Genomic DNA, 57,671 nt, shown 5'->3' with positions numbered 1-57,671 from the left:
AAATTCCAACATATCTTCCCGAACTGACCCCATTTCTCCGCAAGTAATGCGCAACTTGATTTGCTCTATTATTTAATTCTCGATAAGTTAATGAATCATTTTCACAGATTAAAGCTATAGCATCAGGGGTTTTTGTTACTTGTAATTCAAATTTTTCCTGTATACACATACTACTTAAATTTTCTTTATTGTTATTCCACCCATTTAAAATTTTTCTTTTTTCTTCATCATCTAATAATGAAATTTCATTTAACTGAACATTCGGATTTTCTATAATAGCTTTTAATATAGTTACAAAATGTTTCGCCATCTGTTGTATACTGCTTTTCATAAATAAATCTGTACTATAGTTAAACGTGCAAATAAGTTCATCATCATGTTCATTAATTATTAAACTTAAATCGAATTTTGCTGTATCGGTTTCGAATCTTTCAAATTCCATATTTACATTTGCAAGATTGAGAGATTTTTTAATATTCTGTTCTAGTGAAAACATCGTTTGAAACAAAACTGAATTATTTGCTGTTCGTTCTGAATTTAATTCACCCACAATTGCTTCAAAAGGTATATCTTGATTTGAATATGCTCCTAAGCATATTTCTTTTACTTTATTAATCAGTTCACGAAAAGCTACATCTCTTTTTGAATTAATACGTAAAGCCAATGTATTTACAAAAAATCCAATGAGAGGCTCTATCTCTCTATGATTCCTATTTGCAATTGGTGATCCTATGATAATATCTTCCTGATTGGTATACTTTAGAAGAAGGGTATAATATGCTGCAAGCAAAGTCATATATAATGTACAACCTTCACTTTTACTTAATTCTTTTAATCTCTGCACAGTTTCATTTGAAATTTTAACAAGTTCATTACTACCCTTGTATGATAATTTACTTGGTCTCGAAAAATCAGTGGGTAAATCTAGTACTGGTAAGACATCTTTAAATTGTTTCTTCCAATAGTCTAATTGTGTTTGAAATTTAGAACCTGTTAACCAATTCTTTTGCCAAATTGAGAAATCTGCATATTGTATCTTCAAAGGTGATAAATTAGCAACATCCGCTTTCAAAAAATTATTATATAAAATAGATAGTTCCTCAATTAATATAGCCATTGACCAACCATCCCCAATAATATGGTGCATATTTACTAAAACCAAAAATTCATCTTCTGTTATCTGCCAAATACTTGTATGTAGTAACGGACCCATTTCCAAATTAAAAGGTTCGATTGCTTTCCTTTTCATTTGTGACGAACATATATCTTCAGCAATATCCTTGGAATAGGAACACAAATTATGAACTTCAAAATCTATTTCCATAAATGGATGTATTTTTTGACGTAAATCTCCATCTAACGATAAAAATGTAGTACGAAGAATTTCATGCCTGCATATAATTTCATTTAAACAACGTTTAAAGACACTAATATTAAAGTCTCCCTTTATTTTTACTAAAAACGGCATATTGTATATAGAAGACCCAGGCTCTAATTGTTCAAGAAACCACATTCTTTGTTGTGCAAATGATAAAATTGTAGGTTCATTAGTTTTTCGAGAAGGAATTATACTTGATTCATTTTTATTCAATTGTTTCTCTAAAAATATTCTTTGTTCAGGAGATAATTTAGCTAACCTAGCCATAAGCTTTTCTTTACTCATTTTTTCTGATCCTCCTATTTCATAAATTGGTGGTGGGAATAGACTTTTAATATTCCCACCTACCTCATTATTTACAACTTATTATTGACCATCTTTTAAAATTAAATTTATTTCCTCTTCGGATAGTCCTTGAAGATCACTAATTAAATCTTGAATTTCCTGATTCTGTTTTAAATCTAATTCAGATTTAACAGCTAAAACTAACCCTTCTACAGTTGTTACCTCAAAAAGAGTACGTAACGACATATCTATTTGAAATTCTTTTCTAATTAAAGAAATCAATCTTGTTGCAATTAAAGATTCTCCTCCATTTTCAAAAAAATCATCTCTCATACTAACCGATTGATATCCAAGTACATTTCCCCAAATCTTTGCAATTTTTTTGTCTAAATCTGTTTTAGGTTCAACAAAGTTATCCTCATTAAGATTAAATATAGGATCAGGTAGTTTTTTTCTATCTAATTTTCCAGTTGAAGCAATTGGAAATTCATCTAAAAAGACAAAGAAAGAAGGAATCATATGATTTGGAACTTGTTCCTTCATATAATTACGTAATTCTTTTGTTGTTAAATTTGAATTCTTTTCAAGTGTTAAATAAGCTATTAATCTTTTATTTCCTGAAGAATCCATATGCGCTAAAGCAACGACTTGTATAACATCTGGATGTTTACTTAATATTGCCTCTACTTCGCCTAACTCAATTCGGAAACCACGAATTTTCACTTGATAATCTATGCGTCCTAAAAACTCGATTGCACCATCATTACGCAGACGAACTAAATCTCCAGTCTTATATAGTCGTTCATTTTTATCATGACTAAATGGATTTTTCCTAAAAGATTTTTCAGTTTTTTCTTTATCATTAAGATAACCACGGCCTACGCAAACGCCACCATAACATAATTCTCCAGGCACTCCTATAGGTACTGGATTCATATATTGATCTAAAATATATACCGTACAATTCGGAATTACCTTTCCTATTGATATAAAGTTTTCTTCTAAAGCTGGCGGCTCTAAGATATATTGATGATTAACATCATCTGAACTCTCCGTTGCTCCACAAGCATTAATCATCGGAATATCCGGATAATACTTAAACCATTGACGGCAAAGTTCAGGTGGTAAAGTTTCCCCATTTAACACTACCCATCTTAAGGAACTAAAGCTCGGTCTTTTTTCTTCATTTAAAGAAATTCTTTCTAAGGTTGATTGAAGTACCGTAGGTACAGTTTCAAATACTGTTAAATTCGCTTTTTCCATTTCATTCAGTTGCACTTCTGGGTCAAGTTCAGCTTCATCAGGTAATATATATGTCTGTCCGCCAACTAATAATGCGGATAGTAATTGCCAAACTGATACATCAAAACATTGAGTAGCATTTTGTGCTACTATATCTGATTCTTTAATATCGATTACATCTATTTTTGCAAATAAATGATTAATCATACCTTTATGCTCCACCATTACACCTTTAGGAAGTCCTGTAGAACCTGAGGTATAAATGACATATGCTAAATCATTTAATGCCACTTCATTATGTTGATATAATACATTTTGACTTTCAATTTGCTCCCTACTACTATCTAAGGAAACTATTTTTAATTTATCTTTTGGTATTCTATTAGTAAATTTTTCATATGTTAGTAATACATCCATACCTGAATGTTCAATCAAATACTCAATACGACTTTCAGGATATTTAGGGTCTAGAGGTATATAAACTGCACCAGCTTTAAAAATACCAATCACTGTTATAGCCCAATCTATATTTCTTTCTCCAAAGTAACCAACAAACATACCTGGTTTAACATCAATGGACTTCAAATAATTAGCCAAGCAATTAGAACGTTTTTGAAGCTCTTGATAAGTAATTACCTGATTTTGAAATACTATTGCTTTATTATCTGGTGTTTTCTTCACTTGCTTATCAAAAAGGATATGGAAACACTCATCAATGCTAAAGTCTTCCTCATCATCATTTTTTAAAGTTACTTGATCGATTTCTTCATTTGATAATAAACAAGTTTCATGATGATTAGCTGAGGAACCTTGAGCTATTAATTCTAAAGTTTTTACATAATAACCTGATATATAATTAATTTGTTCCTCAGTTATATCTTCTGGATAATAGTCTAATACACACATCAACTGAGATGTTTGAGGATCAATAGAAAATTGTACTGTAAGTGGTACATAAGCTGATTCACGATGCTCTCCATTCAATATTTCAATACCAGCTTTTTTTCCGATATCTTGATAAGCATGGAAATGAGTATAGTTAAAAATAGTTTCAAACATACGTTTTCCGCCACTATACTTTCTTTGTAAATCTACTAATGGATAGCGACGATACGGATGAGCTTCCCTCTCTGCATCAAAAGTTTTACAAACCAACTCTTCCCAAGAACAGTTACCAATATCTAAACGAAACGGCATCGTATTTATCATCGAACCAAGTACTTTTTCTGCATCTGGTTCCTCTGGCCTTCCACCGGCTACTACCCCTGTAACAACATCAGTTTGACCAGTAAGTAAGCTAACCACTTTTAAATGTGCTGCTAATACTACATCTTTAAGAGGTACCGATACTTTTCTAGAAAGGCGTATTAGTCCTTCAGAAACTTGCTGCGAAATTGTAAGCATCAATCTATTGTTTTCAATTACTTTCGAAGCAGGCGTTTTTAACCAACGCGGTACCTGCATAGTCGATACATCCTGTAGTTTGCTCTCCCAGAATTCATTGGCTTCTTTCGATTCTTTTGTCTGTTGTTCTAATTGTACATAGCGATTGAATTTAGCATTTAATTTTTTAGATTCTAATGTGTTAGGGTTTTCTGTCAAATCCCTATAATTGGTTAGCAGTTCCGTAACCGTCGATGCAACACTCCAACCATCCAGTATAGGCTCACACATTGTAAATTGAAAGATTTCATCAGATAATAAGTGAACATGAAAACGAAATAACCCTGGTTTAGACCAATCAAATTTTGTGTGCTCCTCTTTACTCACAAAATCTTTTAAATACTTTTCTTGTTCTTCTTCATTCATATGACGAAGGTCTTGGACATTTAATTTTAAATCTGTATTCTCATGAACTAATTGTAGTGGTTTACTATAACTAGAAATATCAAATGAAGTTCTAAAAATTTCATGTCTTTTTACTAATCGATTAATTGCTTCGTTAAAAATCTCTTCATTAAAATCAGCACGTAAACGATACGTTTCTAGATAAGATCTATACCCCTCATTAACTTCACTGTGATAATAAACTGTCATTTGTATTGCCGGAATAGGATATGCATCTTCAATTCCATTAGGAATTTTCCTTCTATCTTCTTCTGAGATTAACGAAAATGGTAGGACTATTACACCCTTATCTTCTATGCTGTTCTGCATATCTACTACTTTAGATAAATCTCTTATTGTTTGATATTTAAAGATTTGTTCTAAAGAAATATTTAGTCCTCTTTCTTTTGCAAGCGAACATATTTTAATACTTCTAATAGAGTCACCACCAATTAAAAAGAAATTATCATCTATTCCTATCTCTTGTATACCCAGTACTTCTTCCCAAGTATCAGCTAAAATTTTCTCTATTTGTGTTTCAGGTTCAATATATTTCGCTCTTTCAACTGCAAACATGTCTGGAGCAGGCAATGCCTTTTTGTCCACTTTTCCGTTAATTGTTAATGGAAATTTATCCAATAATACAAAAGCACTTGGTACCATATAATCTGGTAGCTGTCCTGTCATATAATTTCTTAGCTCACCAATTGCAGTAGGCATCAAATTATCTCCAACAATGTAAGCTATTAGTTTTTTATCACCAGGAGCATCTTCACGAACTAACACTATACCTTCACGAACTTTCGAGTATTGATTAAGAATAGCCTCAATCTCACCTAGTTCAATTCTAAATCCACGAATTTTTACTTGATCATCAATACGCCCTAAGTACTCAATATCTCCATTTGGTAAATAACGTGCTAAATCGCCTGATTTGTATACTAGTCCTGCTTGCTCTAAAGATGGAATTTTTATAAAGCGTTCTTCAGTTAACTCTTGTTTATTTAAATATCCTCGTGCAACCCCCGCTCCACCTATATACATTTCTCCAATTACTCCAATAGGTACATGCTGCAAGTCTTGATTTAATATATATACCTGAAGATCGGGAATAGCTGTACCAATTACACTTGCTTGACTATCTAAATCAGCCTTTGATAAAGCTCGATATGTGACATGAACTGTTGTCTCTGTAATTCCATACATATTTATTAATTGGGGGTTTGCGTCTCCATGTCTCTCAAACCAACCACCTAGACTCTGAATTTCTAAAGCTTCTCCACCAAAAATTACGTATCGTAAATTTAATTCATGTGGCATATTTACTTTCTCATCTACGTGTATCAATTGACGGAATGCTGATGGTGTCTGATTTAAAACTGTTACTTTTTCTTTAATTAACAATTCATAAAATTGCTCTGGATCACGACTCACATAATATGGAACAACAATGAGTTTTCCTCCATATAATAACGCCCCCCAAATTTCCCATACAGAAAAATCAAATGCATATGAATGGAACATCGTCCATATGTCCTTTTCATTAAAATTAAAATGGTTATCCGTTGCTTTAAACAATCGAACCACGTTCTTATGCGGTATTAAAACACCCTTAGGGTTACCAGTAGAGCCAGATGTATAAATAACATAAGCTAAGTTATCTTCTGTAATGCCTGAAATTAGATTGGTATCTTCCATTTCTCTAATCTCTTGCCAATTTGTATCCAAACAAACAATCTTTGTTAGGTCATTTTGTACATTATTAACTAAATCTTTTTGTGTAAGAACAATTGGTACATTTGAGTCTTCTAACATATACTGGATTCGTCCAGCAGGTGCATGTGGATCAAGTGGAATATATGCTCCGCCTGCTTTTAAAACACCTAGAATACCCACAATTAAATCTATAGAACGTTCCATGGCGATACCAACCATTACTTCAGGTCCTACTCCCAAATTTGTTAAATATCTTGCTAATTGATTTGCACGTTTATTTAACTCTTCATAAGTTAAACTTTGGTTCATATATCTTACAGCAATAGCATTACCATGTAAGTTAACTTGCTTCTCGAACAGTTGTGGTATAGATAGATTTGTAGAATACTCTACTCTTTTCTTGCTCCAATCATTTAACTGTAGTAGCTCTTTCTCAGTTAAAATAGGTATTAAATTTATAGAATTATCTGGGTTTTTTATTATACTGTCTATTAATATTTCAAAATGATTTATCATACGTTTTACGGTAAATTCTTTAAACAGCTCTGTATTATACTGAAAATTAATAATTAACCCCTCATCAGATTCTGCAACTGTTGTAGTGATATCAAATAACGATGAATTATCCTCAATTGGAAATAAGCTTAAACTAGCGTTATCGAAATCAATCTTTGTAGTTTCACACCCTACAGTGAAAGGGGCGAGAGTTTTATTATAAATACCCACATTTTGCATTACGAAAGCAGTTTGAAAAACCGGCGATCTGCTTGAATCTCTATCAATTTTTAAGTTTTTTATTAATGATTCAAAAGGATAATCCTGATTACGATAAGCTCCAATTACTTTATGATTTGTTCGCTCGATCATTTCATTAAATGTTGGATTTCCTGATAGGTTTAATCGTATTGGAACAGCATTAGTTAAATATCCTACTAAATTAGCAAACTCTTTCTTAACTCGCCCTGCCATATAAGAACCAATGATAATATCATCTTGATTTGTATAGCGATACATTAAAACACTATATGCTGAAAGTAACGTATTATATAATGTTACTCCTCTATTTTTAGAAATTTCTTTTAGTTTGTTTTGTATGGATTTATTTAAACGTAACCTTAAGTTTGCTCCTCTATTCGAGAGTACTGGTGGACGTTTATAATCAATTGGTAAGTTTAAAATTGGTAAATCACCCGATAGTTCCTCTTCCCAATATTTCAATTTACTTGCACCTTCTGAACTATTAAGCATTGCATTCTGCCAATTTACATATGAGCTATAATCATAATCATTAGTTCTTAATGTACTTACATCTCCTACTTTTATTCTTGTATATAATGTCTTCAACTCATTAAATAAAACATCTATTGACCAATAATCAATTACGATATGATGGAAAGACCACAACATTACATATTGGGATTCATTACGTTTAAGAACATATACACGCATAATATCACCTTGTTCTAAAGTGAAATTACGAATAGATTCAACATTCAAAAACTCATTCAACTTTTCAGATTTCCAATCACTTACATCTATTAATTGAAAAGATACTTCCTTTTGCTTTGCTATATTTTGAATCAATTCACCCTCATATTCATAAAAAGATGACCTTAATATACAATGCCTATTAACTAATTCTTGAAAACTCTTCTGTAGGGATGTTATATCTAGCTTTCCTTCAATATTAAAAGCACGTGATACATTATAAGCAGAGCTATTTGGAGCTAATTTATATAAAAACCATAATCCTTGTTGTCCACGAGACATCGGTATTTCTCCACTTTTTATCTGATCAATTTCTAGTTTAGTAGTCAAATATTTTTCTCTATACAATTGATTATTCATCTCTTGTGCTATTTGTAATATACTCGGACCTTCTAATAAAAAAGTTGGTTCTAGTACAATTTCTAAATCCGTCTCTATATGACTCTGTAATTGTATTGCTGTTATTGAATCTAAACCTAAACTATTTAGTGACTGATTTACACTAATATTAGTAACAGGTATCTTTAAAGATACACCTACTTTCTGAAGTAAGTATTTTTCTAATTTAATTTGCCTTTCTTCTTGAGTTAACTTTACTAGCTCTTGTCTATTAAAAAGAATTTCTTCAATTTCAAATTCTATATCTAACCCACTTGTTTTTTGTACAACATCTTCCCCAATTAATTTAAGTTCTTCGTTTAAATATCCGTTGCGACAAGCGTGTCTTTGGATCTTTCCACTAGATGTTTTAGGTATACTTCCAAACTGTAGAAGCAATACTGAGTGTACTTGTATTCCGTGCTCCGCAGTTACTGCTTGTCTAATTGCACTAGCAACCTCTTGAACATTAACATTACGGTATTGGCGACTAATTTCTTGTGCCACAATTAACCGTTCTTCACCTTCTTCTATAACAGAAAACGCAGCGGTTGCATTTTTCCTTAAACTTTCATGACTGTTCTCTACTATTAATTCGATATCTTGTGGGTAATAATTTCTGCCTCGAATAATAATTAAATCTTTTATACGCCCTGTAATATATAACTCTCCATCATATAAAAAACCTAAATCCCCAGAACGTAAGAATGGTCCTTTTTTATTAGGCAGAAAAGCTTGGAATGTATCAATTGTTTGTTCTTCTCGACCCCAATAACCTGTTGCTACACTCTCACCTTTAATCCAAATTTCACCGATTTCATTACTAGAACATTCTTGACCAGTATCTGGATTAACTATACAAATCTCTTGTTCTTCTGCTATAATCCCACTGCTTACAAGATTACGTACCTTCCCATCTTTACTTAAAATGGAAACTAAATTCTTTTTCATATCATCAATTGAAAAAGAATTTATTACAGGCTGACTTTTACTTTTTGCACCAGAAACCAGTAATGTATTTTCAGCTAACCCATAGCAAGGATAAAAGGCTTCTTTTCGAAAACCAGATACACTAAATACTTTTGAAAACTCTTCAATAACTTCAGCACGAACAGGTTCTGCACCGTTAAATGCTAGTCTCCAATTACTCAAATCCAACTCAGCTCTTTGCTCCGGTGTTGTCTTTTCAATTAACAGTTCAAAAGCAAAGTTTGGCCCTCCACTTACAGTAGCTTTATACTTCGATATTGCTTCTAACCAGCGTAATGGTCGCTGCATAAAATCAATTGGTGACATAAATATTACTGGAAACCCTACAGCTAATGGCTGAAGCAATCCCCCAATTAATCCCATATCATGATATGGAGGCAACCATATTACCCCAATATCGTCTTCAGTGGTCTTAAATGACTGCTGAATTAATTTTGAATTGTGCAGTATATTCCCGTGAGTTACCATTACACCTTTTGGTGTAGATGTAGAACCCGATGTATATTGTAGAAACGCAATTGTATTTCTATCTATCTCTGGAAATACCCAATATTCCTCGCAACCTACAGGAACTTCATCTGTATTCAAATACTCTATTGCACAATTATTAAAGTACTCAGATTTTCTCATACGCGCGCTAACTTTTGTCTGTGTCAATATATATTTTGCCTCTGCATCTTCTAAAATTACTTTCAAACGTGGCATTAACCTATTTGAAGATGGAGGATATGCTGGTACCGCAATAGCGCCTGCATATAAACATCCAAAAAAGGCAGCTAGATAGTCGATTCCAGGTGGATATAGTAATAAGACTCTTTCATTTTTTGCCCCTCTATCCTGTAACCATGCTCCTATAGCTCTCGCTTTCAAATCTAATTGGCCATAAGTTAATGAGATTTTATCCTCTTCACCATCTCTTAAAAATTGAAATGCAGTTACATCACCTTGTTCTTTAGCACGATATTGCAATAATTCTACAAGTGATGTCATTTCTAAAAGTAACGTATTTTGAAATAATTCCACAATTACCCCACCTTTCACATTGTTTTACTCGGTTTAAGTTTCACTTTCATTTTGGAATTCCTATATTGTTCTGGTTTGAACTTCTGAATTTCTAATTGTTGATTCACATATAGTAAAGATTGATCGTCATACCAATGACTTAAAAAATTACCAGATTGCCCTGGTGCATTAATATCCATTCCCAGACAATCTTTCAAATCTACAACCATTCTCCATGGTGCACCATCAAGAATATGACCAGTTTTCCTATCATACGATGCTAATGCTACCGTCACATAGCTACCTCCAATAGGAATTTTTCCCTGGGGATTTATTAAATTCCCTATAAATTTATTCTTCTTACCAAACGGGTGTTTAGTAATAAAATGATGGAACTCTCCCCACTTCCATTCATAAGGGTTATTTCCCTGTAAATCTATTATAGTAATAATAGATTTTTTAAAGCTTTCTATAATCACTTTCTCAAACCCGCCAGCATTATTAAACCACGTACTATCATTTCCTTGCGCCGCCTTGCGTATAAGCTCGTCAGTTATATTCATCCGATCAACCATTTTCTCAAATAAAAACGTTCCCATTTTTTCTTTAAAAAGGGTACAACAAATTTCCCACCACCAAAAATGATAAATTAATGGCGCTGCATTATATGAGGTATCTTTACAATCCCATTTTTGCAAGATTCTAATACATTCCGTTTCTAATTTGTTATGTTTAACAGAATACAATACCGGTAAAAGAATATTTAATAGCTGTACTGCTTGTAAATTTAACGTATCATCTTGCATTATTTTTACATCTTCAATTACTAAAGGTGTATTTTCAGCTATACTTTTTCTTAACATCTGGTTAATTCTTTTTGCACGATATGGGGCATCCCATGAACTTGCAATCATATATGGATAATGATCACCTATAACCTTATTGTTTGCTGAAACAATAAACCCCTGTTTAGGATTGACTACCTCCGGTAATTCTTCAAAAGGTATAAATCCTTTCCATTCAAATTCATCATCGCATCCTGGTACCGGTAATAAACCATTCCCTTTATTACGTATCGGTATTTTACCACCTACTCGATAGGCAATGGTTCCATCTTCTGAAGCAAATAAAAAATTTAAAACCGGTGTGCTATATTTACGCAAAGAATTACGGAATTCTTCCCAATTTTTCGAACGATTAATATCTAATAGAGCTTCTAAATCACATGTAGGATAATTTGCATTCCATTGTAAGGCTAGATTTTCCTTTAACTTTATTTGTTGATTATTACCAATAACATCTGAAATAATAGGTCCATGTCGTGTAACAACAACCGGAAACGCAACATCTGCTTGGCCCTTAACTTTAATTACTTCTTCTATAACTTCAGCCTCTTCCCATTTCCCTTTATATTGAAATTGATTAGGATTACTAGGATTTCTTTTTTCTATAAACAAATCTTGGACATCTGCACGATTATTTGTTACTCCCCATGCAATTTTGTCATTATGGCCAAGTATGATCCCACATACACCAGGTAATGTTACACCTATTACATCCATATTTTCTGTTTCATTGTTTACTTTTAAATGCGTTTGATACCAAGTAGATGGTGCTTGCATTTCAATATGTGGGTCATTGGCCAGTATTGGTTTACCTGATTTTGTATGCTTACCAGATATAACCCATCCATTTGAACCCTTAGTTACTTCGCTTGATAAATTCAACAAATCTGCTAAATGATCAGAAAAGAAATCTAAATTATTTATTGTTTTTTCTGATGTTTGTTGTTTTATCTTTACATTCTCACCCATCATATAATCAGGAATAGTAATGGGTCCATCCGAAGGGTAATTTGGTTTTATTTCCTCAAATAATTCATCATCAATTTTCTTTTGCAATTCAAATCGAAAAATTTCATTTGTAAAATTATGACTTAAACTATAGGATAATAATCTCCCTATACTTAACATATCTAGAATTGACCAAGGTTCAGGTTCGTAATCTAAAATTGTAAATTCTACTGGTAATCTATTCAGTTTTTTTGCTTGTTCTATATACGTATTTACTCCATCACAATAACTTTGCATCCATTCCAAGGTTTCTTCTGAATAAAGACTAATAGATTTTTGAGCAGATCTAAATAGTGAAAATGAACGAAAAAGTTTATCATTGTTTATTAAATCTGGACCTAATATCTCAGATAATCTTCCATTTACTAAACGTCTACTCATATCCATTTGCCATAATCTATCTGTAGTAGTTATAAAACCTTGTGCTTTATATACATCATTAAAGTTTCTGGCCTCAATGTGTGGAATCCCTCTATTATCCTTATAAATAATTACTTCTTCACTAAGTCCTGAAATAACATATTCCTTTTCCAAAGAAATGAAATGCTCTCGTAATTTCCGATAAACATTTTGATTACACGCTCTAATTGATCCATAAAAAATAACCTTTCCTAAATTCATAGCTTTTTTAATTTTTGGAAAAGGTTTATAAACTCTAGCGATCTTTGTCCTATTATTTTTTTGTGGCTTGTGTTGTATATAAAGCACCTACCTTTATAAATAATCTAAAGGGAAAATTATGTATTCTTTGTAAAATAAACTGAAATTACTAACCATAATGAATAATCTGAATTTTAAACTTCTCCCTTCTCCATTTGGTATTTCTCATGCTATCTTAAGTTCAATTTTTTGACAATACTTTCAATAAAAGAGAACTTTTATAAATATTATTCAGAATTATCAAAATAAAAATACCATAACCAATGTGGTTATGGTATTAGTTCTACATTATCTGACCTAAATGTGTATCTTTTTTTTCTTTTTTATTGTAAATTTGTTTTCCTCTGTAAAAGAAATAAATACCAAGAAGTGAGATTAAAGCCATAAATAAGAACATTGTTGTTCCACCGTACACTGCTAAAAGAATTCCACCAAACCATGGGCCTACAAAATTCCCAAATTCCCCCAAACTTTGCGCGCCATAATATGTCCCTCTTAATCCAGATGGCGTAATTTCATCAACTTGAGCATATTCAGCCGGGATTACTAATATCTCTCCTACTGTAAATACAAACATTGAAATTATGAAAGCAACCCACAATGTTGAGAATGCAAAACCTACTTCTCCTACAGCAAACAAAATACAGCCAAATGCAATTCTTTGAAATAAGCTAAAACGTTCTGCCCATCTGGTTAGTGGTATCTGAATCATAAGCACCGTAAGCCCATTAACACTCATCAATATTGCAAATAATTTAATTCCATCTAAAATATTTTCTTTTAAATATTGCGAAAGTGTAACTGACATCTGCCCATGGACTGTTGTTAATAAAATACCACCAATAACAAAAAACATTAAAGGTACGTCACTACGTACTGCATTCCATATAAGAGACATACTAACTTTTTCATCCTTCGTAGAAACATCCCTTTGCTCATTATAATTAGTAACTTTCAACATAATAAATAGTATTATTGCATAAAGAATATAAATAAATGCTGTTAATACAAATGCTATTGTACTACCACCAATTCCAAAGAAAGCTCCCAACATTGGACCAATTGATAACCCTAAATTAAATGCCAGATAACGATTCGCAAACATTCTGTACCTTTTTTCATCTGGGGTTAAATCAGCCATTAAAGCTTTTGAAATGGTTCCAAAGAATGCATTTGAAAGTCCCCTGATAATACTAAAAAGTACTAATAAAACCGGATTAAATGTAGCAATAAACCCCAAAAAGGCAATACTTAATCCAATTAAAGAAAAAATCATTAATTTTTTTCTACCTATAAAATCTGATAATACACCCCCTAAAAGTCCACAAAATGTACCCGCTAGTGGGCCTATCCCAATAATGAATCCAATCGTTGCAAAATTTAATTCTGAAGAGTTACTTAGATGGATTGCTAAAAATGGCATACTCATTGAACTTGTTAAAGAAATTAAGACAGTACCAAATACTAATACATGCACAATTGGATGATATTCTCGTATATAAGCTTTAAATTTATTCATGAAAATTTTCTCCCCCCTCAAAAATTGCCAAAAATTTATTATTAATTTTAGAAATAGCTTCTTTTCTCAAGCTATAAAATGCGGGAATAGAACTTCCAATAAAATGACTTCTTATAATTCCTTCACGTTTTAATTTTGTAATGTGGTGATGCACCGTACTCTTAGCTAAATTCATGTGTTTATGAATTTCAATTAAAGAACGAGGACCTCGGGATAAATATATTAAAATATTTAATCTAGTCTCATCCCCTAAACATTGCATAACTTTAACTAACTCCCTTGTTCCATCTTCATAGAAATTTTTTTTGATGGGATATAAGCATGTAGCGATTCCATCAAAATAATCCAATACGGTATTAGGGCTACAATGATATTGTGGTACCAAAATAACTTTTCTCAAGTTATCCTGCTGTTCAATTCTTAATCCATTAGTAGCAGTTTCTATAATATCTATCGGTCTACTAACATTTAATTTTTCATTCAAAGAAATTGCATCCTGTTTTAATTGCATATGAATGGTAGGATCTATACTTTTAAAATAATATTCGTTCCATTTGTATAAAATATCTACACTTCTATCCCTAATCACACTTAGGTCATTAGATATAGATTCTACCCAAGGAGCTAATCTTTCATAAATCTCTCCCGCTGACAGATTTTCAAACCAATTTAAAAATTCTGGAATGGAAGATTTTTTTTCACATTGAGAAATTAATAACACTATCCGATGTAATACCTCCCATCTTTCATCTTGTAACTCATTGATAAACCTTTCAGGTAACCGTAATTTAGTCTCTTCTAACCAGTTTCCTTTCAAATGAACTTCCTTCATCTTGTCATTATTTATATAGTTGTACAAGCTGATAATAAGTTCATAAGCAGGAGAATGTTCTATAACTATAGAATACTCTCTATCCATTCGATCACCATCTAACATAATTTAAATTTAACTTTATTGTAAGCTAAAGAATTATTAAAAACAATAATTTTTCGAATTTTTCATTATTAGATCTGTATTCCCTTTCATTTTTCTTGATAAATAGAATAAAAAACAATATTTATTACCTGAATTTATACAATACGTGATATATTGCATATTGTATAAATTCTTTTGGAGGGATATAATGAAAAAAAATATACACTGTAAAGTAACTGGTTTTTGTTTAATAGTACTAGGGGCTTTATTGGGAAGTACCTCTGGAGCTCTAGGTCAACAAATTTTTGTCCAGAGTAATCTCTCCGTTGTATCAATTGTTGTAGTAAAATTATTGATATCTGGAATTCTAATTTTATTTATCTCGTGCTTTGGCAATAGACGTCTTGATATACTAAATATTTGGAAGTCAGTCCAAGACGCTAATAAAATCATTCTGTTTGGCACAATTGGTGTACTGGGCACTCACTATACATATTTTTCATCAATTAAAGAGGGAAATGTTGCCGTTGCAACTTTACTACTTTATTCAGCTCCGGTCTTTTTAGGTATATACTTAATTCTGATAAATGTTAATTCTCCTAATAAAAAAGAATTGTTTTCATATTTAATTTTCATAATTGGAATTTATCTTTTCTTCACAAAAAACTCAATTTACCAACTAAATGTTTCTATACTTTGGGGAATATTATCTGGCATGTCGTTTGCATTTTACATAAATCAATTAGATGATCTATGTAAAAGATGGTCATTACGTATAGTATTAGGATGGGGGATGGTAATTGGAGGCATTGCATTATTAATTTTAAATAAGCTTTCGACAAGTGAGTTTATCCTGCTTTCTACTGTTAAAACTCTCTCAATCCACACTTTATTATTACTATTTATTATTGTTTTTGGAACTATTCTTACATCAATTTTTTATGTAAAAGGTACAAATTATATTACTCCTAAAGATATTTGCTTATATTCCTGTATTGAACCATTGACTGCAATTTTAATTTCCGTATTATTTTTTAATACTTCATATACAGCTTCTGAATTAATAGGGGCTTTTTGTCTAATTGGAGTTTTCGTATTATTAACCCAACTTAATCCACCAATTAAAAGAACCTTATCACTGGTTAATGGGCAACAAACAAAACTTAAATAAAAACAGTTTTAATACCTTTTACTTTTCCGTTTTACTCGAAATTTTAGGCATTATAAAAAGAAAGGAAGTGTATTATCCTGCCTATACCTAAAAACTTTAATAAACAAACGAGATTTTCAGCAAAAACTATTGTTTTAAATCAACTACAAGATTGGATCATTGAAGGTGTTTTAAGACCTAATGAGAAAATTAATGATACTGAACTAGCACAAGCTTTAGGGGTAAGTAGAACACCCGTAAGAGAAGCACTTCAAGTTCTAGAGCTTTCTGGACTCGTCGAAATGGTTCCAGGACAAAAAACTAAAATTTCTCCAATCAACGTAGCAGATGTACCATTAATTTATGAAACTATTGCAAGCATACATACCCTTGCGGGAAAACAAGCTATTAATAATATTAAAACATCTGATATTAAAGCACTTACGTTAATAAATACAGAATTTAAACAAGCTATTGAGAAAATGGATACTAGAAATGCATTAACACTAGATTTAAAATTCCACAACCTAATTGTTGAAATTTCAAAGAATACATACATTGAACCATTTTTAGAAAACTTACATCTTCATGCCCTGCGTTTTGAGTATATTTTCTTTCAAAACGTAATTCATGATAGTCGATCTATAGATGAACACACTAATATTATCAAAGCATTAGAAAATGGTGACTCATCATTACTAGAAAATACTATGTCTAATAACTGGTTGCGTCCAATGAAAGATGTTCAAAATATATTAACTTCGAAGAATTTATAATTAATTATGTGAACTACTCACCACCTAGCAAAGTTTGATGTGGAGCTTCTCAGTTCCACCCCTAGATATCCAACATCTGGACGCTCTTTTGGTACGGTTGATATTTTATGCAGGAACCGAATGGTTTGGTTTTTACGCTCGATTTTCTTCCTGCATCCTCCTATACCAAGATATCAAAGAACTTCATATAACTAGTTCATCAAAAAATTTTGACTATGCCAAACCGAAATTCATCTCCCGCCTAGCGCTTTTCTATCGCCCTTCACACGGTTGATGAAGAAGAATTATTTCGGTAAAAGTATTCAATTGAGTACTTTTATATTTAATAAGTAAATTTAACTTATATAACAATTTTTCATTATGTTAAAATCCAATAAATATATCTAGTGATTTCTATTTTAAAGTCATCATTTTTAAAGTACGCAATATATTGCATTCAATATATATTTAAAATTCTTGTCTGAAATTTAATGGAGGTGTTTTATTTGAATAAAGTTAATAAGGATCGTATTAAAGGTATGATTATGGTTATAATAGGTGCTAGCTTATGGGGGCTATCGGGAACCGTCGCTCAACAACTATTCCAATGTAATGGTATTACTACGGAATGGTTAGTTACAATCCGCTTACTGATCTCTGGGGTTACATTGTTATTTATTTCACTTTTCAGTAAAAACAAACTCGAGATTGTTGCAATTTGGAAAAATAAATATGATGCTACTAAACTCATTATTTTTGGGATTTTTGGTATGCTAGGGGTACAATACACTTATTTTGCATCTATTAGTGAAGGGAATGCTGCAGTCGCAACAATTTTACAATATTTAGCTCCGATTTTTATTACTTTTTATCTGATTATCAAATTTAGAGCTTTGCCTACTAAAATAGATGTTTTAGCAATAACTTTTGCAACCTTGGGTACTTTCTTATTATTAACAAATGGTTCAATAAATAACCTAACTGTATCAATCCCTGCAATTGTTTGGGGAGTTTTATCTGGATTATCTTTAGCTTTTTATACTCTTTATTCTAAATCTTTATTAGATAAATGGTCTTCCGCAGTTTTAGTTGGCTGGGGTATGATTATTGGCGGAATAGGCGTTACAATAGTTCATTATTTTTCTAAAAAAGAAATAATATTTTTAAAATCAATTGAGAACCTTGATCTAAATACACTATACCTTATTGCCTTTGTAGTTATTTTTGGAACATTAATTGCTTTCTATCTATTTTTAGACAGTATTAGATACATTTCGCCTAAGGAAACTACTTTATTAGGCTGTACTGAACCACTTTCTTCAATCGTTTCATCTGTAGTTATTTTGCATATTCCTTTCTTATTTTTCCAAATCATTGGGGCCATATGTATCATAATTGTAGTGATCTTATTAAGTAGAAAACCTGTAGAAAAACAAAAAACTATTAATGTACTTACTAATGAAAACCTTAATGTCCATCCCAAGTAATATAGTAAAATATAGGAACTTCAGTACTTTGAACCATAAGTTGTATCATAGTATTTTCCTAGTCCTACATGAACATGTAAAAGTGAATTTATCCTGAAACTCAAAATGTGTAGAATTCAATACAAAAATACATTAAAAATTGTTTGTATGCAAAGTTAAAATCGTGCTAGAAGAACGATTTTATTCTTACATGCTATGCACTAAAAGTTTCTGTAAAAACTGTACAGCCCGATAATTAAAGTGTTGATTAGTTCATTCTGAATTCATAGAAATATATGTTTGGGCTTCTAATTGATTACATAATAGCGTGAAGTAGCAAGCAGGTATGTTTGAAGTTCATGAAAGATCTGCACGTAAAGGGCGAACCCACAAAGAGGTGAAAAGATTCAAATCGCTGCTTCAAAGGCACCTGCTTTTAAAGCTGAAAAAGAACTAAAGGAGGCAGTGAAAGAATTATATATAGTGAAACAGGATCTGATATATGGATATCAGACCCTGTTTATTATTTAATCAATTCTAATTTGTACGTTTAATTATTATTTATCGTTTTCCGACAGAAGACTCCTTCCTCAAAAATGTGAAGGTGTGACACACCAATTTTAGGTGGGAGATGAATGTCAGTTGGCATAAGCCAACATATTTGCTATCATTTACTTGTACAGATTGCTCTTCGAAAACTGAAGATATGAGGTTGGTTGCAGAAAAACGTTGCAACCGTAAAATCTTCAACGTTCTATCGCCCCACGCTTCTCAAAATTGCGAAAACCAAGCTAAAGTAGGTAGTGTGGTGAGTCAGCGTACAAGATACTTATGTTCTCACCGTAGGGACTGCGGGTAGAGCCTGCTAAGATAACTGGTGGATACATCGGTGTTCGCAGGAATCTCCCACTTCAAACAGTCCGTTAGGACGTTAAGTGGTGAGTAGTTCAACTATTAATCATTTCACGATAAGAATTAATAATAATTTCTGCTGCATATCCTCTGCACACGTGGTCTAGAGCATACATTTTTTATATTTTGGTGCAAAATGAAAAGTTTCCTCTAATTCAATATTCTCTTTTTTACTTTTAAATCAAAATATTCCAAAGTAACCCTCATTAAACTGCAATTATAAATGTAGGGTTCTACTTACATTTGTGATTTATATAAATAATCTGATTTATTAACTTATCTATATCTTGACTTAAACTTAGCACCTGCTGATGTCTAAATCCATATTTATCTACTAGTTTAATTAATTCTACTTTCTTGTCTTCAATTAATTTTTGTAAGTTTCTCATCTCCATATCTATTAGAACTCCTTTTTTACGATTTAGCAGTTAAATTATAGTATAGATATAAAAATAAAGAAACTGGAATTTTTGGTAATCGAAAGAAAAAATTCAGATGTGTCTAAAATATAATAAAATTATATATATGCATAAATGCATTTAAATTCTTCTATAATAATGTTATAATGGAATTAACCAAGAAGCATCCAACAAATTATGATTAATCACTACATTTTCTTTCAGAACTAGTCAACATATAAAAAGACACTATACTATATATAGTATAGTGTCTTTTTATATACTCTATAATATTATTTGAACATAAATATGTTTATGCAAATTAAATTACTAAAAAAACTTTAACAAAGGGTTGTACCACATCCCTATGTAGCTAATAAAAGACAAATAAACAAAAGGATATATCTTACCATATATGATGGAAACGACATATCCTTTTGTTAAAACCCTACTCTTATCGATTTCTGTTATCATTAAGTTTTAATTAAACTTAATACCACACTCTAATCGATCACTGTTATCCTTAGGATTTAATGTAATTGGCTTTACAATGTACTCCATTATATTCACCTCCTTTCACTGAAAGTATATTTCAACTCTCTTATTAACTAGATTGTTTAATAACCTCAGTTTCCGGTACTTTTTGTTTATCGATAGGATTTTTTATGTAATATCTATATAATCTATCTTTGATATTATATTTTAATTGGTCACATTCAAAATCTTGTTTTTCTAAACTTAGTTCTGGGCATCTTCCTTTACAAAGAGGCATAATATTACATGTCTTGCATTTGTTTGGCAATTCCCAATTCATCCATTTTGTTAAGGTTTGTAACGAAGTAATGCCTTCTGCTAAATTTCCTACTCTTAATTTTTTATTTCCAACTTCATGCCAGCATTTAAATAAATCACCATAGGCATCTACAACAAAAGAGTTATTATCTACAGCTTGACAAACCCAACCACCACGATTTCTAGGATAAAGATTTCCCATATTGAAGCCAATCTTATCCGCATATTCAATCAAATCTGTCTCCCATTTTGCAAATTCCCTTGTTACTAGACAGGATTCACTAATAGATTGACAAACGTCATTGTATGCCCCTACTGGAGCAAAATACAAGGAAACTTTGTTGTTTAATCCTTGGTTCATTAGGATTGGAAATAGCTTATAGACATCTGCAACGTTTTCTTTTGAAACATTTACTCGAATTCCGACTTGTATAATGTCTTGTATTTCTTTAATATTATTTAAAATTTTATTGAAAGAACCTTGCTTATTTCTTAAGATTCTAGTCACATCATGCGTCTCTGGGCCACCATCCAATGTAATTTGTACATATTTAACATTATTCTCTTGGACTAAATGTTCTGCAATTTTTCTATTAAGTAAATATCCATTTGAAACTATTTTAGCTCTATATTGTATATTTTTTTCTTTACATATTGCTAATATATACTTTGACATTCTATCTATAAGATCTTTTTTTAATAATGGTTCACCACCATACCATATAACAGAAAATTCAGTCTTATTTTTTAAGTTATTTTGAATGAAGTTTTTCAAATCTTCTTCTTTTTGTCCCTCAATATATTCATCTACATGATCCTCATAACAATATGGACATCGAAAATTACATTGTAATGTAGTTGCTATGGTTAAACCTAAATATTTACTTCCAAAACGGCTTTTATTAGTTAAATAATGGTAAACGCCGTATTCATCTAAAGAATTCTCTACTATAAAACCAGCCCTAGTTAATTCTTCTAAATGTAAATTAGGAATCTCATTATAGTTTTTTTTGCTAATTTTTTTTATAGTATCCGTATACTCATCAGAAATTTTAACAAACGCCCCTGTATGGCTATTATATAGAAAATTAATATTATCTCTTTTGAAAGGTACATTAAATTGTGATACCTTATACAAAATTATTCCTCCATTCTATTCGTATCCATATTACTAAAATGATGCAATTACTTATGTCTTGTAATATTAATTAATTGTTAAAATCTATTTTTCACTAATAACTTAACACAGGTATAGTAGCAATTGAATTGAGAATATATATACTGAATGTTTAGTATAGATATATAAACCTATTATGATAGTGTAAATAATTCGTTTCTATTGGATTATGTTGCTACATTTTTAGAAGCAGCAAAAAAAGTGAATGAGTCAGAAAATCCTAAGAAATCTATAGTAAAATCAGGTAACTTGCTTTGCAAGTCAACCGTTAATCTTTTAATAAATAGAAAAAATCCCTAACCATTGTTTTGGATATTGTTAGGGATATTGTTAGGGATTTTTTCTATTTATATTTTGTATTAATCCACGTTGTCAGCAAATTAAAGATCGCATGGTTTTACAAAACAAAAATATGTTGGGATTCGTATGAAAGGATAAGATTTTCATTTTTGGGGTATTAACTTTTGTTAACTTGATAGCGATGTGGTGCTGCCCCTATTTAAAGTGAAAATCAATAAGTAATATATTCGATCGGTTAACATGTGAAAAATGAATTTATACATAAAAAAGAATCCTACTATTAAGCAGGATTTGACATGGGATATTTTATCGTCGAGAAATGCAGTTATTCTTGATTTTATAATAATATAAATACACAAGATTTACAACTATTATTTACACCTGTAAATACATTATTAGGATACTCACGTGCACCTATTTCTACATTCTCCTTTATAAATATATTTTTAATAATAATTTTCATAAGTAAGTTTTATTAGGTCGACATAACAAAAATATATAAATAAAACCGTATTAGTATACTGGTGCAGGAAGTCTACCATGATTCTTATCTTCTTCTCTATTAATCTATAATTACATTTTCAATAATTTATTATGATATAAATTTTGATTAAAAGTATTTTATGTAAATGAACAATTAGTATTTTTAGGAGTAAAAGAACTTAATACATAATTTACTTTATTAATTCACATAATTTTCAAATATCAAATTTCTTCATGTTAATATTTAGTATATAATAAGAGCAACCCGTAGTTAGAGTGTTTGCTCCGATTCAAATTATGAGATAGTTTGTTTTAACTTTTTTACATTAACTAAAAAAGGACTTGTAGGGATTCCTACAAGTCCTTTTTGTTTTTTTGATACAGTGACTCCTTATTTCAAAACCTAGGAGACAAAGAAAGGAGTATATATTACTTTGATGGGCATGGGGAATCGCCAGCATGTTTTGAAAAAACTTACACTAAGCAAAAAATAAAATAAGCCATCCATTTGGACAGCTCATTTACATAATTATCGTTAGCGGCAGTAATATATTGATAGTTCAATACTTACAAATCTTTTATATGTTTTCTAATATCTGCGGCTACTTTGGTAGGATCATCAATCTCAAAAAAGACATACTTATATTTTTCATGACCTTTTAATTCAATCATTACGAGAGGGACTCTATTTTCACAAGAGAGAAAGTACCATTCATCAGCATATCTAAAACTTCCTTCAAAAATATTGAGAGGAGAAATTGATGTTCCAGGCATACGAAGCATCCATTGTGGAGGATCAAAATAGTCAACATACACACTCTTAATCGTGTTTTAAGGCATTTTTAATTTTAGTTTTAATGCAAGTAACCCTGTTATCCCATTTAGTTTTAGAATCGGACCTCCATTATCAAATAATATTTTCCCCCACTTTTTACGTTAACTTTTATACTTGTATACTCAAAATCCCTTTGATTTGTATTTGGATGGTAAGACATGTTTCTCTACTCTTTCATATAGAGTAAGCATTTGCTTGATAAAAGAACATTTCGGTACTAACCAATACGAAAATAATGCTGAAACACATCCTATTAAAGCCCCTATTACAACATCAAAAGGATAATGAACCCCCACCCAAATACGAGAGATCGCTACACAAAATGCAAGTATAAGCCATAACCATCCAGTCTTTTTACGAACAAGCGAACATGAAAAACAAATCGAAAAAAAGAGAATCGTATGATCACTAGGAAATGAATTATCTACAGCATGGTCGACAAGTTTATTCACATCAGGCAATACTGCAAACGGTTGATAATTCAAATGAAATTTCCCTGCTATTTTTCCAATCATCTCAGCAATCACAAAAGCAACCATCGCTTGAATAACCAGCATCCTACTTTTTCTAGACCAGGTAAACCAATAAGCTATAATAATTAAACCAAGAATATATACCATATATTCTGCCAAAAATATCATGGCTGAATTTAGGAATGAATATTGTTTACCTAAATCATTAATTGCTCGAAAAATATCAATATTGAATTGAGAAAAAGACATTTTCAAATTCCTCCTTCTTTTTTTCACTATAATAAAAAAAGAAAAAGGAAAACATCGAACTTTCTTACAAACATTCGTGCATTCTTACAGTTTTGTCATTTTTCTCGTCATTTTGTAAATGTGTTCATAGCCTTACCTTTTGCTATTTCCTTTGGGAAACATGGTAAATTACGAGAAAGAGCGCTCCAGATAACTTAACAATAAGAAGTCGATTATCTCTTAGCGTACGAAGTTTACGCTTTGTTGGTGCTAGCCCATTGCCATCAAGCTAAGAAAATACAACTCCCCCCAGAACGAAATTTTGTGCTAACTTGTAACAATCCAGCTCATTTTTTCGTCTTAAGGTATTTCAAAATATGAGCTGGATAGATATGTACGATGACCTCTACTTAATTATCAAAAAACATTAGCCTTTAATTGTATACACGCTAATTATAATGACTTATCGATGCCAGCATCATAATGAGTCTCCTTCCCCTCTTTTTATCAGTATTGACAGGTAAAGAGGGTCCAGGCACAAAAACAGGTTGTGGAGAAAGTCTTCTTCACAACCTGAGAGTAAGTTATATATCCAAATAGGATCTTTTCTTTTAACCATTTAATCTTTTATAATCTGTTATAGTCGATATAACTAGAGTCATAATAAATCCACTGACCTGTTCCAATTCTTAGCCAACCATTCTTTTCTTCATATACTGTAACTTTTTCGCCTTTACTTGTCTTTCTAACAATAGAATAGTTTGTACCTGATCCGCTTCGAACATTTACCCCAATACCATTAATTTGAGCCGTTCCAATTACCTTTTCAACACTACCATTTTCAATTACTTGTAGCATATTTAGAATGAATGTTGCTGTTTCACCACGAGTTGTTGTTCCTTTAGGATCGTATTGATTGTCACCCTTACCTCTTACAATACCTAGGCCATACAGTCTTTGTACGTCTTCTTTATATATAATTTGGTCTTTGTCTGAGAATGGTAAGTTTACAACTGGTCCCCATATACCTTTATACTGTAAAGCCTTGTTTACAATAATTGCTGATTCTTCTCTTGTAATAGGTGTGTTTGGGTCAAAATAACCATCTCCTCTACCTTGAATGATACCTGCACTTGCAGTACGTTTAATACCCTCTCGTAAAGTGGAATTTGCATCGTTTAGGTCTTTAAATGAAGCATCTCCAGCTGGCAGGTTTAGAGAGTTAGAGATTAATTGAGCAAATTCGGCTCTTGTTATCGCTCTATTGGGTGCGAAAACCCCGTTTCCTTCCCCTATCATAATCCCCCTTCTATTTAACTCTCGAATAGCTTCTTCATACCAACCTCCTGTAATGTCATCTTTTGGTTGATAAAGATCATTATAATACCCCTCAACGCTATTTACGAATACATCCCATTGCCCATTATTAATCATGTTAGCAGGGCAGATTTTACCGCTCCATTTTTGGTGTTTTACAATGTTATTTAACGGTACACCAGTTTCTTTCATTAAATAAGCTACAAGTTTCTTAGCGTTATCTACCGCTTTACTGTAGTTTCCGTCACTGTTAACTGCGATTTCAATTGCAATAGATTCTCTATTACCTGGACCATCACCGTCTCCTGCATGCCATCCGTTCTCGTTTAATGGTAGGTGTTGATAAATCTCTTTATCGTCTACTGTAAAATGCCACGAAGCAGCTCGGTCTGTGTTTCCTACTGCTTGGTTATATAAGTATTGAGCGTGGTTTCTAGCACCTGCTCCTACACTTGTATTATCAGTCTCATGAATTGTAATGTACTTTGGACTCATGTAGTTTTGAGGACGAATATTATCGTTACCTGCTGGAACAATCCATTCAGTGAATGGAACACCGTTTATTGTACTAGAGGTGCTAGGTGATATGGGGGACAGACTACGTTTTGTTCTGTTTGAATTGTTAGGAACAGTTAATGTACCTGTTTCTTCATGAATTCCTTCTGAACGCTGAAGACTATCTGCTTTCTTATTGTCGACAGTACCTCCACCACGTCCGTCTACCTCTTCAAAACTAGCTTCAATACTTTTTAAAGCCTGTTCATCTGTTGTTTGAATTGGGTCTCTGTTACCTTGCACTTGAAGGTTTGTAGATTGCTTATTGTTTACAGATTGTTGTTCCTCTGCAAACGATACCAATGGAGAAGATAATACCGTTAATCCTGCCGTGAATGCTACTACTTTTTTATTAAATTTAATATTCATTTCTAATTTGGTATACCTCACTATTTTAATAGATATACCTTCCTCCTTGTACTTCTTTTAGTGTGAATAATAGTTTGAATAATGGTAGCCTGAACCTCAAAATAACGGATTGATTTTACATTTCATATGACAACCCGACATCTATAAGTCCTACTTGAAATGTCAGTACTTTAGAATTATAACACAGCACGGTTGCAATAATTCCATGACTCTTGCAAGTAATCTCATAATCTTCGACATACTGATAGGATGACTCTAAAAAAGGGACATGATCAGTATGGAAAAGGGAAATTTGTTTAAATGAGGGCATGATCACATCGCTATCAAGCTAGGGTTTTATACTGCCCCAAAAACAATAATTTTGTATACTTTTACCCTAGGGATGCCAATTTCACTATATTTAGGGTATTTATTTTTACTAAGTTGATGGACATGCGGTGCTCCCCCTACAAGAAGGGCAGTCCCATGTACGCAGGTTTAGATTTTTAACGTCATTATTTTTTTAATCAGAAATTTAAAAATTGACTTTCTTTTCATCCGGAATTGTAATACAATCGAGTTAAATAAATTTAACTGGTTAAAAAAAGGATGGTGCAAAATGAAACAAAAAGCGATTTCCATTATTGAAACATACGAACAATTAAAAGTAATAAGTGATCCATTGCGTACAAAAATGCTTATATACTTAGTCGAAAAGCCCTATACAGGTCATCAACTCGCCCAGCTTTTAAATCTTTCTCGTGCAAAAATACTCTATCACCTCCGCGAACTAGAAAAACACAACATTATTCAATTAGTAAAAAAAGAAGAACAGGGAGGGAATATTTTAAAGTACTATCAGGCTGTTTCGCGTGGCTTTATCCCTGCAAATCACTTACTTCACTACATTGAATCGCAACAGGCAACAAGACAATCCTTTTTAGAAGTATTACATCGTGCGCAAACAAGAATATTAACTGCTCCAGATACCTCATTCGATTTAACATCTTCACATATTGAAGATTGGCCATGTATCTCGATGCAAACAGAATTCTCATTAACTGAAGAACAATTTATGAAGTTTTTAAATCAGTACAGAAACCTTGTTAAAGAAACTATAGAAGCTTCCACATTAACTAATACTAATAAAAACTTTTATGTTGCAATCACAGGTTTTGAAATTGATCAACTACTCTTTAACGAAGACTTATAATTCATTATTGGTGGGGAGGAATTTTCTTTGAGTGAGCCTTTTATATCACAACAAGTTCAACCTCAGTATACAAGTATATCATTATTTAAAAATCGAGCATTCCTATTTCTTTGGTTATCTAGTACCTCTTCTTTTCTTGCTCTTTCAACCTATCTATTTGCAGAGCAATGGTATGTTATTCGATCTCTAGGTCAGGAATCAGCACTTGGGATTGTCATGATGGTAACTCTAATCCCGCGAGTGCTCCTTATGACTGTTGGAGGTGTATGGGCAGATCGCTTTAAACGTTCAAAAATTATGTTGTTCTCTAGCTTCACACGTTTTTTACTGGTTTTTCTAATGATTACTTTATTACATTTACATCTATTAAATTTATGGTCGTTACTGTTTTTCGCACTATTATTTGGAATTCTAGACGCTTTCTTTTCACCAGCGAATCAGTCTCTTCTTCCCCTTTTAGTCCCAAAAGAGATGCTAACTCGATCTAATTCCTTTATTCAAACTTCCAATCAGGTTGCAATGTTTGCCGGTCCAATGATAGGTGGTTGGATTATCACAGTCAGTTCTTTCTCGGTTTTATTTCTCTTCGTTGCTTGCTTTTTATTAATTACATCCGCTTTTACGTTATGTATTAAAGAAAAAAATTCTTCACCGCCTTCTAAGCAAGTATCTACCAAACAAGAGCTATTAGAAGGTTTTCAATATGTATGGAATATGCCTTTTTTAAAATCTATACTTTTTATTTTAATGACAATAAACGTCCTCTTCTTTGGCCCTCTACTTATGGGAATTCCATTATTGGCGAGCGAAGTACTACATGGAAAGGCAGTTGAGGTAAGTTTTTTACAAAGTTCCTATCAGGGAGGAATGCTAGGAGGCGCTTTATTGATTGGGTTTTTAAATATTAGAAAAAATAGAGGTCTTTCTATTCTAATACTTATTTCTTTTCTTGGTATTTTTCTTTCTCTCCTTGGTCAAATGTATGTTTTATGGCAAGGAATCCTTTTACTTGTGATGATGGGTTTCATGTCTTCTATGATTAATGTACCACTGGTGTCTATTATTCAAGAAAACTGTGAAACCGATAAACTAGGGAGAGTTATGAGTTTCGTAAATGCCTCTTCGAACGGTTTAGTTCCGCTATCTTATGCTTTTGTATCTATATGCTTAACATTTGGCACTTCTATATCTAACATTCTACTATGTTGTGGCTTACTCATATCTATCTTATCCATTCTTTTTATAACAAAAGATAAAATTGTACGTAATACAAATTAACCAAACCGTGCATTCTTTCTAGAAATTAAATGTTGGTTCAGGTTTAGCAGGTGGAATAAATTGATTAATAAAAATTTCGTTTTGGGGATACTTCAAAATACTAGCTTGATGGACACATAAGGATGTGCCGGTACCCTATCGCTATCTACCTAAAGTTTTATAGTACCCCAGGACGAAATTTTTTGTTAACTTGAAACAAAAAACGCTTTTTTTCGTTTTGGGGTAGTTCTGAATTCTTAACTTGATGGATGTGGTGCTACCCCACATCCATCAACTTAAGGATTCGGACTATTTTTGAAATTAAAAGCACGTTACTATTTTCTTATATTAATGAGAAAGGGTGACGTGCTTTTTATGAATATGCATCAAAAGCAAGAGTTGTCTTTATTTGCCGAAGAGTTATATCGATATATGTCTCCCGCTACACTTAATCAATTAGCTATAGAAGCAGGCGGGATGAAACGAAAACGGAAGTGCCACGGGCATCATTTTTTATCTTTGTGTGTATGGCTAAATCAACAAGTCGCTACTACCTCTCTTACCCAACTATGTAGTCAATTAGAAACTTCAACAGGAGTTTTATTAAGTCCGGAAGGACTTAATCGGCGATTTAACTCGGCTTCTGTAGCCTTTTTTCGTACTGTATTTACTACACTTCTACAGGCTAAGATTGGAGGCGTATCTAAGATTTCTCATTCTCTTTCTTCCTACTTTGAGCGCATTCGTATCCTTGATTCTACAACCTTTCAAGTTCCAGATCGATTCGCAGCTATGTATCCTGGTGCCGGAGGATGTAGTCATAAAGCTGGTGTGAAAATTCAACTAGAGTATGACTTGTTGAGTGGAGAGTTTTCTGATGTGAAAATTGAACCAGGAAAACGAAGTGATCAGGCGTATGGTGCGACTCGAACAGACATGATACAAAAGAATGAGCTGTATATCCGTGACTTAGGATATTTTCGTCTACAAGACTTTAAGTCTATTCAAGACAAGCAGGGGTATTATTTATCCCGTCTTAAGTTACCGACTAAAATATATAGAAAAGAGTTCGAAACAGTCGTATTTAAAACAAAACCTCCTCAATTGAAACCAGTATATATACAAATTCATTTGGAAGACATTATGAAACAATTAAAACCTGGCCAAGTTTATGAATTACACGATGTATATGTAGGGAGTAAAGATAAACTGCCTACTCGTATTGTAGTTTATAAATGTACCGAGGAGCAAAAACAGAAACGCTTACGTGACCGAGCTATTCGTGAAAAGAAAAAAGGGATTACATATACAGAGCGCACGAAGCTTTTACAAGGTATCACGGTATATATGACAAACATTCCTACGGAATGGGTACCAAAAGAGAAAATCTATGACCTATATTCATTACGTTGGCAAATTGAGCTGTTATTTAAAATATGGAAATCTTGGTTTCAAATTCATCGTTGTAAATCTATTAAACAAGAGCGATTAGAATGTCATCTTTATGGGCAACTCATTAGTATTCTATTATGTTCTTCTACTATGTTTAAAATGCGAGAACTCCTATTACGTAAAAAACAGAAAGAACTAAGTGAATATAAAGCAATGTATATAATTAAGGATTATTTTTCACTTTTTTACCAAGCATTACACAAAAACACCCAAGAATTATCAAAGGTTCTCCTTCGTCTGTTTAACCTCCTACAGCACAACGGACGAAAATCTCATCGGTACGAGAAAAAGACAGTCTTTGATATTTTGGGTGTTGTTTATGAGTATACCACTTCTAATCCTCAGGTAGCATAGTAAAAAATTGAAACCCGTCAGGGTTTATTTGATATGCCTACTTTTATAAAATCTATAAAAGATAATAAAAAATTATATAAAAAAACCACATTTTGTTTGAAAATATCCCTTAAGTTGATGGATGTGTGGTGCTACCCCATGCCCATCAAGTTAAGATTTTAAAGTACCCCCATAACGAAATTTTTATCTCTCTACAGTTGTTTATGTGAATTAAGCTCGTGTTTTGCGTTTTGGGGGATAATTAGTTTTTTAACTTGATGGCGATGTGTCTGTCCCCCTAATTTAAGATGATGGCGTACTTCCTCTTCAATCAGATTCGACTATACTTATTCTAACTTTCTACCTGTTAATAAACTTTACAACTGAACCCTAATTTGCAAGCTGGCGGAACAAATCGAAATATCATGCTTTCCCATCAAATAACAAACAGCAACAGTACTTTAAATTTAATTCTTAGGATATCGCTCTTTTACAAGTTCTTCGATGTTAATAGCTTTTTTAATTTCTTCTGATGATAACCAAGGTGTATATCTTGTTCCATTCTTAGTTTGTAAATAAACCTGAAATTTTTTATTATATAGTTCTTCTTTAAGGATTGTGGTTACCTTGATTAAATCTTTAATTACAAGGGGATTATTTTCAAATTCATTACTACCGGTATTAATAATTAAATTCACCTTATATCCTCGAACATCCATATATTCCAAATTCGCATAAGTAATACCTTGTAATTCAAAACGATTGTTTTGAATTGCAATTAATCTCTCTTCTATTTTTGTATGATTTTTAATCCAATTTTCCAAATAAATGTCTATGGTATTGTTCATCGTTTTTTTCATTGTTAATAACAGCTCTTCTTTTGTTATCATTTTTTGCACATTTTTAAAAGGTCCACCTAAAGAGTTTCCATTATAATCCTTAATTTCAAGTTCTGTTATCTTTTTATTATTTTTCTGGATGAGTTGAAATAGAGTATATAAACGATCTAATTCTACTGATTCAAATTGGCTAAAGTCAATCTCGTTACTCATTTGCAAAGTTAATAATAATTCATTAGTTGGTTTTCCTTCATCTGACCTTCTATCCTCTGACAAATATTGAAGAGTGTTATCAGTTTTAGTTTCCACGTACCCTAACTTTTTTATTTCTCCTAGAGTTGGTTGGAATTTCTGATATGCTTCATATGTTTTTTTTCCATATTTGTATTCATCACTTTTTATGGATGAATAGAAGAGACCATCTACCTCTACTCGAAATTGAATATTTTTATTATTCTTTACTTGCACAGTATGGTATGCATGTCCCATATTATTTTCATTTAAAGGGCTCATATGTGTTACAACAACATCGATTCCGTGTTTTTCTTTTATATATTTTTGTACCTCATCTTCATTAACTTGATTACAACCACTTAAAAATATGAAACATACTACTAGCAATATTACTTTTTTCATGCTTTTCATATAAGCACTCCCTACGTAAGGTTAATTCTTGAATATGCAGCACACTGCAAAGCACTCTTTCCTTATTCGTATACTTCAACTTTTATATAGTGTGAATCTTAAATCATTTAAGTTCTTGACGTTCCCATCTATACTGCTTGGAACATTACTGTCTTAAAATATATAACTTGTTTGTTTCAAGGTCTTTCTCAGTTCTAAAAGCATATGGTTCATTGGGCAAATATCTAAATTGTACATTCATACCATGAGACCTATTTTACTATAAAATAATGAAAAAATACGCTATTCTTTCTGTAGAATCATAGGAAAGGATGGCGTTTTTGTATGTCTATTTCTGTATCTGATGAATTACAACTATTTGCTCAAGAGATTCAAAGTTTTTTATCTCCAAATACCTTACGGGATCTTGCTAGAGATGTTGGTTTTGTACAACGAGCCAGTAAGTACCAAGCAAAAGATTTAGTCGCTTTATGTGTATGGGTGAGCCAAAATGTAGCTATGACTTCTTTAACTCAGTTATCTAGCTGTTTAGAAAGATCAACAGAAGTACTCATCAGTCCTGAGGGACTGAATCAACGGTTTAATAAGGCGGCCGTCCAACTTTTACAACACCTATTAGCTGAACTACTAAATCAAAAATTGACCTTATCTATGCCGATTTCTTCTCCATATACTTCTATTTTCAAACGTGTTCGTATTTTAGATTCAACTGCATTTCAACTTCCAGATCCCTTTTCGTTCGTTTATCCAGGTGCAGGTGGATGCAGCCATACAGCAGGAGTAAAGATTCAGCTTGAGTATGATTTATTAAGTGGACAGTTCCTTCATATTCATACAGGTCCAGGTAAACAACATGATCGAACCTACGGTTCCCTGTGTGTCCCAACTGTAACAGCAAATGATTTATGTATCCGAGATTTAGGTTATTTTCATTTGAAAGATCTTCAACATATACAAGATAAAAAGGCTTATTATATCTCACGTATCAAATCGAATACACGTATTTATCAAAAGAATCCTAACCCTGATTATTTTCAAGATGGCAGAATCAAGAAAAGTACAGAGTATATCCAGATAGATATGGAGGTTTTAATGAACTCTCTTCAACCAGGACAAACATGTGAAATATCCAACGCTTATGTAGGAATGACTGATAAAGTCCCAACTCGTGTGATTGTTCATCGACTAACAAAAGAACAACAACAAAAACGATTACAAGATCAAGCTGTAAGAGAAAAAAAGAAAGGAATGAAGTATTCTCCTCGTAGTAAACGACTCAGTGGTATCAATGTATATATGACAAACACCCCTACAGATATTGTCCCGATGGGACAGGTACATGACTGGTATTCTTTGCGTTGGCAAATCGAAATTTTATTTAAAACGTGGAAGTCATTCTTTCAAATTCATCATTGTAAAAAGATAAAATCAGAACGATTGGAGTGCCATTTATATGGTCAATTGATTGCCATTCTACTCTGTTCTTCTATCATGTTTCAAATGCGCCAATTGCTCCTCATGAAGAAAAAACGAGAGCTTAGTGAGTATAAAGCCATATATATGATTAAAGACTATTTTCTTCTTCTATTCCAAACTATACAAAAAAACACCCAAGAGCTATCAAGGGTGTTACTTCGCCTGTTCAACCTCCTACAGCAAAACGGGCGGAAATCTCATCGATATGAGAAAAAAACGGTCTTTGATATATTAGGTGTCGTTTACAATTGTACCCTGTCTGATAATCAAGCCGCTTAATTCAAAAAAGTGAAACCCGTTAGGGTTTATTTCGTATGCAAATCTTTCAATCACCTACACTTGCCCTTTAGAAAAAAGAAACAATCTCGTCTAAAATTGATTTTGCATAAGCTTAGCTTGATAGCGATGGGGTAGCACCACACATCCATCAACTTAACAAATTTAAATATGCCCAAAACAAAAAATTATACATTTTCACCTGGAGATGCTAATTTTATCGTTTTGGGGTACTATAAAGTTTTAGTTTTATAACAATGTGGCGATATCTTTAACTAAAATCAAGTTTTATAAGGTACTTTTAATCAACCTTTATTCCAAAACTATAAATAATTTAATCACCGTAGGTACTAATGTCGGATCATAGGTTAGAAAATAACTGGTAGATTTGCAAGGGAACGAATTTTACTATGGTTATAAATCAATTGATCCGCTTCGATTGCTAGGCGAAGATTAGGTAGCCGCTTTAACAAAGTGCCTAATGCAATTTGTCCTTCTAAACGCGCCAACGGAGCTCCTAAACAGTGATGTATACCAGCCCCAAAGGCTAAATGGTTATTCTCCTCCCGTGAAATATTCAATTCCTCTGGATAAGGAAATATGTTTGGATCAATATTTGCAGCAGTCAGGGAGAGTAGAACTAATTCGCCTTTACGAATCCTATTTCCATGTATTGTCACATCTTCACTAGCAAAACGGCTACTAAACATAATTGGGCCAGCATAGCGTAATAGTTCGTCGATAGCGGAAGGCAGCAGAGAAGGATTTTGCCCTAGTAAATTCATTTGTTCAGGATGTTGAAGTAACGCTAGTACGCCATTACTAATTAGATTAACTGTCGTTTCATGTCCAGCGATAATGAGCAGCCAAATTGTCGAAAGAAGCTCGTTCTTACTCAACTTGTCTTCTTGTTCTTTTGCTTGAACTAGCGCGCTTATCAAATCATCACTAGGATTTAGGCGTTTTTCGTTAAACAATACTTCAATATAATTAATAAACTTTTCAAGTGTTGCTGTCACTGCAGTCCCTTGACCAGGATCCACTGAGGCGTTCATCAGTTCTTGTGTCCATGCGCGAAACTGATTTCGATCATTGGCGGGAATCCCAAGCATCTCTGAAATGACTATAATGGGTAGTGGGTAAGCAAAGTCTGCAATAATTTCCATCTTTCCTTGTTCCTGTACAACATCCAACAATTCGTCGGCAATTTGCTGAATACGAGGACGAAGGTCCTCAATCATACGTGGTGTGAAGGATTTAGAGACTAGCCGACGTAGGCGAGTATGATCAGGGGGATCTACCGTAAGCATATTTGGCATATTCATAAGCCATTCAAATAGTTTACTCACTGCTGTATTCTCTTCAATAGGATTCTGCTTATCACGAGGCGGTGTGAATTTTCGTAAATCTTTGATAAAACGGGAATCTTTCAAAATTGCAACCACATCATCATAGTGAAATGCAACCCATGCCCCTCCCATGCCATAAAAGTCATCAATGCGAAAGAAACGCTCTTGTTGCTCCATGAGGTTTTTATAGAACATAATGGGATTACGCATAGTTTCCGACGAGTTCAAATCGTTAAAAGTTAGTTTTTTCATTAGTTTCCTCCTTATTAGTATAACTATTGAATGATCTAACATTAAACCTAATCTTTACTGTACTATTCTATGACCGCTCATGTTACAAAAATGATATATCTAATTCATAGAACGATTCTGTTGCAATGTTTCTCAAGAAATTAATATAGATAAGGAAATATGACTAAATATTATGCAGGTATTAGGAATCAACATATCGTTAACAAGCAAAGATTTTGAAGTAACTCCATAAAAAAAGTTCTGGAAGTCAAAACTCTACTGTTTAAAATATTTACATTCTCCCTTATTATAGCAGCGTTAGTACTAATCCAAGTTGACAGACATGTGACTTGACTCCTATGATAAAACTCAATTTGGTGAACAAGTATGATTTCGGATACATATCGGATGGATATTACATAACCTTGTGGATGCATGGTTTTGGGATATAACATCAATTACGGAAACTGCAAGTCAATTCTCACCCTTAGTATGCGAATTTACTCGGTATTTTTATATAAAGTGCCATTAAAATAATGTCAGCATAAGAACCATCTTTGAACCTAATTTGGTTTATTTGCCTACCTTCTTCTTTAAATCCTAGTCTCTTGTATAAATTTATAGCCCGTTCATTGTTTGAAAATACATCCAGACATATCTTTTCTAATCCTTCTTGTTCTTTTGCCCATTCAATAAAATGGGATAGTAACTTTGTTCCAATACCCGCATTACCGAATTCTGGTTTGATCCCCATTCCAAATGAACCAGTATGGTGTAAACGCATATAGGAAGATCTAGAAAAAGATAAAAAACCGATAACTTGATCATTAAATTCTACTACTAATGTTAATCCTCCATTTTCTTTTCCTGTTTGTATCTTTTTTTGATAATCTTCTGCCTTTTCTTGCGGCTCTTCAAGTGATCGAAGAAAAAAGTTTGTAGTTTCAACAATCTTTTGTTTTATCACAACTATTTCTCTTGCATCTTCTACTGTCGCTCTACGTATGTTCATCATATATTTCCCCCCCCTTTATTTCCCCTAAATAATAGCAAGTACTTAAACTAATTTAAAGAATTAATTTCCAAAAGACTTAAATTAACCTTAATAAGGGATAGTACCCCATTGCTATCAACTTAAGAAATTGGTAGCTCGCCAAAACGAAGAAAATGAGTTGAATTCTCATAAATAACGGTAAAACAATAAAATTTTAGTTTTGGGGGCACTTCAAAAATATAGCTTGATGGGCATGTAGTGCTACCCCTTTATACGCTTGACAGAAAAAAGAATTTAGCACTTGAGAAACATCCCATTTACTACCCAAAAATTAAAGATAGGTGTACACTTGTTATGCAAATACATTTCATTTCATTTCTGTTTTAGCCATTTGCTAACAAATAGAAAGGGGAAGTTAAATTTGTATGTTTTGTAAAACTCATTTTTTCTTTATAATCTTTAAATGTATTCGAAAAGGTGTACCTTTTAAAACGTAATAAAGAGAAGAGTTTACTATGAACTCTTCTCTTTATAAAAACAATGAATAATTTCTATTATTTAATTTATACTCTTTCCTCATAAAAATTTATTTTTTAAAGAGCATAATTATCTGTGTGCCCTTTTCATTTACTATTTTAATAACTATGTTGTTAAACTTCCTCTAACAGCACCCACTTTCACCATTAATATCAAATTAACTTCAGTGCTTTGAGTAAGGCGTGTTCTCTTGACTTGGCATCTTCTTTTGAAAAATGTGCATCTGGAAACATAGAAGACAAATGATGGTATCCAGGGTAGACATGTAATTCCACTAAAACACCATCAAAAATTAGTTGTTTCGCAAATATTAAGGCTTCGTCTATAAATAAATCAATGGTACCTATATTCATATAAGTCGGTGGTAACCCAGCCAATGACTTTGCACGTGCAGGTACGTAATATTCACTTACTTCCTCCAGACCTAGTTCATGCCCTAATACGGATTTCCAGCCAAAATAATTACTTTGTTTTGTCCAAATAAATTCCCCTGCATAGGGATGCTCTGGTGCAATACTCGTACGGTCATCTAGCATTGGCCTTATTAGTCTTAGATGATGGATTTCGAATTCCTTCTGATCACGAATGTATAAGGCTAATCCAGCTGCCAATCCGCCGCCAGCGCTGCTACCCGCAAGAGCAACTTTCTGCGTATCTATTCCTAATTCCTCCGCATGTTCAATACACCATTTTAGCCCTGAATAGCAATCCTCGAGTTGACTTGGCTGAATGTGCTCAGGCGCCAGGCGATAATACACAGATACACAACAAAAACCATGCTGTACGGCCAATGATGCATTGCTTGAACGGTCAACGGCTGGGCTTCCTAAAACCATTCCGCCACCATGGATCGAATAAAATAAGGGCATCCTATAATACTTTGATTGGGTTGGTTTAATGATTTCTATTCGAATATCCGGACCACCAAAATAACTTGGCACAACCTTTTCTTCAAATGTGACAGGGAACATCTGTGTTATATCTATTTGTGGCATCATTTGTGATTGATTCTTACGTGATTCCATTAGCGTAGATTGGGTAAGAGCGTTTGTTGGTATTAAATCAATTGCCCTGATAATTTCTGGATCAATCAAATGTCTACTTCTGCTTTTTTGCTCCGCCATAGTAAAAATCCTCTCACTTTCTTGTTATAAACATAATTTAGTATTAAAATTTCATTTTGTTTTAATCATGAAACAGGATCTATCCAAACTGTTATAAAATCTTTCTAAGAGATGGAAGTCGGCCACTACATGTATTCTCATATCTTTTTTATGTTGCTGACATGTTGTCTATTCATATTTTAACGTGCCAAATAACCTTCTTAAATGGAAACAATGATTTAGAATCATTGTTTCCTATTTTTTTATATAAATAAACAATTTGGTTCTTTTGCAAAGTTTGTTAAATATTATCTGATTTTAATTAAAAGCACTTTGCAGTCTTCAGGTCTCTTGTTTTGCTTAGGTAAAAATTAATTGTATTTCCTTTAAAATCAACAGTACAATACAGATACTTCCATTGACTTTTAACCTTGATATAGGTTTCATCGACTCTACAGGAGTCATTTATTTTTTTAGGTGATATCGGATTCGTTTGTCGAATTCAGAACTGTACTGATGAATCCAACGGATAATCGTTATATAAGAAATAGATAAGCCCCGTTTCTCCATTATTTCCAATGAATCACGAAAACTGAGGTTTTACCGTAGGTACCATCTTACCGTTAACAAAATAAGACTGAGAATGCTTTCATTTGAATACATTTTCCTTTTCCATACTAATCACACACCCTTTCTAAAGTAATAGTATCAGTAAGTCCAAGATTTATAGATTCATTGCAATGGTCCTTAAGTTTTTGCACCAGAATCAATATAACTGCCCCCAAGATGAAGACTTACTTTTCGTAACAAATTATAAAAGGAAATATACGCAGTTAACTGTTAGAGCTATAAAGAAGTTAAGTGATAAATATTTAAGTGCATTTGATGAGAAGCATAGCCCTCATAAACTGCGCCATACCTATGCTATAAATCACGATCTGGCATTGTTACATGATTAACTTGGTCATACTTCTGTCGAGGTGACCAGTATCTATACGAACATCAATTATGAGAAGAAACGTGAGGCGATTAAACGTTTAGGAAACCATCGTAATAAAAAATACGATGGTTTCCTTGTGTTTTTCATTTTACTTTATCACAAGATAATTTCACCTTTATATAAGAAACTTCATAACTTTATTTCAAATCAACAAAAGATGTTTAAAAAAGTAGAGTGACATAAAACACTATGTCTATCTACTAAATACTACTTTCTACAACTAACAAAATATTTTTACGAATTCTTCTGCGCAAATTTTAATGTATCAATGCTGGATATCACGAAAAACCTCCTCCAATTTTTCATCTGCACGGTCTGAGAAAAACATATCTAAGTTAGCTTGAGTAATGGCTGCCATTTCTCCAGCGTATGCAAACATTTTGTCTTCATAGATTTTAATTGCATCATCCAAATTAGAATGATTAATGATGGACAGCGCTAGTTCTGCGCCATCCAGCATGGCCAAATTTGCTCCAGCACCAGCAAAAGGAGACATTAAATGAGCGGCATCACCGATAAGCGTAACTCCAAATCTATTTTCCCATCGGTGATGCACAGGGAGCATATAGATTCTTCTAGGGATTATTTCTCCATTCGCACATAAAATATATTTTTTTAAATCGTCTGACCAATCATCGAAATATTCCAATAATTCTTTTTTAGCCTTCTCTGGTTCATGAAAGGGAATGCCGCATTCATCTAAAAAATTGTAATTCGTTCGGAACCCTAAATAGATGCGAATTCTACCGTCACCGTTTACTTGAGCCACAAGTGTTTTATTGTCCCCCATTGCAAACATGGAGCCACTGCCATTAAATTTTAAAATGTCTGGATGCTGGTCAGCGACATTCATTATACTTAATTCAATCATGCTAATACCAGAGTATTTGGCACTGGCCTTGCTTACCAGAGGTCTAATTCGCGAGAAAGCACCATCAGCTGCAATGACAAGATCCACAGTAACTTTTTCTCCATGTTCGAATTGAAGTTCATATTGATGATTTGCCACAGGGACAGCCTGAATTAACTTATAGCCCCATTGAACGGAATTGGAGTGTAGAGAATTTAATAGCAAATTTCTTAGATCCATTCGGTCAATCTCGGGTCTGGAATTTTCCTCTTTATCCTGGAAATCATTCTTATAGCGAAGGTGACCATTCTTATTCATAATCCTTAATTCCTGCCCTTCATAACGGCAAACTTTTTCAAATTCTTTCATCAGTCCAGCCACTCGTAGAGCTTTTTGACCTGTATGAGTTTCCAAGTCAAGCGTTCCTCCTTGAGACCGTTCAGTTGACGAAGATTCACGTTCGTAAATCAAAGGTTCAAACCCTGCTTGCTGCAAAATACGTGCAAGAGTTAATCCACCTGGACCAGCTCCAATAACGGCGATTCTTTTTTTTGAGTTGTACATAATAGTAGCCCCCTTTTGTATTTAATAATAAGCAATGTTCATTTTAGTATCAATACATGGTTTGTGTGTGAATTAATGTAAACTCGATATACTTATACTTTCCTATTGAGATATGGCAAAGGCTCAAAAAATACCCCTTCATACCTGAATTTTTATATCTAAGGGATTACTTATGCTAATTATCAAAAATACGATTTACCCTAGAAATTTTCGCATCGCATTATACCACTTATTTATTTTCCCTTAGTAATACTTCTCCAGATTCTGGTCCTTAAGTTTTTGCATCAGAATCGTCTATCATGAGACGGTATCTTTGATAAACAATAATCTTTTTATGCAATATTGCATAAAAAACACATGTCACTTTTGCTATAATTTCAAGAGTAAACTGTTGCATCCAACATTTTATAATCTTCTATATTCATTAATATAGAAACCCTAATTGTAGGAAAAAGGAAAGAATATTGGTGGTTCTTCCCTTTTTCCTTATTTTTATCTCTCTAATGATTCATTCTATAGTCTAAAATATTTTTATTAATGAAACCTGTTAAAATACAAAATTTTAGTTAGCAAACGAGAAATAAACACTTCATTATTATTTCTGCTATATTTAAAGGGCTTTTTTCCAATACAATAAGAAAAACAAAAAGAACTTGTAGAAATCACTACAAGTTCTTTTTGTTTTAAAGCGAATACACGGGACACATAAATTATCTCATTATTCATAACGGGGAAACCATATTGATTACGGCTTGATTTCATTATATAACAAATATTAACATCCAGAGTTTTAATATTTGAAAATTATGTGAATTTACAATTAAAAATCCACCCTTCCTCCAAAAATTTATCGTTACAAGTTTTCTTAAGGTTTTTTCTTCATGAGAAGTAATTAACTTTTAAACTCTTTCTAATATTCAAAACCACTATTTGTAATCCAATCCATATTTTATTGATACCAATCTAGTTACAGGTATGCTACAATCCATTTGAAATATTGCTTTTGGGAATGCAATTGCTATTATAATCGCAATTTAATTTCTACAAACTGATTGGGCGTCAGCCCAAATTGCGGTTCTATTCCGCAGTCCTTAACAAATTGTTAAGGACTTTTTTTATCGTTTTCAGACAGAAGACTCCTTCCTTAAAAATGTGAAGGTGTGAAATACCAATTTTAGTTGGAGATGAACGTCGGTTGGTATATAAAAGAATCCATGATAGTGCTTTTTCTAAATGAATATGTTACTCTTTAACGGCTGGTATTTATCATCGTAAGAAATCCAGTAACTTCATCATAAAAAATGCTCCTAGATTGATCTAGGAGCATTTTTTTGAAACATTATTTTTTATTTGCCTTTGATTCACTTTATTATAGTAACCGTGTTTTACTACTTGCCTAACATCATCTACTTCAAATCCCATTATCTCTGTAATATCTACAACAATTGTATTCTGTAGAACACTGACTACATATCCGGTTAATTCTAAATTAGGATTTTTACGATATAAAAATTGAACATAATCCCCAATTTTCACTTCTGTTTTATGCTCCATTTGGTACCCCCTGAATCATCCTTAATTATTCGTTAGGTTTCCCTTTTTTTACTTCTTTATACTATTTAGCAAGTCTATAAAATGTAGAATATTTAATAACCTATTTCTCCATTGCTTCTACTACATTAATTGTATTGAAAATTTTTAGTTAGCAAATTAGAGATAGATACTTCATTATCATTTCTGCTATATTTAAAAATTTTCACTCTAAATACAATGAGGGGTATCACCAGCATTTTGGAAAATAACCACGCTAAGAGTATGCAAGATATTATACAGTTTTTCTACTAATTCACAAACAAAAGAGGACCCTAAAACCTTGTCAGGATAGTAATGTATAGAAAAATGCATAGACCCATAGCACAAAAAAGGGGGGTCCCTTGTGAGAGTAGGGTTCCTCCTTTACTATTGCTACTAATAATGAGACGTTATGTTAACTAGACATGTATAGAATATACAACCAAAATCAAACAACATATTAGTTCTTTTAAATGGTAAAATAGGGAAAAAGGAGGTTCTAAATAATGCCTTTAAAAAACTCTATGTATTACATAGGAGTTATTATTATTTTAGTAATCATCGGTGCACTGTTTGGCGGGATTATACGTATAATTCGACATACCAGCAATCGAAAAAAGCAAGATCCAGTTGAGCAAAAGTTAGATAGGATTATTCAACTGTTAGAAAAACAAAATAAAGATTGACCTTACCTTCAAACAGAAGTGATTTGCTATAAAAATCATTAATAGGAGTTAAAACATGAATTTTGCAGAGAAAGAAATTAAGAAAACCAAACAAAAAGTGTTAATTATATTATTTTGTATAGCTGGTTTGTTCGTATACGGAGTGTATTGGGCATTCTTCAGTATGGATCGACTACCTACAGGTGAAAAGATTGCTGAAAAACAATCTCCTGACGGAACATATACATTTAAAGCTTATGTAACAAATGGCGGAGCAACAACAAGTTTTGCTGTTAGGGGAGAGTTAGTATTTAATCATCGTGAATATTTCAAGACAAAGAATGTGTATTGGAATTACCGAGAAGATACAGCAAAGATTGTATGGAAAGACAATGATACAGTAATCATTAATGGACATACGTTAAATGTTCCTGAGGATACATACGATTTCAGAAACGAATAACTGTAGACTTATAGATACATTGACTACCGTTAACGAGAATTATGTAAATAAGCTGTCCATCTAGACAGCTTATTGTATTCTATCTACGGATAGATTTTTTTTACAAGGAAGATGGTTGAATATTGAAACATCTATAGATTCTAGGGGGATTAGTTATGCCTAGTATTCAAGATACGATATATCCAAGAATCAAACATAGTCTAAGTACGGAAGATTTAAGGAGTATATATACACCAACCAGAAGTGAAATAGAATAGACAAGTATGAAAACAAAAGGAACATTACAGCAACTAGCATTACTAATTTTGCTAAAGACTGTACAAAATCTTGGCTTTTTTACACGTATTTCAGATATACCACCTATAATTAAGCACATTGCTCAGTCCGCTCAATTACCTATCCCTATTGAAACCGAATGGGAAGCATACAGTAAAACACGTACTATAAAAAGGCATTATCATTTATAAGACAATATCTAAAAATCCAACAATGCGATCATAGTGCTCGTCAAATCATGCCTGTAATTGCTGTTTAATGTGGAATGGCACTAAATCCGTTTCTTCAGCCTCTTCTTGAATCAGATCCGGATTAACTTTCTCTATTTGCTGCGCAATCATCTTCGCCGTTTTTTCTAGCGTCATACCGTCATGCTTAATCAATTCAATTAATTTTTCAATCACCATAATGTCATTGTCTGTGTATTGGTGTCTGCCACGATTATCTTTCTTTACGATGAATTTCTCTCGTTGTAATACTTCCATGTACTTTCTAAGGGTGCTATCACTTATTCCTAGTCGTTTGTATACTTCGCTAGCAAATAAACAATTTCGTCCGTCATAGCGTCACAACACCTCCTAGTGAGAGTATTCCATGATGTCAAAGAAATTCCTGCCAAAAAAAAAGGAATCCCTAAGGGTCCCTTTTTAAATTTAAATCTTAATAATAAATTGTAGCTTGTCCAGCTGGATACCATATATCATTTTGTGCTAAAGCTTGACCGTAGACTGTCCCTCTAGGTCTAACTTTTTGACTAACGTTACTTAAAAATTCCTCTCCATATGCTTCTGGTGGATTATTATAATTCGGTAAAGGTGCCACTGCTAGTGTATTATAACTATTTGGTTTGTTTAAATCTGTTGTCCATACAACCCTTTTATAAAAGCTTGGGTTATATGGATTTTCCAAGCCTTTCACAGCAAAATAAACTTTATTATTCCTAACTTCTACAGTTGTATACGCGACGCTCAATGTTTGTAAATCTATCACTTTCTCCTTATTACTTAAAGCAGGTGTATTTTCTGCTGCCATCACACCGCCAGCTCCAGATAACATGACCCCAGTCGCTAATGCTCCAATTGCTAGTTTCTTTAACATTAAAAATCCCCCTTTAATAGTTTTATAGCTTGCACCTTCATCATACTTTCGATTTTCATTTATGTAAATATATTACATTTTTAGAAACATAAAACTATTTATTACGAATTTTGAGTTAAGATATGTTGTCTGATAATAACGATAAATGGTTATTATTATATGAAAAAGTCCTACATTAAGTAGGACTAAATAGCCTTAGCACTCTCAACAAGCAGCCTCATAAATAAAGGAATCATTTGAACAACTATATAACCAATCCCTGCACGACTTATTAGCGAGAATCGCCGTTCCTGGCTACCAACTATAATAAACAGCCCACCGCATAACGCTACAATGGATGCAATCGAATAGGATACTGCTTTAATCAAGAAGATAACCGGTTCAAACGCATTTACAATACGATTGTATAACTGGCCATCTATATAATTTTTTATTGCCCCGTCATTGGACTACACATCTTTAAATACTTCATTCACGTCTGGATTATTTCCATCAGCAAATACATGAGGAATATCTATAATATTGCTGAATATAATAGCACTACCGATTGCAATACTTATTCGCGCCGCCACTGGTGCGTATTTTTTTGCTTTCTTTTTGAACAAGCTCCACTTTTTCTTTGCTCCGTAATTACCATCCATAAAATCTTTGATGCTCATTGTCCCAGTTGCCATATGGACCATCTCCCTGTTTTTAATGGAAATCAGTAACCGTAAATATGTTACAATCCAATCCCTCACAAAGCTTTTGGAGTTGTTAATCCCCTTGTTGTGCTGTTTAATGTTTTTAATATTTAATCTGGTACATGAAATTTTACAATTAAGTTATTCCTTTGTTTTTCTTTTAAATTTCTTATAGTATTCTATATAAATTTTATGGTATTATATAAATAGAAAATTTGTTTCCATTGTTTATACTCTATTGTACGTAGCGTGAAGGACAAACCTTACGCCCAGTTAACTCGGGCGAGGTTTGTCCTTTTTTTTACTTTAAGGAGGAATTTACTATGAAAAAAGTCTACAAAATTGGAGCAGTTATCACAACTTTATGCGTTGCATGTATCGCGATCTTTACTTTAACTAAGAATGAATCAGTCAAAACAGAAACTATAGCACCAGAAAAAACAATTGTATCTGCTGCAGATGTAAAAGAAGCACCAGAAAATATAAAAGATATTTCAAAAGAAGAATTAAAGGAAAAAATACAATCCCATGAAGAGTTCATTGCGTATTACTATCAACCTACCTGTCATTTTTGTAAAAAAGCTGCACCAGATATCAATCGTATGTCAAAAAAGCATGATAGAACCATTTATCGTATTGATATCTCTACACCAGAAAATCAAAGTGCCTTTCAAGAGTTCGACATTCCAGGTACTCCAGTTGTTGTAGCTTATAACAGAGGTGAAGAAGTTGAACGTTTAGAAGGAGCTGTTTCAGCTGCTACATATGATGGATTCTTTGCAAGACGTAATTCGAGCGCTAGCTAGTATAGTGCTCGTTTTTCTTTGTAAGAAAGGAGAATTAACATGCAACAAAACGCCCGTATTCATTCTTTAGACATAATAAGAGGTATCGCCATACTATGTATCCTATTTGCGAATCTACCCACTATGACGGGACTAGATCCCTTTAATCAGGCAGGTTACACCGGTACAGATAAAGCAATTCGTTTTTTAGTAGATCTGTTTATACAAGCAAAGTTCTACACTATTTTCGCATTCTTATTTGGAGTAGGATTTTATATCTTTATGAAAAATACAGAAGCAAAAGGATATCCTATGTATAAGCTATTTACCCGGAGAATTTGTATTTTACTAGTCTTCGGTTTACTCCACTTCACCTTTCTATGGTATGGAGATATTCTACATGCGTATGCTATAGCTGGATTTATTCTATTGTTCTTTTATAAGCGATCTACTAAGCTTATTTTTATAGCTGGTTGTAGTTTCCTAACGGTTAGTTATGTATTACATATTATTGTATTTTTACGAGCAAGTTCTTCTATTACTGAAGTACCAAATTACTATCAATATATGTTTACAGGTAACACTACCAATCACACTGTAAATCTATTTATACATTATTCTCATCAAGTAAAAGCACGTTTTTTCTTTCTAATGACTCAGGAATTCCAGCAACTACTAATAGGAATTCCGGAATATATAGGCTTATTTTTAATAGGGTTATGGGCTGGTAAGAAAAATATTTTTAAAAGGGTACCGGAATTAATAAAGAAAATTAGATTTTTACAGTGGAGTTCGTTATGTATCTCCTGCCTTCTCTCTTGTCCTATTATCTACTACTTTATAAAAACAGATGTCTATTACTCTCAGGATGTACAACTATGGATTCTATTTGGAGGGAAAATGCTAGCTATATTCTATATTTGTACTCTACTGAGAGTTTGTGAGAATAAAAAATATATAGAATGCCTGCACCCCTTTATGAACGTTGGCCAGTATGCTTTAACTAATTACATTAGCCAAAGTATACTAACTCTTGTCATTCTTTCGTTGTACTTTAAAGATGTCTCACACGTATATTACTGGCAACTATGTATCTTCGGGCTTTTAATTATATTTGTACAAATAATATTCAGCAAAATTTGGAGTAAATATTTCCGCTATGGTCCTATTGAGTGGGTATGGAGAAAAGGAGTTTACAAGAAATAGCCTATTTTTTTCAGTTACATGCAATTAACTGAAAAAAATGATAAAATATTATATGAAAGATTAAAGATATATTTGTAGTTGTAAAATGATGTTATTAAAATTAAAGTGGTTCAAGTCAGAGGAAGGTACTTTAGAGGGTGCTTTTTCTTTATATAGTGTATAAGGAGTACCGTCACATCGTTATAAAGCTAAGAAAATACAACTACCCCCAGAACAAGATTTTGTGCTAATTTGTAATAAAAAAGCTCATTTTTTCGGTTTGAGGGTATCTTCTTTTCCTTAGCTTGATGGCGATGTTTCCGTGCCCCATTAAAGGCCATCCCGAAAGGAATGGCCTATTTTTTATGAACGAATATCGGAATTTTTGAAGATTTCAATGAGGCTGGTGAAGCTATCACTGGCATGACCAGTCTTCATGCCGCGCCTGAAGACTTCCAAAACGGTTGCTGGCAAAGCGGTGTCAATGCCAGCTTCTTGGGTAGTATGAACAACGTGCTCAACGCTCGCCAAGCCCATTGCGAGTCTGTCCACGTCACCAGGGTGCTCACCCTCGTCGAGACGCGGGGTATAAAACTCTACGAATTTCGGCAGTGACGACATCATCGCCGAAGCGTATGGTAGGAATTGCTCCGCCGTAATGCCGTTTGCGTTAGCGATTGCAAGAGCATGTAGGTAACTCAGCATTGCTGTCCAGAATATATCCATCTGTATCTGATAGTATAGCATGGCTAATCCGGGGTCCTCGCCCCGGTAATCGGTACTTGTTAACACTTCCAAGGTCTCCCTGTGAGCCTCGAAGACCACTCGATCACCACTATAGTATGTGTAAGATTCCGATTTACCTATGCCTGACGGTGGAACTTGCACCCCTCCAGTAATATGCCGTGCTCCACGGTCTTCCAACCATTTAGCCGCCTTACGAGCTTTCTCCGGAGTATCCGAACTCAAGTTAACGAGCACCTTACCGAATAAGTTCTCAGAGACGGGTTCAAGAATAGAGTACATCACATTGTAATCTGTAAGGCTAAGGATTACCAACTCGTTAGCAGCTAACGCCTCGTTGACCGTGGACACCCTGATGGCTCCTTTTGCTACAAGCTGATCTGCTTTACTTGAAGTCCGGTTCCACACGGTCACCGAGTACCCGTATTCCAGAAAAACGTCTGCCATCGCCTGACCCATCGGCCCTAATCCTATGACTGTTACTGATTTTCGGTTCCCAACCGCGTTTGTAGTTTCAGAACCATTTTTCTCATTTTGGCTATTACTTTTCAATGAAAAAACCCCTTTCAGATGAAATTAAGTAAATCATAAAGGATTACACTAGTGTCAATGTCAACACAAACAAAAATGGCCCCGGAGCAATTCATCATGCTCGGGACCATTTCTACATTAAACAGTTCTCTTTTTCCTAATCGTTAAAGCGATTTGCCTCTCCAGTAATCTCTTTAATCCATGAAGTGCTTCGATTTGATAATTCACATTACTTAGCTTTTTTTCATACGTTTCCAGCATCTCTTCGCAATATTCATATTCGTCAGGATTTGCCGCTTCGCTCTTGAACAATACTTTAATCTCATCTGCTGTTAATCCAAGCTTCAAGTATAATTGAATTGCTTTGACTCGTTCTATGGCCGATTCGTCGAAATCCCGGTAATCGTTCTCCAACCTATCGGCGTTTAGAAGTCCTTTATTTTCATAATGCCGGATGGATCGTATGCTGACATTGGTCAATCGTGCTAGTTCGCTTATTTTCACTCCTAACAAGCCCCCTTGCATGTTCGTAATTAATTGATTATACAACGCTGGTTTTCCATTATTATTTCGCCTAAATGAACTTGAAGCATCTGTAAAATAAGTTTTTCCCAAAAAGTAATTTAACGCAACTCTAGCATAACAATCAGTTTAAAATGGTGTCTGCAAATCTCCTCCCAAAACTCCCCTTTATTTGTGATACGATTCACCGTTCTAGATTTTAAACTATCCTCCATGATTTATATACACAGTTAATGAACATATTTCTAGCTAAAACAACGAAAACTTCACCCATATGAGAATGTTTTTTGGGGTTTTTACGAGTATACTAGATTAAGAGGACAAAAGAAAACTGTATAATTTTTAGACCTATCTAGGCGTACAAAAATATCGCCATCAAACTAAAAAATACAAATACCTCCAAAACGAAAATTTTGTGCAGGTTGCTAGTATTTATTGTTTTGGGATAACTTGTTCTTGTTAGCTTGATAGTGAAGGGGTATTTGCATACTTAAGGTGCATATTAACAGACTATCCGTTTCTGGAAAAAATGCTCTATAAATTTAGAAAAGAGAAATTCGAGCGAAGCTTCGCAGATTCAAAAGAACTGCATGGGCTACGCTATTGCAGGTTACGGGGATTACACAATGCGAGTGAGTAAGTGCTACTCACTGCAGCATGTCAAAATATGAAATAGATCGCAACCCACCTAGCGAGGCTAGGATAAGGGAAAGCGATCTGTTTTATTCAATTTTTTATTAAGAAATTCTAATCGTGAAAAAAAGAAATAAGACTAAATAAAAAAGCTTGTGAAGAGAAAAGTGTATCTTTCTCTACAAGCTGAGTGACCTTTATAGGTCTACTCTTTAAGTGAAGCCGCTTTTGAGAATTTCATATTCATGAGGACACTTATGATACTTACAGCAATCATGACTGAACCAAGGATTTCAAAATGTCCTGGGGTAATTTCTTCCCCAAAAACTAATCCAAGAACGACAGAAGATAATATAGAGCCAAGGTAACGGCATGTTTGAAAAAGTCCGGATGACGTTCCAACTATATTAGCTGGAGATGCATCAAGCATGGCTACCTGTAAGGCGACATTTCCAATTCCATAGCTAATACCAATTAGCATAAGAATTAGACACATAATAATTAGCGGAACGTGAATAAAGAAAATCGTTAACAAAACAGCTCCAATTAGCATAAGAAAGGATCCAAATACAATCGGCTGTCTTGTTCCAGATTTCTCCACCCATTTAGCTGAAATCGGAGAAAAAACAATGCTGATACCTGACATAAATAGCATAAGTAGTCCGCTTTCTTTTATACTAAAGTCCATTTCATCCTGAAAATAGGTTGGCAAGCCAAAGAACAAGCAATAGTTAAATAAATTAAGCAGGATAAATTGCAAATACACCCATGTTAAAGTAGGATGTGATTTAAAAAGTCGTATATCAATAAACGGTGTACTCGCTTTCAGTTCTCTCCATACAAAAGCACCGAGAAATAACACTCCGAAAATGCCTGATACATAATGAGGGGTGGTTTTAAAAGACAATAAAAACCATAACAATAATATCATTCCTACAGCAAACAGCAGGATTCCCATAATATCCATTTGTTTAATCAGTGCTTTCAGCTTCATTTTATTTTCTTTAGAATCCTTCGGTAAGACATACCATCCAAGTACGAGGCTTAGGAAAATAAATGGAAAATTCACTAAGAAGATGGATGGCCAGCCTCCCCAAACGATTAAAAAACCACCGACTGTCGGTCCAAGTGCAGCCATTGCAGATGAGAAGATTGAAAGAACAGCCAGAGCAGATGCTTGTTTTTCTTGAATATGCGTTCGAACTAGACCAATACCTGATGGATAAACTGCACTACTTCCAACTGATTGAATTAGTCGCATAATCAATAATATTGAAAAAGTAGGAGCTAATGGTGCACCAAATGCTGACACAGCTACTAAGACCAAACCAATTAGAAACATTCGTTTTCTTCCGATAAGGTCTCCTAGCTTTCCGGTAACTGGCTGCCCGATTGCACTGGCTAAGTAAAAGGAAGAAATAAGCCATGAAACAGTCGTAAAAGAAAGCTGGAAATCTTTTTGTATACTATGGAGAGCAAGTGATATCATAGAAGAATTCAACGGGTTTAGCATCGTACCAGTTGCTATAGCAGTTAAAAATAAGCCCCGCTTGTTTTGCCAATTTTTCATTTATTCACCTGTTCTAAAAATTGCTCTGTTGTACGAAGCTGACCTATCCTAGGAAAAATATATCGCACCGACATATCATGCTCTTCCGGACTAAAGGTTGTCATTGCATCTGTAATAAGGATTTGATTGTATCCATATTGAAAGGCCTCACGTGCCGTACTTTCCACACCGATATTTGTTGCGATACCACAAAGTACAATGGTATCTATCTCACGTCGTCTAAGCTGAATATCTAAATCTGTTCCAAAAAATGCTCCCCACTGACGCTTCGTCACCACATAATCATTGTCCATGACATTTAATCTTGAATCCAACACTGCCCAGTCTTTAGGCTTTTCCATCGTACTACCACTTGTTTGGTTATCTATTACAGGTTTTAGCGAATCTTTTCCATCGTGAAAATCAACCTTAACAAAAGCGATAAATCCACCTTTTTTGCGAAAACGTTCAACAAGCTTTACTGATTTTTCTACTACTTCATCACCTCCAGGCATAGCTACAATTCCTTTTTGTAAATCAATTAATACTAGAGCTGTTTTATCGAAGTTAATATTTAATGATGATGTCATATTTAGCCCCCCTGTTTAATCACTATTGTAATTTTCTTCTTTTTTCAATGGCTCGATTTAAACGAGTTAATAAGCTTGCGAAAATATTTTTTTCATCCTCCGACCAATCTGCCAATACTTCCATATAACTTTCGCATCTGTACTTACTCGATGATTCTAATTTATTTTTTCCATCATCAGTCATACTGATGATACTAACTCTTGCATCAGATTTCTCAGGCTTTCGATTTACTAGTCCGCCTGATTCCAGTGTTCGTACCTGTCGGCTTACAGTAGACATATTTAAATGGAAAATCTCCGCGATCACTCTTATTGAAAGCGGACCCTCAGCGGCCAAAAGCTTTAATATTAAATAACCAGAACGATCCAAGCTGTCTTTATGTCCATCCAAAGTTCGCTTAAAATCAGCTCTACGCATAAGCGTGACGATTTCATGCTCAATAATCTCAATGCTATCTTTCTCTTTTTTGCCCATTTCATCCTTCCCTTCTTACAAATTAACAAGTAAACAATTTGAATTTTGTACAATACGTATTATATTTCAAATTACTTGCATGATGCAAGTAATTTCCCCCGATTATTCATATTGGGATAGCACCACATCGCTATCAAGCTAAGAAATACAAATACCTCCAAAACGAGAAAATTGACATCTTCATGTGAAAATGTACAATTTTTTTGTTTTGGGGTGTTATAAAATTCTTAAGTTGATAGTTCCTCAAAACGAAAAAAATTTTCGTTTTGAGGACACTTCAAAATATTAGCTTGAGAGCATGGGACTGAACCCCTAATGCTTTATTTTAATAATAATTCTTTTCATAAAATAAATCCCAGTTATCAGTCTAAAACATTTTTTAGATCTAACAATAACTAGTGGACATTTTTATCTTTCAGATAGTCTCTTTTATTCTAATTTCTTCATTTCTTTCAGCCGTTCTATATCCTTTTCTGAAGCCTTTTCTATTTCATACAATTCATAGCTACCCTTTGTCTCATTTATCACTACAAACTCAATTTCATTCCGAATATAGCTTTTAGTTTTTCCTTTTTTATAACCAATAACATTATCTAATATAGTTTCCCCACTATCTTTTTTATATAAATTATAGCTAACAGGTGGACGACCGATTACATATTTATTATCAGAAAACCCGACTATATCATCTCTTCCTAATCCTGTCGAAACACTCCAGACAAAAATAATCTGAAATATAGAAAAAACAACAATACCACATAAGAAAACAAATAGGATTGATTTAAAAAATAACTTTAAAAATATCCTGCCCAAAAACATTCCCTCCCATTTCACCTCGGGATAGCAAGAACAAAACGTGAGTTTTGTACGCTAAGAAACCGAATTTTTATATTGTTAAACTCAATCCCCGTCAATGTCATAAGAAAAAGGGTTACCGTAGTAACCCTTTTTCTTATGATACACGTCATTTAGGTAAGCTATGGATGAATAAAGTCAATCTATGAAATTTCCCACAATCTTTTAACTTCCACCAATTCCTGCCCATTGAATTCCATTCTATATATATCTGGTTTTGATGTCTGTAATAAAAAATTAAAATCATACTTACTTTCATAATATCCCATCATCAAAGTCATTACAGCTCCATGAGTGCCTAATACTACTTTCTGTCCTCGATAGGTGTTTAATAATTCTTTTAAAACTTTTATAGCACGTTTCTGACAGTCGACATTCGACTCTCCTCCCATTAAAGCGAAGTTGGGATCTATGAATGACTTTTCTATCAAAGGGAATAATTCTTTATCCGACATTCGTTCCTCTTCAGCAATAAAAATTCTCTCTTTTAAGTCCTCAAATACTATAACTTCTTGTCCTATTTGCTTCGCTAACTGCTGAACAGTTAGAATTGAGCGTTTGTATGGACTCGAGATAACAACGTCGATTTCCTCACCTTGTAATGCATCTGTTATTCGTTGAACATCTAATTTTCCTTTTTCAGTTAATCCTCTTGTCTCTTCTTTTCCAAATTTCGGTGAATCCCCGTGTCTCACCATATATATGAAAGTTTTCATAATTGCCTCCATTTTTTCAGTTTTCTTTACAATTCCCCCTGATATTGGCATATATATATCCATGTTTATCCCTTTTAATTAACAGAAAAATGCGCTAATTTGAAATGAATTCACGATATTTGTAAGAAAAACTCGAAGTTTTCACTATCCTAAGGTATAAAAAACGTTATTCTTTCTAAACAAGCTAGATTAGAAAGGATGACGTTTTTTATGAATCTCCCGATTCAAAGTGAACTACAATTATTTGCTGAAGAATTATATCAACATCTTAGTCCTTCATTTTTAGAGAAGCTTGCTAGAGAACTAGACTTTGTACAACGAAAGCGTAAGTTTTCAGGTCTTGATTTAGCTACTATCTGTGTCTGGATAAGTCAACGGGTAGCGCGTGATTCTTTAGTGCGATTGTGTATGTAGTCAACTTCATGCTGTTACAGGAACTCTTATGAGTCCAGAAGGACTAAATAAACGTTTCAATAAGAAGGCTGTTTTCTTTTTAAAACATATTTTCTCCATATTATTAAAAAATAGAATTTGTGAAACATCAGTGATTCCAAGCTCTTCAATTACCTATTTTCAACGGATTCGTATTTTAGATGCAACGATTTTTCAAGTGCCAAAACATTTAACTAGTGTGTATCCTGGGTCAGGGGGTTGTGCACAAACAGCGGGTATAAAGATTCAATTAGAATATGATTTACATAGCGGACAGTTTTTAAATTTTCAAGTTGGACCGGCGAAGAATAATGATAAGACCTTTGGAACAGAATGTTTAGCGACCTTACGACCTGGCGATCTATGTATTCGGGATTTAGGCTATTATTCACTGGACGATTTAGATCAAATAGACCAACGTGGCGTGTATTATATATCGCGGCCTAAACTAAATAATATGGTATATATCAAAAATGAGTTTCCTGAATACTTTCGAAATGGGACAGTAAAAAAACAGTCTCAGTACATCAAAGTTGATTTAGAACACATTATGAATACCTTAAAACCAGGACAGGTCTATGAAATAACAGATGCTTATATTGGAAAGGATAAAAAACTATTTACACGAGTTATTATATATCGTTTAACTGAAAAACAACTTCGAGAACGTAAGAAAAAACAAGTGTATACGGAAAATAAAAAGGGTATTACGCACTCAGAGAAAAGCAAACGATTAGCTGGTATGAACATTTATGTTACCAATACACCTTTGGAATGGGTTCCGATGGAACAAATACATGATTTTTATTCCCTTCGCTGGCAGATTGAAATTATCTTTAAAACTTGGAAATCCTTATTTCAAATCCATGATTGGCACAATATCAAACGAGAGCGATTAGAATGCCACATTTACGGAAAACTTATCGCTATTTTTCTATGTTCTTCTACTATGTTTAAGATGCGACAATTAATTTTACAAAAGAAGAAAAGAGAATTAAGCGAATATAAAGCCATTGGAATGATTCAAGACCATCTATACATTCTTTATCAAGCCACACAGCAAAACACCCAAGAAATAACAAAGACTTTAATCCGCCTGTTTCATCTTCTACAAAAGAATGGACGAAAATCTCACAGATATGAGAAGAAGACTGTATTTGATATTATGGGAGTTGTCTATGAGTATAATGGATTGAGAAAACAAATGAAAATTGCATAATTAAAAAAGTGAAACCCGTTAGGGCTTATTTGGTATGCGCATTTTTAAGAATGTTTTAATCCAGCTAAACGAAAGTTCAGTTTGTTTATAATCTCAAGTTGATGGGCATGTACAGTGACCCCTAGTATAGGATTTATGTCATTTGGGTAACGGAACCTTATATAAATCTTGCTACATTAAATTTATATTTCCTCTCCAAAACCTTTGTAAAGGTGTAGATAATCCTTGTTCCCTTAACCATCTTTTACTATATATTTGTAATAAATCAACTTTTGTTAATTTTTCTTTTTCTTCAATTGTCCAACGTAATGCTTCGAGTCCCTTCTCTTTTGTCCAGAATCCTGTAGGCGTTTTTTTTAATTCCCACTCTTTAAAACGATTTGGATATAATTCATTCAACATATGATAAGGACGACTACCCCAAAATTATAGCGCATTTAACATAGCAAATGGACTTGATTTCCAAAACTTTATACAAGGAGTTTGGAGTCGATGTTTTAACAACCATTTTTGTGAATATACATCTATTAACTCTTCACGAGACAAGTAAACGGACCTTTATTTAATACTTAAATTATCATTCCGATTTTTACCACAAATTCTTTTTAATTGTATAGCAGGTGAGAATTTTCTGTACTTATTTCGTTTTAGCTTCCATACTTTATGTATGTAGTGCATTCTTATCAATTTTCCCCATTACTTTAACTCGTAGGGGCATTAACTTTAGAACTCTGCTAATGGATAAGCAAGTTAATAATTATACTTGAAAATGGAGTGATACGATGAATAAGACGTATGATGTCATCATTACCGGTGCTAGATGTGCCGGCTCTACCCTGGCAATTTATCTTGCTAAGGCAGGTTTCCATGTGTTGTTAGTGGACCGAGCGAATTTTCCAAGGGACACATTATCAACCCATACCTTTTTCAATAATACTGTCGCTCTTCTTCGAGAAACCGGTGTCCTGGACAAGTTATTGGAAACAAAAGCACCGCCGGTACGGGATATTAAATTTCAATTTGAGGATACCGTGATAGAAGGTCTCATCCCTGAGGTTTACGGAGAGGAAAGTTGTTATTGTATTAGAAGAACTTATCTCGATCATATTCTACTTGAACAAGCCAAATCCCAAATGAATGTAACTGTTTTAGAAGAATTTCGTGTGACGGATGTCATCCGTGATGACGAAACAGTGATAGGCGTGAAAGGTTTAGACGGCGACAACGAGAAACAAGAATTTTTAGCTCGCCTGGTAGTCGGGGCAGACGGCCGATCCTCTATTATTCGCAAACTGGTAAAAAGTGAACTCAAAATAAGTATTCCGGCAACAGTCGGCATCTATTTCGGGTATTTCTCTGGATTTCGCCACGATAATGTCCCTAAATTTGAAGTATACAAGATAAAAGATAACACAGCCATTCTCTTTCCGACGAATGATGATTTATATGTAATTGTCGGCATTTTCCCATTAGAAAATAAGGAATTGATAGAACGGTTGAAATTAAATCCGGAAAGCTGTCTACGCAATTTCTTTACAGATAACTTTCCGAATACAACAATTGGGGCGCGCTTGAAAAATGCAGAACTAGTAGAACCGGTCAAAGGCATTCTCGGATATGATAATTACTGGTATAAAGGAATGGGAAAAGGATGGGCGTTGGTTGGAGATGCAGTTTGTTTTAAAGATCCTGGCATGGCGCAGGGTATCCATGATGCTATATGTGGAGCACGTATATTATCCAATATTCTATCAAAATATAAGGGACAATCCGATCAATCAAATCAAATGTCTGAAGAATATCAAAAGGCAATAGAAGATGAGTTTATGGTTCGGTTTCACATGGGATGCCAAATTTCGAAGAATGAACGCATATCTGAACAACAGGATGCTGTCAACAAGCTAATCAGTTCCCATCCAGAGGCTATAGAGAAGTTTTTAGGGATTTACAATTATGCAAACGAGCCCGCTGCTTTAGAAAAAGAACTCGCACGAATTATGCAATCGATCTAGCAATGATTTTAGAGATTAAGTGATTTATGTACAAAAATAATTCACTATGAACCTCCCCCACTTACTCGCTTCCGCTTGAAGTGGGGATTTCTTAGCATCAACAA

At 33.3% G+C, this 57,671-nt stretch carries 37 protein-coding genes and 6 pseudogenes (1 of these 43 cut by a window edge); 15 read left to right on the top strand and 28 right to left on the bottom strand.

All coding sequences use genetic code 11. The features are described 5' to 3' along the window. The 5 genes from DN407_RS27920 to DN407_RS27900 all read right to left on the bottom strand — a co-directional run. Nucleotides 1-1,663: the beginning of a non-ribosomal peptide synthetase gene (locus DN407_RS27920; RefSeq protein WP_149216863.1), read on the bottom strand. Its footprint begins 1,694 nt before the window's first position; only the first 1,663 of its 3,357 coding nucleotides appear in the window; its start codon is at nt 1,661-1,663; its stop codon lies beyond the left edge, outside the window. 81 nt (nt 1,664-1,744) lie between these two features. Continuing rightward, the gene (locus DN407_RS27915) at nt 1,745-10,345 is read right to left on the bottom strand and encodes a non-ribosomal peptide synthetase (protein WP_149216862.1); all 8,601 of its coding nucleotides are present in this window, start codon (nt 10,343-10,345) and stop codon (nt 1,745-1,747) included. Next, nucleotides 10,342-12,867 (bottom strand): penicillin acylase family protein, encoded by a 2,526-nt coding sequence (locus tag DN407_RS27910; RefSeq protein ID WP_149216861.1) that lies wholly within the window; start codon nt 12,865-12,867, stop codon nt 10,342-10,344. Before DN407_RS27910 ends, DN407_RS27915 begins: the two co-directional genes overlap by 4 nt. A gap of 235 nt (nt 12,868-13,102) precedes the next feature. Further along, nucleotides 13,103-14,338 (bottom strand): MDR family MFS transporter, encoded by a 1,236-nt coding sequence (locus DN407_RS27905; RefSeq protein ID WP_149216860.1) that lies wholly within the window; start codon nt 14,336-14,338, stop codon nt 13,103-13,105. Beyond that, entirely contained in the window at nt 14,331-15,257 is a 927-nt protein-coding gene (locus DN407_RS27900) for an ArsR/SmtB family transcription factor (RefSeq protein WP_255446541.1), read from the bottom strand. Before DN407_RS27900 ends, DN407_RS27905 begins: the two co-directional genes overlap by 8 nt. A 205-nt stretch (nt 15,258-15,462) precedes the next feature. Here DN407_RS27900 and DN407_RS27895 point away from each other — a divergent pair, with 205 nt between their 5' ends. From DN407_RS27895 to DN407_RS27875, 4 genes and pseudogenes are all read left to right on the top strand, one after another. Then, nucleotides 15,463-16,425 carry a DMT family transporter gene (locus DN407_RS27895; RefSeq protein WP_149216858.1) on the top strand — a complete coding sequence of 321 codons (963 nt, stop codon included), beginning with the start codon at nt 15,463-15,465 and terminating at the stop codon, nt 16,423-16,425. Between the two features lie 77 nt (nt 16,426-16,502). Further along, nucleotides 16,503-17,180 (top strand): GntR family transcriptional regulator, encoded by a 678-nt coding sequence (locus tag DN407_RS27890; protein WP_149216857.1) that lies wholly within the window; start codon nt 16,503-16,505, stop codon nt 17,178-17,180. A 470-nt stretch (nt 17,181-17,650) separates the two neighbouring features. After that, nucleotides 17,651-18,646 (top strand): DMT family transporter, encoded by a 996-nt coding sequence (locus tag DN407_RS27880; protein ID WP_149216856.1) that lies wholly within the window; start codon nt 17,651-17,653, stop codon nt 18,644-18,646. A gap of 322 nt (nt 18,647-18,968) precedes the next feature. Continuing rightward, nucleotides 18,969-19,096 (top strand): annotated as a pseudogene (locus tag DN407_RS27875) (HU family DNA-binding protein); the annotation flags it as partial. A 674-nt stretch (nt 19,097-19,770) separates the two neighbouring features. Here DN407_RS27875 and DN407_RS27865 read toward each other — a convergent pair. The 5 genes and pseudogenes from DN407_RS27865 to DN407_RS27840 form a co-directional block, all read right to left on the bottom strand. Continuing rightward, the gene (locus tag DN407_RS27865) at nt 19,771-19,932 is read right to left on the bottom strand and encodes an aspartyl-phosphate phosphatase Spo0E family protein (RefSeq protein ID WP_098519096.1); all 162 of its coding nucleotides are present in this window, start codon (nt 19,930-19,932) and stop codon (nt 19,771-19,773) included. A gap of 607 nt (nt 19,933-20,539) precedes the next feature. Continuing rightward, on the bottom strand, nt 20,540-21,865 hold the full coding sequence (locus tag DN407_RS27860; RefSeq protein ID WP_149216855.1) for a radical SAM/SPASM domain-containing protein: 1,326 nt from the start codon (nt 21,863-21,865) through the stop codon (nt 20,540-20,542). A gap of 1,389 nt (nt 21,866-23,254) precedes the next feature. Beyond that, nucleotides 23,255-23,605, bottom strand: a pseudogene (locus DN407_RS27855) (hypothetical protein). Between the two features lie 39 nt (nt 23,606-23,644). Beyond that, nucleotides 23,645-24,244 (bottom strand): undecaprenyl-diphosphatase, encoded by a 600-nt coding sequence (locus tag DN407_RS27850; RefSeq protein WP_149216854.1) that lies wholly within the window; start codon nt 24,242-24,244, stop codon nt 23,645-23,647. Between the two features lie 606 nt (nt 24,245-24,850). Continuing rightward, a complete protein-coding gene (locus DN407_RS27840) occupies nt 24,851-26,464 on the bottom strand; it encodes an S-layer homology domain-containing protein (protein ID WP_149216853.1) in 1,614 nt (537 codons plus the stop codon). A gap of 598 nt (nt 26,465-27,062) precedes the next feature. Between DN407_RS27840 and DN407_RS27835 the strand changes: the two genes are divergently transcribed. The 3 genes from DN407_RS27835 to DN407_RS27825 all read left to right on the top strand — a co-directional run bounded on the left by DN407_RS27835 (nt 27,063) and on the right by DN407_RS27825 (nt 30,719). Continuing rightward, the gene (locus DN407_RS27835; protein ID WP_098347893.1) at nt 27,063-27,656 is read left to right on the top strand and encodes an ArsR/SmtB family transcription factor; all 594 of its coding nucleotides are present in this window, start codon (nt 27,063-27,065) and stop codon (nt 27,654-27,656) included. A gap of 27 nt (nt 27,657-27,683) precedes the next feature. Further along, entirely contained in the window at nt 27,684-28,934 is a 1,251-nt protein-coding gene (locus DN407_RS27830; protein WP_098347894.1) for an MFS transporter, read from the top strand. A gap of 354 nt (nt 28,935-29,288) precedes the next feature. Then, complete coding sequence (locus tag DN407_RS27825; RefSeq protein WP_149216455.1) at nt 29,289-30,719, top strand: IS4 family transposase; 1,431 nt, start codon at nt 29,289-29,291, stop codon at nt 30,717-30,719. Nucleotides 30,720-31,165: 446 nt separating this feature from the next. Here the strand turns inward: DN407_RS27825 and DN407_RS27820 are convergent, their stop codons facing one another. Further along, entirely contained in the window at nt 31,166-32,182 is a 1,017-nt protein-coding gene (locus DN407_RS27820; protein ID WP_149216852.1) for a hypothetical protein, read from the bottom strand. A 324-nt stretch (nt 32,183-32,506) separates the two neighbouring features. On the opposite strand from DN407_RS27820, the gene DN407_RS27815 reads away from it, so the two are divergent. After that, nucleotides 32,507-33,937 (top strand): IS4 family transposase, encoded by a 1,431-nt coding sequence (locus DN407_RS27815; RefSeq protein ID WP_149216851.1) that lies wholly within the window; start codon nt 32,507-32,509, stop codon nt 33,935-33,937. A 365-nt stretch (nt 33,938-34,302) separates the two neighbouring features. Here DN407_RS27815 and DN407_RS27810 read toward each other — a convergent pair whose 3' ends face one another. The 4 genes and pseudogenes from DN407_RS27810 to DN407_RS27795 all read right to left on the bottom strand — a co-directional run. Further along, the gene (locus tag DN407_RS27810) at nt 34,303-35,535 is read right to left on the bottom strand and encodes a cytochrome P450 family protein (RefSeq protein WP_149216850.1); all 1,233 of its coding nucleotides are present in this window, start codon (nt 35,533-35,535) and stop codon (nt 34,303-34,305) included. A gap of 466 nt (nt 35,536-36,001) precedes the next feature. Continuing rightward, nucleotides 36,002-36,529 (bottom strand): GNAT family N-acetyltransferase, encoded by a 528-nt coding sequence (locus DN407_RS27805; RefSeq protein ID WP_149216849.1) that lies wholly within the window; start codon nt 36,527-36,529, stop codon nt 36,002-36,004. A gap of 668 nt (nt 36,530-37,197) precedes the next feature. Next, on the bottom strand, nt 37,198-38,169 hold the full coding sequence (locus DN407_RS27800) for an alpha/beta hydrolase fold domain-containing protein (RefSeq protein WP_149216848.1): 972 nt from the start codon (nt 38,167-38,169) through the stop codon (nt 37,198-37,200). Between the two features lie 304 nt (nt 38,170-38,473). Next, a pseudogene (locus DN407_RS27795) lies at nt 38,474-38,824 on the bottom strand (IS6 family transposase); the annotation flags it as partial. A gap of 88 nt (nt 38,825-38,912) precedes the next feature. Between DN407_RS27795 and DN407_RS27790 the strand changes: the two are divergent. Then, a pseudogene (locus DN407_RS27790) lies at nt 38,913-39,188 on the top strand (tyrosine-type recombinase/integrase); the annotation flags it as partial. 225 nt (nt 39,189-39,413) lie between these two features. Here DN407_RS27790 and DN407_RS27785 read toward each other — a convergent pair. Both DN407_RS27785 and DN407_RS27770 read right to left on the bottom strand, forming a co-directional pair. Beyond that, nucleotides 39,414-40,562, bottom strand: coding sequence for an FAD-dependent oxidoreductase (locus DN407_RS27785; protein ID WP_149216846.1), 1,149 nt, complete (start codon nt 40,560-40,562; stop codon nt 39,414-39,416). 1,317 nt (nt 40,563-41,879) lie between these two features. Beyond that, entirely contained in the window at nt 41,880-42,116 is a 237-nt protein-coding gene (locus tag DN407_RS27770) for a DUF2187 family protein (RefSeq protein WP_149216844.1), read from the bottom strand. Nucleotides 42,117-42,640: 524 nt separating this feature from the next. Here DN407_RS27770 and DN407_RS27765 point away from each other — a divergent pair. Next, nucleotides 42,641-42,820: a DUF4083 family protein gene (locus tag DN407_RS27765; protein WP_149216843.1), complete on the top strand. Its 180-nt coding sequence runs from the start codon at nt 42,641-42,643 to the stop codon at nt 42,818-42,820. Between the two features lie 55 nt (nt 42,821-42,875). Further along, nucleotides 42,876-43,262, top strand: a complete 387-nt coding sequence (locus DN407_RS27760) for a DUF5412 domain-containing protein (RefSeq protein WP_065705712.1) — start codon at nt 42,876-42,878, stop codon at nt 43,260-43,262. Nucleotides 43,263-43,780: 518 nt separating this feature from the next. Here the strand turns inward: DN407_RS27760 and DN407_RS27755 are convergent. From DN407_RS27755 to DN407_RS31795, 3 genes and pseudogenes are all read right to left on the bottom strand, one after another. After that, nucleotides 43,781-44,100 (bottom strand): annotated as a pseudogene (locus DN407_RS27755) (MerR family transcriptional regulator); the annotation flags it as partial. Between the two features lie 98 nt (nt 44,101-44,198). Further along, a complete protein-coding gene (locus tag DN407_RS27750) occupies nt 44,199-44,636 on the bottom strand; it encodes a hypothetical protein (RefSeq protein WP_149216842.1) in 438 nt (145 codons plus the stop codon). Between the two features lie 449 nt (nt 44,637-45,085). Beyond that, nucleotides 45,086-45,310 carry a hypothetical protein gene (locus DN407_RS31795; RefSeq protein ID WP_179955841.1) on the bottom strand — a complete coding sequence of 75 codons (225 nt, stop codon included), beginning with the start codon at nt 45,308-45,310 and terminating at the stop codon, nt 45,086-45,088. Nucleotides 45,311-45,642: 332 nt separating this feature from the next. Here DN407_RS31795 and DN407_RS27740 point away from each other — a divergent pair, with 332 nt between their 5' ends. Then, the gene (locus tag DN407_RS27740) at nt 45,643-46,125 is read left to right on the top strand and encodes a thioredoxin family protein (RefSeq protein ID WP_098349558.1); all 483 of its coding nucleotides are present in this window, start codon (nt 45,643-45,645) and stop codon (nt 46,123-46,125) included. A gap of 39 nt (nt 46,126-46,164) precedes the next feature. Beyond that, a complete protein-coding gene (locus DN407_RS27735) occupies nt 46,165-47,310 on the top strand; it encodes a DUF418 domain-containing protein (protein ID WP_149216841.1) in 1,146 nt (381 codons plus the stop codon). Between the two features lie 342 nt (nt 47,311-47,652). Here DN407_RS27735 and DN407_RS27730 read toward each other — a convergent pair whose 3' ends face one another. The 7 genes from DN407_RS27730 to DN407_RS27695 all read right to left on the bottom strand — a co-directional run bounded on the left by DN407_RS27730 (nt 47,653) and on the right by DN407_RS27695 (nt 53,904). After that, nucleotides 47,653-48,585, bottom strand: a complete 933-nt coding sequence (locus tag DN407_RS27730; RefSeq protein WP_149216840.1) for an NAD(P)-dependent oxidoreductase — start codon at nt 48,583-48,585, stop codon at nt 47,653-47,655. A gap of 117 nt (nt 48,586-48,702) precedes the next feature. Further along, nucleotides 48,703-49,068, bottom strand: coding sequence for a MerR family transcriptional regulator (locus DN407_RS27725; protein ID WP_000703058.1), 366 nt, complete (start codon nt 49,066-49,068; stop codon nt 48,703-48,705). 856 nt (nt 49,069-49,924) lie between these two features. Beyond that, nucleotides 49,925-51,289 carry an MFS transporter gene (locus DN407_RS27715; RefSeq protein WP_149216839.1) on the bottom strand — a complete coding sequence of 455 codons (1,365 nt, stop codon included), beginning with the start codon at nt 51,287-51,289 and terminating at the stop codon, nt 49,925-49,927. Beyond that, nucleotides 51,286-51,858, bottom strand: coding sequence for an isochorismatase family protein (locus tag DN407_RS27710; protein ID WP_086388346.1), 573 nt, complete (start codon nt 51,856-51,858; stop codon nt 51,286-51,288). The genes DN407_RS27715 and DN407_RS27710 overlap by 4 nt, the downstream gene beginning before the upstream one ends. Nucleotides 51,859-51,880: 22 nt before the next feature. After that, entirely contained in the window at nt 51,881-52,333 is a 453-nt protein-coding gene (locus DN407_RS27705) for a MarR family winged helix-turn-helix transcriptional regulator (RefSeq protein ID WP_000516603.1), read from the bottom strand. A 429-nt stretch (nt 52,334-52,762) separates the two neighbouring features. Then, nucleotides 52,763-53,146: a hypothetical protein gene (locus tag DN407_RS27700; protein ID WP_149216838.1), complete on the bottom strand. Its 384-nt coding sequence runs from the start codon at nt 53,144-53,146 to the stop codon at nt 52,763-52,765. Nucleotides 53,147-53,331: 185 nt separating this feature from the next. Further along, a complete protein-coding gene (locus DN407_RS27695; RefSeq protein ID WP_149216837.1) occupies nt 53,332-53,904 on the bottom strand; it encodes a histidine phosphatase family protein in 573 nt (190 codons plus the stop codon). Between the two features lie 210 nt (nt 53,905-54,114). Here DN407_RS27695 and DN407_RS27690 point away from each other — a divergent pair. Then, a pseudogene (locus tag DN407_RS27690) lies at nt 54,115-55,555 on the top strand (IS4 family transposase). A 171-nt stretch (nt 55,556-55,726) separates the two neighbouring features. Here the strand turns inward: DN407_RS27690 and DN407_RS32800 are convergent. After that, a complete protein-coding gene (locus DN407_RS32800) occupies nt 55,727-55,957 on the bottom strand; it encodes a hypothetical protein (RefSeq protein ID WP_179955840.1) in 231 nt (76 codons plus the stop codon). Between the two features lie 380 nt (nt 55,958-56,337). Between DN407_RS32800 and DN407_RS27680 the strand changes: the two genes are divergently transcribed. Beyond that, complete coding sequence (locus DN407_RS27680) at nt 56,338-57,567, top strand: NAD(P)/FAD-dependent oxidoreductase (RefSeq protein WP_098353543.1); 1,230 nt, start codon at nt 56,338-56,340, stop codon at nt 57,565-57,567. The last annotated feature ends 104 nt before the right edge of the window (nt 57,568-57,671 follow it).

The organism is Bacillus sp. JAS24-2, from assembly GCF_008274905.1.
Lineage (GTDB): Bacteria > Bacillota > Bacilli > Bacillales > Bacillaceae_G > Bacillus_A > Bacillus_A cereus.
This window is presented reverse-complemented; position numbering and strand designations above follow the sequence as displayed.

What these genes read in the sequence shown, in the direction of transcription:
- DN407_RS27905 (WP_149216860.1), bottom strand. Translation starts at nt 14,338, where the DNA reads ATGAATAAATTTAAAGCTTATATACGAGAATATCATCCAATTGTGCAT.
- DN407_RS27900 (WP_255446541.1), bottom strand. Translation starts at nt 15,257, where the DNA reads ATGGATAGAGAGTATTCTATAGTTATAGAACATTCTCCTGCTTATGAA.
- DN407_RS27895 (WP_149216858.1), top strand. Translation starts at nt 15,463, where the DNA reads ATGAAAAAAAATATACACTGTAAAGTAACTGGTTTTTGTTTAATAGTA.
- DN407_RS27880 (WP_149216856.1), top strand. Translation starts at nt 17,651, where the DNA reads ATGGAGGTGTTTTATTTGAATAAAGTTAATAAGGATCGTATTAAAGGT.
- DN407_RS27865 (WP_098519096.1), bottom strand. Translation starts at nt 19,932, where the DNA reads ATGGAGATGAGAAACTTACAAAAATTAATTGAAGACAAGAAAGTAGAA.
- DN407_RS27850 (WP_149216854.1), bottom strand. Translation starts at nt 24,244, where the DNA reads ATGTCTTTTTCTCAATTCAATATTGATATTTTTCGAGCAATTAATGAT.
- DN407_RS27840 (WP_149216853.1), bottom strand. Translation starts at nt 26,464, where the DNA reads ATGAATATTAAATTTAATAAAAAAGTAGTAGCATTCACGGCAGGATTA.
- DN407_RS27835 (WP_098347893.1), top strand. Translation starts at nt 27,063, where the DNA reads ATGAAACAAAAAGCGATTTCCATTATTGAAACATACGAACAATTAAAA.
- DN407_RS27825 (WP_149216455.1), top strand. Translation starts at nt 29,289, where the DNA reads ATGAATATGCATCAAAAGCAAGAGTTGTCTTTATTTGCCGAAGAGTTA.
- DN407_RS27820 (WP_149216852.1), bottom strand. Translation starts at nt 32,182, where the DNA reads ATGAAAAGCATGAAAAAAGTAATATTGCTAGTAGTATGTTTCATATTT.
- DN407_RS27815 (WP_149216851.1), top strand. Translation starts at nt 32,507, where the DNA reads ATGTCTATTTCTGTATCTGATGAATTACAACTATTTGCTCAAGAGATT.
- DN407_RS27810 (WP_149216850.1), bottom strand. Translation starts at nt 35,535, where the DNA reads ATGAAAAAACTAACTTTTAACGATTTGAACTCGTCGGAAACTATGCGT.
- DN407_RS27805 (WP_149216849.1), bottom strand. Translation starts at nt 36,529, where the DNA reads ATGATGAACATACGTAGAGCGACAGTAGAAGATGCAAGAGAAATAGTT.
- DN407_RS27800 (WP_149216848.1), bottom strand. Translation starts at nt 38,169, where the DNA reads ATGGCGGAGCAAAAAAGCAGAAGTAGACATTTGATTGATCCAGAAATT.
- DN407_RS27785 (WP_149216846.1), bottom strand. Translation starts at nt 40,562, where the DNA reads ATGTACAACTCAAAAAAAAGAATCGCCGTTATTGGAGCTGGTCCAGGT.
- DN407_RS27770 (WP_149216844.1), bottom strand. Translation starts at nt 42,116, where the DNA reads ATGGAGCATAAAACAGAAGTGAAAATTGGGGATTATGTTCAATTTTTA.
- DN407_RS27765 (WP_149216843.1), top strand. Translation starts at nt 42,641, where the DNA reads ATGCCTTTAAAAAACTCTATGTATTACATAGGAGTTATTATTATTTTA.
- DN407_RS27760 (WP_065705712.1), top strand. Translation starts at nt 42,876, where the DNA reads ATGAATTTTGCAGAGAAAGAAATTAAGAAAACCAAACAAAAAGTGTTA.
- DN407_RS27750 (WP_149216842.1), bottom strand. Translation starts at nt 44,636, where the DNA reads ATGTTAAAGAAACTAGCAATTGGAGCATTAGCGACTGGGGTCATGTTA.
- DN407_RS31795 (WP_179955841.1), bottom strand. Translation starts at nt 45,310, where the DNA reads ATGGCAACTGGGACAATGAGCATCAAAGATTTTATGGATGGTAATTAC.
- DN407_RS27740 (WP_098349558.1), top strand. Translation starts at nt 45,643, where the DNA reads ATGAAAAAAGTCTACAAAATTGGAGCAGTTATCACAACTTTATGCGTT.
- DN407_RS27735 (WP_149216841.1), top strand. Translation starts at nt 46,165, where the DNA reads ATGCAACAAAACGCCCGTATTCATTCTTTAGACATAATAAGAGGTATC.
- DN407_RS27715 (WP_149216839.1), bottom strand. Translation starts at nt 51,289, where the DNA reads ATGAAAAATTGGCAAAACAAGCGGGGCTTATTTTTAACTGCTATAGCA.
- DN407_RS27710 (WP_086388346.1), bottom strand. Translation starts at nt 51,858, where the DNA reads ATGACATCATCATTAAATATTAACTTCGATAAAACAGCTCTAGTATTA.
- DN407_RS27705 (WP_000516603.1), bottom strand. Translation starts at nt 52,333, where the DNA reads ATGGGCAAAAAAGAGAAAGATAGCATTGAGATTATTGAGCATGAAATC.
- DN407_RS27695 (WP_149216837.1), bottom strand. Translation starts at nt 53,904, where the DNA reads ATGAAAACTTTCATATATATGGTGAGACACGGGGATTCACCGAAATTT.
- DN407_RS32800 (WP_179955840.1), bottom strand. Translation starts at nt 55,957, where the DNA reads ATGTTGAATGAATTATATCCAAATCGTTTTAAAGAGTGGGAATTAAAA.
- DN407_RS27680 (WP_098353543.1), top strand. Translation starts at nt 56,338, where the DNA reads ATGAATAAGACGTATGATGTCATCATTACCGGTGCTAGATGTGCCGGC.